Origin of the sequence: Pantoea sp. S18, assembly GCF_045689705.1 — a bacterium.
GTDB classification, from domain to species: Bacteria; Pseudomonadota; Gammaproteobacteria; order Enterobacterales; family Enterobacteriaceae; genus Pantoea; species Pantoea symbiotica.
This window is the reverse complement of record NZ_CP142688.1, coordinates 518,347-574,900: the sequence shown is the minus strand read 5'-3', so window position 1 is coordinate 574,900 and position 56,554 is coordinate 518,347. Positions and strand designations below refer to the sequence as shown.

The following is a 56,554-nucleotide window of genomic DNA, read 5'->3' as shown; positions in this document are numbered from 1 at the left end:
AGTATATACCGAGATAGTTAAATACCTCAGGCATATCTGGTCTTATAGACAGCGCTTGCGAAAAATCGTTCCGCGCTAGTGCCCTCAGACCCAAACTATCATACAACACTCCGCGCTCATATAATAGCTGTGCGCGTTCATCATCGGTCAGGGCACGACTGGCAAGAATTTGTTCCATGCGCGCCAGGATCACCTCTTGCTGCAGTGTGGGCTGCAAAGGTACTGCCAGAACTTCGTTCTTACGCCAATTGGAGTTGCTGCATCCTGCCAGCGTGATAGCTGTCGCAACAAAACACCAGCGCAAAAAAGGCTTCATTTCCCACTCCCGAATACAAACATTGGGACAACCATCCTGTCATCCTCCTGCTGTGCACAAGGATTCCCGCCCTCGCGATGATCTAAACACCTCTCCCCGCAAAGCAGGGAGAGGTAAATCGGTAAACGCTTACTCGGCGTCAGATGCATCAGATGCAGCGGTAGCAACTTCTTCCGCTGGTTTCTGCTCTGTCGCTTCTTTGATGCTCAGGCGTACACGGCCCTGACGGTCCACTTCCATTACTTTCACTGGAACTTCCTGGCCCATCTGCAGATAGTCGGTTACTTTCTCTACGCGCTTATCGGCGATCTGAGAGATGTGAACCAAACCTTCTTTACCGCCGCCGATTGCCACGAAGGCACCGAAATCAACGATACGTGTCACTTTACCTGAGTAAATGCGGCCAACTTCGATCTCAGCAGTAATCTCTTCGATACGACGAATGGCTTCTTTAGCTTTCAGGCTATCAGTTGCAGCGATCTTCACGGTGCCGTCATCTTCGATTTCGATGGTGGTGCCGGTTTCTTCGGTCAGCGCACGGATAACCGAGCCGCCTTTACCGATGACATCTTTGATCTTGTCTGAACTGATTTTGATGGTGTAAATGCGCGGCGCGAACTCAGAGATTTCCTGACGCGGCGTGCTGATTGCCTGTTCCATCACGCTCAGGATGTGCAGACGCGCACCTTTAGCTTGGTTCAGTGCAACCTGCATGATTTCGCGGGTGATGCCTTCGATTTTGATATCCATCTGCAGCGCAGTAATACCATCGCGGCTACCTGCTACTTTGAAGTCCATGTCGCCGAGGTGATCTTCGTCACCCAGGATATCAGACAGAACCACAAAGTTGTCGGCTTCTTTAACCAGACCCATCGCAATACCGGCTACGGCTGCTTTGATCGGTACACCAGCGTCCATCAGTGCCAGAGAAGCACCACACACGGAAGCCATTGAAGAAGAGCCGTTAGATTCGGTGATTTCTGAAACCACACGCACGGTGTATGGGAAGTCAGCTTGCTTAGGCATTACGGCCAGCACGCCACGCTTCGCCAGACGGCCGTGACCAATCTCACGACGCTTCGGTGAGCCAACCATACCGGTTTCGCCCACGCAGTACGGAGGGAAGTTGTAGTGGAACAGGAAGCTATCAGTACGTTCGCCCATCAACTCATCCAGATTCTGCGCATCACGTGCGGTACCCAGCGTTGCGGTAACCAGCGCCTGCGTTTCACCACGGGTGAACAGTGATGAACCGTGCGTACGTGGCAGTACGCCAGTGCGCACGTCCAGACCACGAATCATATCTTTCTCACGGCCATCGATACGCGGTTCGCCACGGATGATGCGGCTACGAACAACGCTCTTCTCAAGGTCGTGTACGATGTCAGCGATATCGCCAGCATCCAGCGTTTCATCTTCAGCCTGCAGTGCCGCGATGGTCGCGTCTTTCACTGCGCCAACCTGAGTGTAACGCTCTTGCTTATCAGTGATGCGATAGGCATCGCTGATGCCCGCTTCTGCCAGTGCAGTAACGCGTGCGATCAGTGCATCGTTAGTTGGCAGTGGCTGCCAATCCCAACGTGGTTTACCGGCTTCGGCAACCAGCGCATTGATGTTTTCGATAACGATCTGCTGCTGGTCGTGGCCATATACCACAGCGCCCAGCATCTGCTCTTCAGTCAGGATGTCAGCTTCTGATTCCACCATCAGCACCGCGTTCTGGGTACCGGCAACAACCAGGTTCAGACGTGATTCGTTGATTTCATCAGCAGTTGGGTTCAGTACGTACTGGTCATTGATATAACCGACGCGCGCTGCGCCGATTGGACCATTGAACGGCAGGCCGGACAGAGCCAGTGCAGCAGATGCACCGATCATCGCAACGATGTCTGGGTTAACCTGTGGGTTAACAGAAACCACGGTCGCAATAACCTGGACTTCGTTAATGAAGCCTTCCGGGAACAGCGGACGAACTGGACGGTCAATCAGGCGTGAGATCAGGGTTTCGCCTTCGCTTGGACGGCCTTCACGACGGAAGAAGCTACCCGGGATACGACCAGCAGCGTAAGTACGCTCCTGATAGTTAACCGTCAGCGGGAAGAAATCCTGACCTGGTTTAGTTTTTTTCTGGCCAACAACGGTAACGAATACAGCAGTGTCATCCATGCTCACCATTACTGCAGCGGTAGCCTGGCGCGCCATCATGCCGGTTTCCAGCGTGACGGTATGCTGACCATATTGGAATTTGCGTACGATCGGGTTCAGCAAAATTTAAGTCCTTAAATTCAGGGGCGCAGCCCATTCTGGCGCGCCGGGGATTACCGATCTTCAGTTGCATCCTCGCGACTAATGACAACCTTAACCGCCCATGCGGTAAAGCCTCTCATTAGCCGCGCGAACCTCTGCAAGCAAAGATCACTCTCTGCAACAATACATGAGTTTGGTCCGGATTGCTGCGGATTGCTCGAAAAAAGGGGCCATAAAGGCCCCCTTTTCGCGAAACTCGCACAAATCTGATCGTCAGATGCGTTTTTTTGCATAGTGCATGCGCTACACCCTTGATCAGATTCTTCAGACTTAGCGACGCAGACCCAGGCTTTCGATCAGACCGGTGTAGCGAGCAACGTCTTTACGCTTCAGGTAGTCCAGCAGCTTACGACGCTGAGATACCATGCGCAGCAGACCGCGACGGCTGTGGTGATCTTTCTTGTGCTCAGAGAAGTGACCCTGCAGGTGGTTAATCTGAGCAGTCAGCAGAGCAACCTGAACTTCAGTTGAACCGCTGTCGTTGGTACCACGACCGTATTTAGCAACGATCTCTGCTTTAGCTTCTACGCTTAGAGACATAATAAACTCCAGTAAATAATGAATGTATGGGTGCCGATCTCTAATTCAGCAGCCCGCTTTTAAAGCCGCGCCATTCTACTCTTCGCCTGATAGCAACGCAAATGCGCCGTTAGGTCAAATGCGAGAGGATTGATTACGCAGGAAATTCTACCACCAGACGACGCGGCGCCACGCGCCCATCCTCAGCGATTTCGGCCATACCAATGAATTTGTGCTCATTACCTTCAGTCACGCGCACCAATCCCTGTTCCGGCGCATCCGCCACCTGAACCGGCATACCCTGTTTAAAATAAGCCGCCACCGCAGGCAGCAAATTCACAATCGGGAACTCTTCTGCAGGGCTATCCATCGGCAGCAATAACGCATCGAGCGCGCTGTAATCTGGCGCTTCCGCCATATTGACGGTGGCCGCCACGTCCTGCAGCTGCTCCAGCGTTACCATTCTTTCGATCGGATAACGCGCCACTTGCAGGCGACGCAGCATGATAACGTGCGCACCGCAGCCAAGCCGCTCACCGAGATCGTCGATAATAGTGCGGATATAAGTGCCTTTAGAGACGTGAATCTCCAGCTCCAGCTCATCACCTTCCCAGCGAATAAACTGCAGCTCAAACACTTTGATCGGGCGCGCTTCACGCGGCACGGTTATGCCTTCACGTGCATACTCATACAGCTTGCGTCCCTGATACTTCAGCGCGGAGAACATGGTCGGCACCTGCATGGTGTCGCCACGAAAATAGTCCAGCGCTGCATCCAGTGCTGCCTGATCAAACGTAACCGCACGCGTCTCAACAATATTGCCGTCAGCATCAGACGTATCGGTGCGTTCACCTAGGCGAGCAATGACGCGATAACGCTTGTCTGAATCGAGCAGATACTGCGAAAACTTGGTGGCTTCGCCGAGGCAAACCGGTAGCATGCCGGTCGCCAGAGGATCGAGCGCGCCGGTGTGTCCCGCTTTGTTCGCATTGAACAGACGCTTTACTTTCTGCAGCACATCATTGGAAGAGGCGCCTTGATGCTTATCCAGCAGAAACACACCGTGGACGTCGCGACCGCGACGACGAGGACGACTCATTAGTCCTCCTTGTCATCTTCCGCCGGGCTATCGCCACGACGCTCAACATCGCTCTTAATGACGTTGCTGACCAGGTTCGACATGCGCATACCTTCGATCAGCGAGTTGTCGTAGAAGAAGGTCAGCTCCGGCACGATACGCAAGCGCATCGCTTTGCCTACCAGCGTACGGATATAGCCAGAGGCTTCTTTCAGCGCCTTCAGGCCGTTTTGTACCGCTTCTTCATCTTTGTCATTCAAAAAGGTCACAAACACCTTGGCATAGGCGAGATCGCGCGACACTTCGACGCCCGAAACTGTCACCATCATACCGAGACGTGGATCTTTAATTTCGCGCTGCAGGATGATTGCAATCTCTTTCTGCAACTCCTGAGAAACGCGCTGTGGGCGGCCAAATTCTTTTGCCATTATTTCTTTCTCCCAAATAATTCGGGAGGCCAGAGGCCTCCCAAATTGCAACACATCAAATGATGATCAATCGATGGTGCGTTTAATTTCAATCACTTCGAACACTTCGATCATATCGCCAACGCGAACGTCGTTGTAGTTCTTCACGCCGATACCACATTCCATGCCGTTACGAACTTCGTTAACGTCATCTTTGAAGCGGCGCAGAGATTCCAGCTCGCCTTCATAGATAACCACGTTGTCACGCAGTACGCGGATTGGGTTGTGACGTTTGATGTTACCTTCGGTGACCATACAGCCCGCGATGGCACCAAACTTCGGTGATTTGAACACGTCACGTACCGCAGCCAGACCGATAATCTGCTGTTTGAACTCTGGAGCCAGCATACCGCTCATTGCTGCTTTCACTTCGTCGATCAGATTATAGATGACGGAGTAGTAACGCAGGTCAACGTTTTCAGCGTCAATCACGCGGCGAGCAGATGCATCAGCACGCACGTTGAAGCCGAGGATGATAGCGTTGGATGCTGCAGCCAGCGTCGCGTCGGTTTCGGTGATACCACCTACGCCTGAACCGATGATGCGCACTTTCACTTCGTCGGTAGAGAGTTTCAGCAGCGAATCAGAGATCGCTTCGACAGAACCCTGTACGTCAGATTTCAGTACGATGTTGAGCTCAGATACTTCGCCTTCAGTCATGTTGGCGAACATGTTCTCCAACTTAGACTTCTGCTGACGCGCCAGCTTAACTTCACGGAATTTGCCCTGACGATACAGCGCAACTTCACGCGCTTTCTTCTCATCACGTACGACAGTCGCTTCATCACCTGCGGCCGGCACACCGGACAGACCAAGGATTTCCACTGGAATGGATGGACCCGCTTCCAGCACTTCACGACCCAATTCGTCACGCATCGCACGTACACGGCCGTATTCGAAGCCGCACAGCACGATATCGCCTTTATTCAGCGTACCTTCACGTACCAGCACGGTAGCAACCGGACCACGACCTTTGTCGAGGAACGATTCAATTACCACGCCGCTCGCCATACCTTCACGGATAGCAGAGAGTTCCAGTACTTCTGCTTGCAGCAGAATCGCATTCAGCAGATCGTCAATACCGGTACCGGCTTTCGCAGAGACGTTAACAAACATGTTCTCACCGCCCCACTCCTCCGGAAGAATTCCGTACTGGGTCAGTTCGTTCTTAACGCGGTCTGGATCAGCATCTGGCTTATCGATTTTGTTGACCGCAACAACCACTGGCACACCGGCTGCTTTCGCATGCTGGATAGCTTCAACGGTCTGAGGCATCACGCCATCGTCAGCAGCAACAACCAGGATAACGATATCCGTGGCCTGCGCACCACGAGCACGCATTGCGGTAAACGCGGCGTGGCCCGGGGTATCGAGGAAGGTGATCATACCGTTGTCAGTTTCAACGTGGTAAGCACCGATATGCTGAGTAATACCACCCGCTTCGCCTGATGCCACTTTCGTTGAACGAATGTAGTCAAGCAGAGAGGTTTTACCGTGGTCAACGTGACCCATGATGGTAACGACCGGAGCACGAGACTCTTGCGCAGCATCGGTATCACGATCGTCCATTACCGCTTCTTCCAGCTCATTCTCGCGGCGCAGGATCACTTTGTGACCCATTTCTTCCGCGACCATCTGAGCGGTTTCTTGATCGATAACCTGGTTGATGGTCGCCATGGCGCCCATCTTCATCATCGCTTTAACGACCAGAGAACCTTTGATCGCCATTTTGTTGGCCAGTTCAGCAACGGTAATGGTTTCACCGATGACGACATCGCGGTTAACAGCCTGAGCTGGCTTGTTGAAGCCCTGCTGCAGGGTGCTTGGCTTACGATGTTTGCCGCCTTTACCGCCACGAACCTGCGCACGCGCTTCTTCGCGATCGGTTTTGGCTTCAGAATGCTTGTTGCCTTTCTTCACCGGGCGAGCAGCTTTGGTGGTGCGAGCACGTGCACGGCCAGCTTCTACCTGGCGATCGTTCTCGTCTTCTGCCTGACGGGCGTGAGTTGAGGTAGTGACGTGATAGTCGCCTTTATCCTCTTCTTCAGGTTTGGCCCATTCAACAGCTTTTTCTTCAGCCAGGCGGCGGGCTTCTTCAGCCACGCGGCGCGCATCTTCTTCCAGCTTACGGCGTGCTTCTTCTTCTGCTTTACGTTTCAGTTCGGCAGCTTCTGCTTCACGACGGGCTTTATCAGACTGCGCAGCCTTGGCTACTACGTCGGTAGGTTGATTAGTCAATTTCTCTTTTTCCGCTGCTTCACGTTTGGCCTTGTCAGCGGCTTCGCGCTTGGCTTTATCTTCGGCTTCACGTTGCGCTTTCTGTTCAGCTTCGCGACGGGCTTGTTCTTCCGCCTCGCGACGCGCCTGCTCTTCCGCTTCACGCTGCGCCTCGGCTTCCGCTTCTGCCTGAGCTTGCTCAGACTCTGCGTCGCCTTTCACGTATGTGCGCTTTTTGCGGACTTCAATTTGTACCGACTTACTTTTACCCCCGGTGACGGGAATATTCAAGGTGCTGCGCGTCTTGCGCTGCAAAGTCAGCTTGCTTGAACCGGTCTGACCGTGCTCACGATTCAGGTGAGACAGTAAGGTTTCTTTCTCTTGCTGGGACACCGCATCGTTCTCAGACTTACGGATCCCTGCATCAGCAAATTGCTGTACCAGGCGATCGACCGGGGTCTGAATTTCGGCGGCCAGCGATTTTACGGTTACATCTGTCATGCTGTTCCTTCCTGTTATTACGCGTCATCGCCGAACCAGCAGATATTACGTGCAGCCATAATCAGCGCACCGGCTTTCTCGTCATCCAGCCCTTCAATATCTGTCAGATCGTCAACACCTTGCTCAGCGAGATCTTCCAGCGTGCAAACGCCTTTCGCCGCCAGGCGATACGCCAGCGCACGATCCAAGCCCTCAAGATTCAGAAGATCCTCAGCGGGCTCCTGATTACCAAGGCTCTCTTCTTTCGCTAATGCCAGGGTAGTTAACGCATTTTTTGCTCGTTCACGCAGGGCTTCAATGGTCTCTTCATCGAGGCCGTCGATTTCCAGCAGCTCGTTGATTGGCACATAAGCCAATTCTTCCAGCGAAGAGAAGCCCTCTTCCACCAGAATGGTGGCGAACTCTTCGTCGATGTCGAGATGTTTGGTGAACATATCGATCGCTGCATGGGCTTCAGCTTGGTGCTTAGCCTGCAGATCATCGACGGTCATCACGTTCAGTTCCCAACCGCTCAGTTGGGAAGCCAGACGCACGTTTTGGCCGTTACGGCCGATCGCCTGAGCCAGATTGCCGGCTTCAACAGCGATATCCATGGTGTGATTGTCTTCATCCACCACAATTGACGCCACATCGGCTGGCGCCATAGCGTTGATAACGAATTGCGCCGGGTTGTCGTCCCACAGCACAATGTCGATACGCTCGCCACCCAGCTCGCTTGAAACCGCCTGGACACGCGCACCGCGCATACCGACGCAAGCGCCCACTGGATCAATACGTTTATCGTTGGTTTTCACCGCGATTTTGGCGCGTGAACCCGGATCGCGCGCTGCCGCTTTGATCTCGATAACTTCTTCGCCAATTTCTGGCACCTCAATGCGGAACAACTCGATCAGCATCTCTGGCTTAGAACGGGTGACAAACAGCTGCGCGCCACGCGCTTCAGGGCGAACGGCGTACAGCACGCCGCGGATACGGTCACCCGGACGGAAGTTTTCACGCGGCAGCATGTCTTCACGCACAATCACGGCTTCAGCATTGCTGCCGAGGTCCAGTGAAATGTTGTCGCGGTTCACTTTCTTCACCACGCCGGTGATGATTTCGCCTTCGTGTTGACGGAACTGATCAACCACCATCGCGCGCTCAGCTTCACGTACTTTTTGTACGATAACCTGCTTAGCAGTTTGGGTGGTGATACGGTCGAAGGTGACAGATTCAATCTGATCTTCAACAAATTCGCCCAGATTGAACGCTTCGTCTTCATAACGAGCTGCATCCAGCGTGATCTCGCGAGTCGGCTGCGTGACTTCTTCCACAATCTGCCAGCGACGGAAGGTATCGAAATCGCCGCTGCGGCGATCGATGCTGACACGCACTTCGATCTCTTGCTCATACTTCTTTTTGGTCGCAGTGGCCAAAGCGCTCTCCAGCGCTTCGAAGATTTTCTCACGCGGCAGGGCTTTTTCGTTAGAAACGGCTTCTACTACAGCTAAGATCTCTTTGTTCATCCTGGTTAGCCTCAATCCGGACTTTTAAAAGTGGGGGACCAGGTTCGCTTTCTGAATGTTGCTCAGCGCGAACACTTCATCGTTACCCTCAACGGTCACCGTGATCATCTCGCCTTCAACAGACTTAATGATACCCTGCCATTTACGGCGGTTTTGTACGGCCATGCGTAGTACCAGGCTCACCTCGTCACCGGCAAAACGTGCATAGTGTTCAGCAGTGAAAAGAGGACGTTCGAGACCCGGCGAGGAAACTTCAAGGTTGTAAGCCACGGTAATTGGATCTTCCACATCCATTACTGCGCTAACCTGGTGGCTAACATCGGCGCAATCATCAACATTGATACCCTCTTCACTATCAATATAGATGCGCAGGGTTGATGTGCGACCACGAATAAACTCAATACCGACTAATTCGTAGCCAAGCGCTTCTACTGGAGCAGAGATCAACTCTGTCAATTTTTGCTCTAATGTGGACAAGCCCACCCCCAAGACATAAAAAAAGGGCCTATAGCCCAGTGTTTCGATTTCCTGATAACAAAAAACCCCGAATATTCGGGGCTTTTTGTGACTGGACCCTGTACGCCGCATAGCGGCTTCGGAGCACAATCCAAAAGAATTTTTTTCAAAAATCACTGAAATTGCGTCCGTCGATGCATACAGTATATTTGAAAAAGAACTCTAAGGGAAAGTGGTTGCGGGGGCCGGATTTGAACCGACGACCTTCGGGTTATGAGCCCGACGAGCTACCAGGCTGCTCCACCCCGCGTCCGAAAACGTGGCGAATAATACGCCGACCTTGCAAAAAATGCAAGTTAAACTGAGATTTGGTACCGAGGACGGGACTTGAACCCGTAAGCCCTTTCGAGCACTACCACCTCAAGGTAGCGTGTCTACCAATTTCACCACCTCGGTACATCACTAGACTGCGACGTTGTTTTATCGCACTACAGCGTTGACGATCTTACTGCGGGATATCATTGCCCGGCGTTGCCGGTTTAGCTGGCTGAGTCTGCTGTTCAGACTGCGCCGGCGCAGTGAGGTTATCCCACTCGCTACCTTTGGCTGTTTTATTACTGTTCAGGTTACCCAGAACCAGGCTGATGATGAAGAACAGCGTAGCCAGTACTGCGGTCATGCGAGTCATAAAGTTGCCAGACCCATTTGAACCGAACAGCGTACCAGAAGCGCCCGCACCGAATGAGGCTCCCATATCAGCGCCTTTGCCTTGCTGCAGCATGATCAAACCTACGAGGCCAATCGCTACAATAAGGAAAACAACTAACAGAGCTTCGTACATAATCAACCTGTTTCCTTGCGCGTTATCTGCACAGTTAAAGCTTCAACCAATATCGATGGGGAGTCTCGTCATCACCCATCAGAAGCGGGTGTGAATACTAACCAAAGGCACATACCTCTGCAAGTGCAATTTTCACCATCGCTTTCGATTGCGGAAAAAAGCACCATCCCGGTGATTTTGCAGGCGGAAAGTACAAAACCTCTCCGCCTGAAACAACTTAAACCGCTTTTACTGCATCCGCGATTTTGTGCGCCAGCGCGCTGACCTGCGCCTCATCTTCGCCTTCTACCATCACACGAATCAGTGGCTCTGTGCCGGATTTGCGCAGCAACACACGACCACGTCCCGCCAGCGTTTTTTCTGCTTCTGCGGTCACGGCTTTCACGCTCTCGCTTTCCAACGGATCGTGCTCGCCAGCGAAACGCACATTGACCAAAATCTGCGGCAGCATTTTCATGCCGCTGCACAGATCGTGAAGCGTCATATGGTTGCGCACGATTGCAGTCAGCACTTGCAAACTTGCCACGATGCCGTCGCCGGTGGTGGTTTTATCCAGCAGAATGACGTGACCGGAGTTTTCTGCCCCTAAACGCCAGCCCTTCTCCTGCATTTTTTCCAGCACATAGCGGTCGCCCACTTTCGCACGGGTGAATGGAATTCCCAGCTGTTTCAGCGCCAGTTCCAGACCCATGTTACTCATCAGCGTGCCGACCACGCCGCCGCGCAGTTGGCCCTGACGCAGCCCTTCGCGTGCAATGATGTAGAGAATCTGATCGCCATCGACTTTATGACCTAAATGGTCAACCATCATGATGCGGTCGCCATCGCCGTCGTAAGCCAGTCCGAGATCGGCCTTCTCTTCCAACACGCGATGCTGCAGCAGACGCAGATCGGTCGCACCGCAATCTTTGTTGATGTTCATGCCATCCGGCTGCACGCCGATAGCAATCACCGTCGCACCCAGCTCACGCAGCACATTAGGTGCAATGTGGTAAGTTGCGCCGTTAGCGCAATCAACCACAATCTTCAGCCCATTCAGGCTTAGCTCGCTTGGGAACGTCCCTTTACAGAATTCGATGTAACGACCTGCGGCATCGACAATGCGACTGGCGCGGCCCAGTTCAGCTGACTCCACGCAGGTGATCGGCTTTTCCATCTCCAGCTCAATGGCTTCTTCGACTTCATCGGGCAGCTTGGTGCCTTCAGCAGAGAAGAATTTGATGCCATTGTCGTCAAAGGGATTATGCGAAGCCGAAATCACGATGCCGGCTTCAGCGCGGAAAGTGCGTGTCAGATAAGCAATAGCAGGTGTCGGCATCGGACCGGTGAAGGCTGCAGATAATCCCGCCGCCGCCAGACCCGCTTCCAGCGCCGATTCCAGCATATAGCCTGAAATACGCGTATCTTTACCAATCAATACTTTGCGTGAACCCTGACGCGCCAGCACCTTACCGGCCGCCCAGCCCAACTTGAGAACAAAATCAGGGGTAATCGGTGCTTCACCGACTTTGCCGCGAATACCATCTGTACCGAAATATTTACGATTACTCATGCCTTTATCCTTTTGCTCTCCGTGTCGCTTCGACGACGCGCATCGCTTCGACAGTCTCTTTCACATCATGCACGCGAATAATTTGCGCCCCTTGCATGGCGGCAATCACCGCACAGCTGAGGCTTCCGGTCAGGCGCTGCGCCGGACCGACATTTAGCAACTGACCAACCATCGACTTCCGCGACATCCCGACCAACAGCGGTAAGCCGTAATGGTGGAAATGACTCAGTTTGGCCAGCAGTTCATAGTTGTGGCTGAGATTCTTACCGAAACCGAAGCCAGGATCGAGCAGCAGATTATCTTTTTTGATACCGGCTGCTTCACATCGCGCAATCTGCGCAGCGAAGTAAGCGTCCACTTCGCTCACGATGTGGCTATATTCCGGTGCCTGCTGCATGGTGCGCGGTTCACCTTGCATGTGCATCAAACACACCGGCAAACCGGTTTCTGCTGCCGCTGCCAGAGCGCCCGGTTCGGACAGGGAACGAATGTCATTGATAATGTGAGCGCCCACTCGCGCCGCTTCACGAATCACTTCTGGTTTGGAAGTATCGACGGAAATCCACACCTCAAAACGCTGCGCGATGGCTTCCACCACCGGAATGACGCGTGCCAGCTCTTCCTCCACGCTGACTTCATCAGCGCCCGGACGTGTTGATTCACCGCCAACATCTATGATGGTGGCACCGGCATTTACCATTTCATTGGTGTGCGTCAGCGCATCGACCAGCGTGTTGTGGCTTCCACCATCAGAGAAAGAGTCCGGCGTGACATTCAAAATACCCATCACATGGGGAAAAGAGAGATCGAGATGGGAATCACGGGCGAACAACTTCATGGCGAGAATCTCCTTGAGGAATCACTGAATCGCAGAATGTAAAAAACCCCGGGCTTGCCGGGGTTTGCATTGTAACAAGTATTGCGGCTGCAAATCTGGCGGAGAGCAACGCATCCCGCCAGAACGCTATCACATGATCTTGTCTGAACCCGGAGTTTTCGGGTCATCAACAGGACGTGGAGCCTGCGTTGAGTCGCCGTTACCCACAGCAACTTTCGCCTCTTCCCAACCTGCTGGTGGACGCACTTCACGGCGTGCCATCAGATCGCTGATTTGCGGTGCATCAATGGTCTCATACTTCATCAGCGCGTCTTTCATCGCGTGAAGGATGTCCATGTTTTCATTCAGAATACGGCGTGCACGCTGATAGTTGGTATCGATAAGGTGTTTAACTTCCTGATCGATAATGCGCGCCGTTTCATCTGACATGTGTTTTGCTTTCGCCACTGAACGACCGAGGAATACTTCGCCCTCTTCTTCAGCGTAAAGCAATGGACCCAGCTTCTCAGAGAAGCCCCACTGCGTAACCATGTTGCGCGCTACGCTGGTTGCCATTTTGATGTCAGATGAAGCACCGGTAGAAACATAGTCCGGACCATAAATGATCTCTTCCGCCAGACGTCCGCCGTAAGCCACAGAAATACGGCTTTCCAGCTTCTGACGGTTGGCGCTGATTTCATCGCCCACTGGCAAGAAGAAGGCCACACCCAGAGCACGACCACGCGGGATGATGGTGACCTTGTGCACCGGATCGTAACCCGGAACCAGCGTACCGACGATCGCGTGACCCGCTTCATGATAGGCCGTCGATTCTTTCTGCTCTTCGGTCATCACCATGGAGCGACGTTCCGCACCCATCATGATTTTGTCTTTGGCTTTTTCAAACTCAACCATCGAAACCACACGCTTGTTGCCGCGAGCAGCAAACAGCGCAGCTTCGTTGACCAGGTTAGCCAAATCCGCACCGGAGAAGCCAGGCGTACCGCGTGCGATGACTGAAGGATCCATATCGGTTGCCAGCGGCACACGACGCATATGGACTTTCAGAATCTGCTCACGACCACGCACGTCTGGCAGACCGACGACAACCTGACGGTCAAAGCGACCTGGACGCAGCAGCGCTGGGTCAAGTACGTCTGGACGGTTAGTTGCCGCGATAACGATGATGCCTTCATTACCTTCAAAGCCATCCATCTCAACCAGCATCTGGTTCAGCGTTTGTTCACGTTCATCGTGACCACCGCCTAAACCTGCGCCACGCTGACGGCCAACCGCATCGATTTCATCGATAAAGATGATGCACGGCGCAGCTTTCTTCGCTTGTTCGAACATGTCACGCACACGAGATGCACCAACACCGACAAACATTTCAACGAAGTCAGAACCGGAAATAGTAAAGAACGGTACTTTGGCTTCGCCAGCAATCGCTTTCGCCAGCAGCGTTTTACCGGTACCCGGAGGGCCGACCATCAGGACGCCTTTCGGGATTTTACCGCCCAGTTTCTGGAAACGGCTCGGCTCACGCAGATACTCAACCAGCTCACCCACTTCTTCTTTGGCCTCATCACAACCGGCCACGTCAGCAAAAGTGGTTTTGATCTGATCTTCGGTCAGCATGCGGGCTTTGCTCTTGCCGAAGGACATCGCGCCCTTGCCGCCGCCGCCCTGCATCTGCCGCATAAAGAAGATCCACACGCCAATCAGCAGCAGCATTGGGAACCATGAGATGAAGATGGAAGCCAGCAGGCTTGGTTCTTCAGGCGGTTCGCCAACTACTTTGACGTTTTTGGTCAACAGGTTATCGAGTAACTTAGGATCGTTGACGGGGATATAGGTGGTGTATTTATTGCTGTCTTTTTTGACAACGTTAATCTCACGCCCGTTAATTCGTGCCTCGCGGACCTGATCTTGGTTCACTTCCGATAGGAAAGTTGAATAATCAACCCTACGGCCATTCGACTCGCTGGGCCCAAAGCTCTGGAATACAGACATCAGCACGACCGCGATGACTAACCAGAGAATCAGGTTTTTCGCCATGTCACTCAAGGGATTAACCTCATATTACAACGATGTTAACAGACAGCGTAGGGTACTATAGTTCCTTCATACCTGGAATCGCAGTGCGGATGATTTTGCTTGTTTACCCTGAAACTCAGAATTACACATCAGAGTAAACGCATTGGTCGTCTTGCTTTGATTCCGGCAATTCGGGCTAAAGTTTGCGCCCCGTCGCCACAATGTACACTTCGCGCGAACGTAATCGCGAAGCGTCCGGCTTACGAATTTTCACTTTCGTAAACAGGGAGCGAATTTCCCGCAGGTATTCATCGAAGCCATCTCCCTGAAACACTTTCACGACAAAACTGCCGCCTGGGGCCAGGATATCCCGACACATTTCCAGCGCCAATTCTACCAAATACATCGAACGTGGAATATCAACCGCAGGTGTACCGCTCATGTTGGGTGCCATATCAGACATCACCACCTGCACCTTTTGGTCGCCTACGCGCTCCAGTAAGGCGTTAAGTACCGCCTCATCTCGAAAATCGCCCTGCAAAAAATCAACGCCGACAATCGGATCCATTGGTAACAGATCGCAGGCGATGATACGACCACTTGATCCGATAAGCTGAACCACATATTGCGACCAACCGCCGGGTGCCGCACCGAGATCAACAACTGTCATCCCGGGTTTGAAAATCTTGTCACCCTGCTGAATTTCTTCAAGTTTAAACCAGGCACGCGAACGTAACCCTTTTTTCTGTGCCTGCAGCACATATTTATCGCTAAAGTGTTCCTGTAGCCAGCGACTGGAACTGGCCGAACGCTTTTTACCCGTCATAATTTTTCCAATTAAATCGTCATCGTAGCGATAAATCAGCACGCAATGGTCGCGTTGATTTGGCGATATACCCGAGATGGCGGTAGAATGAACCGTTTTCAATCCCTGAGTAAGCAAAAAATACGATGAATCTGAGTACCAAACAAAAACAGCACCTGAAAGGCCTTGCCCATCCGCTTAAGCCGGTTGTCATGCTGGGCGGAAATGGCCTGACCGAAGGCGTGCTCGCCGAAATCGAACTGGCGCTCGAGCATCACGAATTGATCAAGGTAAAAATTGCCTCGGAAGATCGTGAAACTAAGCAGCTGATCGTGGACGCTATCGTGCGTGAGACTAAAGCAGGCAACGTACAGGTAATCGGCAACACGCTGGTGCTGTATCGCCCTGCCAAAGAGCGTAAAATTACTCTTCCGCGTTAATCATGCCTTTAAAGGCGGCGACGGGCAAAGAAAGTGCCACGCTCCTGCATGTGATAAAAGGCCGCAATGCGGCCTTTTTCCTTTCTTTACAAAATGCAGCGACATATTGCAAAGCGTAGCAATATCTTAAAGGTATTCCACCTTCAGGACTTCATATTCCACATCCCCGCCCGGGGTTTTCACAATCGCGACATCGTCTGCTGATTTTCCAACCAATCCACGCGCCATCGGCGAATTCACTGAAATCAGGTTCTGTTTGAAGTCAGCTTCATCATCACCCACGATGCGATAGGTGAACTCTTCATCCGTATCCACATTGAGGATGGTCACAGTAGCGCCAAAAATCACGCGACCGGTTTTCGGCATGGCAGTCACATCAATGACTTGTGCGTTGGAAAGCTTGGCTTCAATCTCCTGAATACGACCCTCGCAGAAACCCTGTTCTTCGCGAGCCGCATGATATTCGGCATTCTCTTTCAAATCGCCGTGCTCACGGGCTGTGGCGATGGAGGCGATAATGCGCGGACGCTTCACGGATTTCAGTTCGTTCAGCTCTTCGCGTAGCTTCTCAGCGCCTTTCAACGTCATCGGAATCTGATTCATTTTGGCTCCTCGTCATCTATCCTGGTTAACGGCGTCATCCTGACCGGTGACAGCAGAAAACAGCTTCTGCGGCGCGTTACCTCTTTTCACAAGCAAAAGAAGCCTGACCGGGAAAGCTTTCCGGGTCAGGTTCGGTTTTGCATTTTGATACGTATTTTACCCCAGAGTTCCCTGTGGGTCATCGTTTACTTTGCACCGTCCGGGGACGTAGTATTGACGCCCTCACCCGTCAGTTACCGCGAGATTATGCGATTTTCACGACTTGTTACCGGATTAACCTGTGCGTTTATGCTGCAGGCACAAGCAGCCCCCGTTGATGAATACATGCAGTATTTGCCAGACGGCGCAAACCTGGCGCTGATGGTACAAAAAGTGGGCGCATCCACCCCAATAATCGATTATCACGGCAAACAGATGGCGTTACCGGCCAGCACCATGAAAGTGGTGACAGCGCTGGCGGCTTTGTTAGAACTCGGGCCCGATTTCCGTTTCCAGACCACCATGGAGACCAAAGGTGCGGTTAACGATGGCACCTTGAATGGCGATTTAGTGGCGCGTTTTGGCGGCGATCCCACGCTGGGTCGCCAGGATCTGCGCAACATGGTTGCCGCGCTGAAAAAGCAGGGCATCACCCATATCAAGGGCAACCTGGTGATCGACACCTCGGTGTTTGCCAGCCACGATATGGCGCCAGGCTGGCCGTGGAACGATCTGACGCAATGCTTCAGCGCGCCGCCGGGCGCGGCAATCGTCGATAAAAACTGTTTCTCGGTTTCGCTGTATAGCGCCAACACGCCGGGCGAAAACGCCTTTGTGCGTATCGCTTCCTATTATCCGGCTCACATGTTTAGTCAGGTGCGCACCAATGGTCGCAACAGCGGTGACGGACAATATTGCGAGCTGGATGTGGTACCAGGCGAGCTCAATCGCTACACCTTAACCGGCTGCATGCGCCAACGTTCAGAGCCGCTGCCGCTGGCATTTGCCGTGCAGGATGGTGCTGCGTGGGCCGGTGAGATTCTTAAAGCCGAATTGCGCGCCGCCGACATTGATTACAGCGGGCATCTGGTTCGCCAGGCGCAAGTGACATCGCCAGGCACCGTGTTGGCTTCGACGCAATCTGCGCCGCTGCACACGCTGCTGCACACCATGCTGAAGAAGTCGGACAATATGATTGCCGATACCGTGTTCCGCACCATCGGCCATCACTACTTCAACGTGCCGGGAACCTTCCGCGCGGGTTCGGATGCGGTACGTCGCATTCTGCGCGAAAAAGCCGGTGTCGATCTCGGCAACAGCATTCAGGTCGATGGTTCCGGCCTGTCGCGCCATGACCTGATCGCGCCAGACACCATGATGCAAGTGCTGCAATACATTGCGAAAAATGATTCAACGCTGAATTACATTTCGATGTTGCCGCTGGCCGGTTACGACGGCACGCTGCAATATCGCGGCGGTCTGCACGAAGCAGGACTGGATGGCAAAGTATCGGCGAAAACCGGTTCGCTGCAGGGCGTCTATAATCTGGCAGGATTCATCACCACTTCCAGTGGCGCACGCGTCGCCTTTGTCCAGTTCCTGTCCGGCTATGCTGTGCCGCCGGAAGATCAGAAAACGCGCCGCATCCCGCTGGTACGTTTTGAGAGCCGCCTCTATACGGATATCAACAAGAACAACTGATGAAACTGCTAATTGTTGAAGATGATGCACTATTGCAATCGGGCCTTGCGCAGGCGCTAACCTCGCAGGGCTACGCCATCGACTGCGCCAGCACGGCTGCAGAGAGCAATGCGCTGCTGCGTAGCGGACAATACAGCCTGATCGTGCTCGATCTCGGCTTGCCGGATCGCGATGGTGCTTCGCTGCTGCGTCAATGGCGACGCGACGGCATTGCGGTGCCGGTGCTGATCCTCACGGCGCGCGATGCGCTGGAGGATCGCGTTGATGGTCTGGATGCCGGCGCTGATGATTATCTGGTGAAGCCGTTTGCACTGGTCGAGTTACAGGCACGCGTGCGAGCGCTGATTCGCCGTTATCAGGGCCACAGCGATAACCTGCTGCAACAGGGCGATTTGACGCTCAATCTCAGTTCGCAGCAGGTTTTGCTGGAAGCGATCCCGCTGGAGATCACGCCAAAAGAGTTCGCGTTGCTCACCCGCTTACTGATGCGCGTGGGGCAAAACGTGCACCGCGAAACGCTGCAGCAGGATCTTTACAGCTGGAATGACGATCCCGGTTCCAACACCCTCGAAGTTCATATCCACAATTTACGCCGCAAGCTCGGGAAAGATCGCATCAAAACCGTGCGCGGCGTCGGTTACCGTCTGGAAATCCGCGAATGAACAGCATGCGTCAGCGGTTACTGATTATGCTGGCGCTGATTCTCCTCACCTGTCAGGTGATGAGCGCCATCTGGCTGTGGCATGAAAGCCGCGAGCAGATCAGTTTTTTGGTCAACGAAACGCTCTCGGCGCAGGCGCGAAACGATCGCGTGGAAAACGAGATCCGTGAGGCGATTGCCTCGTTGCTGCTGCCTTCCTTAGTGATGGTCGCCCTCACCTTGCTGCTGTCGTTTTGGGCGATAAACTGGATTATCCGTCCGCTGAAATCGCTGCAGGACAGCCTGGCGCATCGTTCAGCGGATAACCTGACGCCGTTGCCGATCTACTCCGAAATGGATGAGATCGTGGCGGTAACCACTTCGATCAACCAACTGTTTTCACGCCTCGATCACACCTTGCAGCAGGAACGCCTATTCACCGCCGATGCCGCGCACGAGTTGCGTACGCCGCTGGCCGGATTGCGCCTGCATCTCGAGCTGCTCCACCAGCAGAACGTGCCGCAGAGCGAGATGCTGATTGAACGCATCGATCAGCTGATGCACACCGTGGAACAGCTTTTAATGTTATCGCGCGCCGGACAAGCGCTGGCGGGCGGTCACTATCAGCAGTTGCAGTGGCAACAAGACATCATGCAACCGCTGAAACCAGAAATGGCCGAGCTGTATCAACAGCGTCAGCAAATCCTGCACTGGCCGCAGAACGACGATGTGCCGCAGCAAGGCGAAGCGGTGCTGCTGCGCCTGATGCTGCGCAATCTGCTGGAAAACGCCTCGCGCTATAGCCCGGAAGGCAGCGAAGTCACGGTGAAGATGCAGCAGGACAAGCAGCAGGTGATTATCGAAGTATGGGATCAAGGTCCGGGCATTGAAGCCGCCGCCGCGGAAGAGCTCACGCAGGCGTTTCGTCGTCGCGATCAGCGTTACGGCGGCAGCGGTTTGGGTCTGAATATCGTACTGCGCATCGTGCAGATGCATCGCGGCAGACTGGAATTGGTCAATCGTGAAGATCGCAGCGGGCTGATTGCCCGCTGCTATTTACCGCATCAACTGATTGGCTAAACGCCGTTAGAAGTGGGTATTCAGGCTCATAAAGTAAGTACGACCGGATTCGTTGTAGGTATTAGCGCCGGCACCATACAGATAAGAGTTGGTGTTGGCGTTACCGGTGGTTTGCGCATTACCTTCGCGATAGTGACGTTTATCGAACAGGTTATCGATGCCCACCGTGACGCTGGCGTACTTGTTGATATCGTAAGTACCGCTCATGCCGATAATTGAGTAAGGACTCACTTTATCCGTTGCGCTGCCGGTAGAAAGATTCCCTTTGTAATCATACTTCTTCGGCGTCTGCGTGCCGTACCAGGTCAGCGTGGTTTGCAGCGACAGATCCTGCGTCGCCTGCCAGCTCAGCGTCGAGTTCAGCGTGTACTCCGGAATCACCGATAAACGATCGCCGGTCTCTTTGTTCTTACTCTGCAGCATATAAGTGAAGTTATTGTTCCACGTCACGCTGTCGGAGAACGGCACGTTGACGGTGCCTTCCAGCCCTTCCACCACCGCTTTCGGTACGTTTTCCCACTTATAAATATCAGTGGTGCCATTGGACGCTTTGCTGACTGGCGAGTAACCGGCTTCGATCTTGTTACGATAATCGTTGCGGAACCAGGTCAAACCGGCCTGATAACCTTCATGTTTCCACTCCAGACCAATCTCTTTGTTGATGCTGTTTTCTGCTTTCAGATCGCTGTTGCCTTGCAGATAACAGGCGCCGGTGCTGGCCGCACAACCCTGACCATTGCTGTACAGCAAGTAGTTCGGGTTGGTTTGATACAGGCTCGGCGCTTTGTAAGCGCGTCCAATCCCCATCTTCAGCGTGAAGTCATCGCCCAAACCTTGCGACAGGTTGAGCGACGGGCTCCAGTTATTGCCAACAATTGAGTGATGATCGAAACGCAGGCTTGGCGTCAGCATGGTGCTGTCGGTCAGCTCCATGTTGTCTTCCGCAAACAGCGAGAAAATCTCTGCCTGTGAATAGGGGCTGCGGCCGGTGCTATCGATGCCCGGCACCGAACCGTAGTTCGCCGCCTGCGTGTTGGAAGAACCGTCTTTCATGCGCTGCTGGTTCCATTCGGTACCCAGCGTCGCGGTTTGGTTAAACAGCAGCTCAAACGGAATGCTGACTTCGCTATGCAGCAGCACGTCATCCAGTTGGATGGTGTTGAAACCGCTGTTGGAGAAGATGCCTTCGGTGCCGCCGGCCAAACCTTCATTGATGCGCGAGTTGCGGGTTTTCTCGTAGCGCGCGTAGGTGTTGGTGCTGACGCCGTTATCCCATGCGCCGGTCCATTTCAATGAAATGTTCTGGCGATACAGGCGGTTAGTTTCGTCACCGTACATGCTTTTCACCAGCGCGCTGGTGTTGGTGTTCTGCGTGTCACCCGCATACAGGTTGCCCTGACGGCTGAAACCGCCCTGCAGCTCCAGCGTCTGCATCGGCGCAAACGCCCAGCTCAACAAAGCATTGATATCTTTATTAACCGAGCCTTCACGACCCGCCGGATAGCTGCCCGCATAGGTTCCGGTACGTGCAGCCGCATGCCCTTCGTTGATGTCATAAGCATCGGCCTGGGTTTTGGCTAAACCGCCGTATAAACGGAAGTTGAAATCATCGCCCAGCGGCCCTTCGAGACTGAAGTTGGTGCGCTTGGTCGCGCCTTCCGCTTTATGTTCCGGCACATTGAAATAGGTGTTCCAGGAACCGTGCCACTGCTGATCGGTCTGTTTTTTGGTGATGATATTCACCACGCCGCCCGCCGCGCCGTTGCCGTAGCGCACCGCTGCTGGTCCACGAATCACGTCGATGTGATCGATCATCTCCGGCGGCACCCAGTTGGTATCGCCACGCGTATCACGCTCGCCACGCCAGCCAAGGCGCACCGAGTTGCGGCTGGTGATCGGCATGCCATCCACCATGATCAGGGTGTTTTCCGGGCCCATGCCACGAATATCGATCTGGCGATTGTTACCGCGCTGGCCGCTGGTGGAGTTGCCGGTCAGGTTCACGCCTGGCATGGTTCGGATAATTTCGGACACGTCGCGTGCTGGCGGATGCTTTTTAATTTCGTCGGCGGTAATGGTTGAGACGCCCGGCGCTTGCAGGTTCTGCTGCTGCGCGGTGACCATCAAGGTGCCGCCGTCCATTGATTGTGCGTCAGTGGTGCTGGCTGAGGTTTTGCTGGAAGAAGTCTCTGCTGCCCAGGCGCTGCTGGAAAGCAGTGAGGCGCTGAGCCCCAGTTCAATCAGAATGGCTAATGATAACCTTGAGTAATTTTTCATTTTATACGTTCCTGGATGGCCAGCGAAAAGCCGTTGGATGCTTGACTGGCGAGCCGGTGAGAAGATCCCTGTCCATATCGCGCCCAGTTCCAGACCCTTCAAACCATCCGTAGCGCAACCTTACCGAACGGTAAGCATCAGGCGGAACAGGCGTGCTCATTTTTGAGCGCAGTCACCCTATTGCAAATGCAAATTATTATCAATAGTATTATTCATCAAGCTTATGTAAATCTCCGCGTAAACACCGACTGGCAGCCCTATGACCTGGCGAAATGATGTAACCGGCAGTGAAGCCTGGTGGCAGGCGCAACAATCCCAAGGCATTCCCCGCATTGAGTTAGCAGACGATGGCCAATGTCAGGTCACCTTCTTCTGGCGTGACCCGCAAGGCGATGAAACGCAATCGTCGACCCAGCGCGTGTGGATCAACATTACCGGCGTGACCGATCACCACCAGCGCCGCCCGCCGCAGTCGTTAATGCGTGTAGCAGGCACCAACGTCTGGTATTGGCAAACCTCGCTGCCCGCCAACTGGCGCGGCAGTTACTGTTTGATGCCCGATGAACAGGCCACCGACTTCACCGGCGTTGCCGATATGTCCACACTGCGCAACTGGTGGCGCGACAAATTCCCGACGGCGCAGGCCGATCCTTTGAATCACTTACGTGGCTGGTCCGGTGGTCGCGGTATGGGCGTATCGCCGCTGCATCTGCCGCACGCGCCCAATCAACAGCTGTGGCAAGCGGTGGATCACGGCACAGCGCCAGCCATTGAACTGCAACAGCAGCAATGGGATAGCGCGCTCTTGGGCAACAGCCGCAAGGTATGGATTTACACCACCGGCGAGGCCAACCCCGCGCAGCGTCCGCTGGCCATCTTGCTCGACGGGCAATTCTGGGCGCACAGCATGCCAATTGCCGGACCGCTGCAGCAGCTCACCGATGCCGGTTCTTTGCCGCCAGCGGTATATCTGTTTATCGACATCATCGACAGTGAACACCGCAGCCGCGAGCTGCCGTGCAACGCGCAGTTTTGGCAAGCCATGCAGCAAGAACTGTTACCGCAAATCGCGCAATCAACGCCCTATCGCCAGCAGGCGGACAGCACCATCGTCGCCGGACAAAGCTTTGGCGGCCTGGCGTCGGTGTTTGCTGCGCTGCACTGGCCGGAAACTTTCGGCAACGCGCTCAGCTTGTCCGGGTCCTTCTGGTGGCCGGAACGCGGAAATCCGCACGGCTGGCTGCTGCAGGCGCTGGATAGCGGTCTCGCGCCGCGCCAACCGCTGCGTTTCTGGCTCGAAGCCGGCAAACGCGAAGGCTTGATTCTGCAAGCTAATCAACAACTTCAACAGCAGCTTAGCGCTGCCGGCTATCAGGTAAATTACCAGCCGGTGGAAGGCGGCCATGACGCGCTCTGTTGGCGCGGCGGCCTGCTGAATGGCCTGCAAGCGCTGTGGAGCAAACCGGAGCATCCATGTCCGAATCTCTGATGAACATGCCTATGACCGACCAAAAAACCTTGCCGTTAGTCGCGGCACAGCCCGGCATCTGGATTGCCGATCAGCTGTCACCGCACCACAACGCTTACGCAGTGGCGCACTTTGTCGAACTGCGCGGTGAGATTGATAGCGCCCTGTTGGCCCAGGCGATCGTGGCGGGTATGCAAGAAGCCGACACGCTGAACATGGCATTTGGCGAAGTGGAAGGCGAAGCGTTGCAGTGGCCGCAGCCACAATCCTTTAGCCTGCCGCAGATTGTCGATTTGCGTGCTGAGGCCGATGCGCCCGCCACAGCGCGTGCGCTGATGCGTGACGAGATGAATGGCGATCTGCGCGTATTAAGCGGCGCAAAACTGTGGCATCACCGCCTGTTCCGTCTCGACGATCAGCATTGGTTCTGGTATCAGCGCTATCACCATTTGGTAGTGGATGGCTTCAGCTTTACCGCGTTGACGCGCCGCATCGCCAATCTCTATACCGCAGCCGTACAGCAGCAAGCCGCTGAACCGACGCCGTTTATTCCGTTTAGCGAAGTGGTGGACGAGTATCAGCGCTATCGCGAATCCTCCTCCTTTGCGCGTGATAGCCAGTTCTGGCGCGAAAAAGGCGCGGCGCTGCCTTCACCAGCTTCGCTCTCGCCGCTGCCGCTCGCCGGACAACATGCCAGCACCGATCTGCTGCGCCACAGCGTTACGCTGGATCGCAGCACCTTCCAGACGCTGGTGCAGCAGCATCCGCACGCCAGCGCCGCCGATCTCGCCTTTGCGCTGGTAGCGCTGTGGCTGGCGCGTCTCAGCGGGCAAAACGACTTTGCCGCCGGTTTCATCTTTATGCGCCGTATCGGCTCGGCCGCCTTGTGCGCCACCGGCCCGGTGATCAACGTATTGCCGATGGCGGTACATTACGATCCAACGCAACCGATCAGCGCGCTCGCCGCCCAGTTGGCGGGCGAAGTGAAAAAGATGCGTCGTCATCAGCGCTATGACGCTGAGCAGGTGCAGCGCGATCTCGGCCGGCTCGGCGATGGCGATCCGCTTTACGGTCCGGTGATCAATCTGAAGATGTTTGATTACCAACTCGATTTCGCTGGCGTGGAAGGCATCACGCATCAACTGGCGTCCGGGCCGGTGCGCGATCTGGAAATCGCCATCTATATCAGCGAGCACGGTGAACTGACGCTGGAGCTATTGGCGAATGCCGAACGTTACAGCGAACAAACTTTGCAGCGTCACGCCAGCCGTTTTGCTCTGCTGCTCAATCAGCTGGCGCAACAGCCACAGCGGCCGTGCGGCGAGCTCGATCTGCTCACCGCCGAAGAGCATGCGCAGATTGCCGCGATCAACCAAACCGCCTATCCGCTGCCAGCTGAAACGCTCGCTTCCCTGTTAGCGCAGCAGGCAGCGCGGTCGCCCGATGCACCGGCGCTGGCCGATGCGCAACATCAGCTTAGCTACCGCGAGACGCAGCAGCAGGTGTTTGCGCTGGCCGCCGATCTCAGTGCCGCCGGCGTGCAGCATGGCGATATTGTCGCCGTGGCGCTGCCGCGTTCGGTGCAGCTCTCGCTGGCGCTGCAGGCGATTGTTTCGCTCGGAGCCGCGTATTTGCCGCTTGATACCGGTTATCCGGATGACCGTTTACAGCTGATGTTAGAGGACGCCGCGCCGAAAACGCTGATCACCTGCGCGGCGCTCAGCGCACGCTTCAGCGCCATCGCGTCGGTCAATCAGCTGCATTTTGATGTGCTGTATAACAACCCACATGCGCAGCAGCCGGCGAGCGCGCCGACGCCGCAGGATGGCGCCTACATCATTTATACCTCAGGTTCGACCGGCCGCCCTAAAGGCGTGCTGGTGGGGCATGAAGCCATCGTCAATCGCCTGCTATGGATGCAGGATCGCTATCCGCTGCAAGCCGATGACGTGGTGCTGCAGAAAACCCCGAGCAGCTTCGACGTTTCGGTGTGGGAATTCTTCTGGCCGCTGCTGGTCGGTGCGCAGTTGGTGATGGCGCCGCCAGAAGCCCATCGCGATCCGGAAGCGCTGCAGCAGTTGTTTGCCCGCTACCAAGTCACCACCACACATTTCGTCCCCTCGATGCTAGCGGCCTTTGTCGCGGCGCTGGATGATCAACCGGCGATTGCCTGCTGCGCCAGTCTGCGCAACGTGTTCTGCAGCGGTGAAGCGCTGCCGACGGATTTATCACGCGAATGGGAAAAACTGACGCGCGTGCCGCTGCATAATCTGTATGGCCCCACCGAAGCGGCGGTGGATGTCAGCTGGTATCCGGCGTTTGGTGATGCATTGGCCGCGGTCGAAGGTGCCAGCGTGCCGATTGGTTTTCCGGTGTGGAATACCGGCCTGCGCATCCTTGATGCCCGCATGCAGCCGGTACCGCCGGGCGTGGCAGGCGATCTCTACTTAACCGGTGTGCAGCTGGCGCATGGCTATCTTGGCCGTCCCGATCTCACCGCCAGCCGCTTTATCGCCGATCCTTTTGTGCCCGGCGAACGCATGTATCTTACCGGCGACGTAGCGCGCTGGCTGGATAACGGCGCGGTGGAATATCTCGGCCGCAGCGACGATCAGCTGAAGATTCGCGGTCAGCGCATCGAACTGAATGAAATCGATCATGTGCTCAGCGCGCAGCCCGGCATTGAACAGGCGGTCACGCACGCGGTGGTACTTGGCGGCACAGCGGCGCAAGGTGATGCGCGCCAGCTGGTCGGCTACGTGATTGCAGAGCAGCCGGTTGATAGCGACGCGCTGCGTCAGGCGCTGGCGCAACGCCTGCCCGCGCATATGGTGCCGGTGGCAATTGTGCAGCTCGATGCCTTCCCGCTCAGCAGCAACGGCAAACTGGATCGTAAAGCGCTGCCGTTGCCGGAATCGGCTGGCATCAGCGCAGGGCGTGCCCCGCACGCCGGGCTGGAAACCACCTTAGCCAATGCTTTCTGTCAGCTGCTGGCGCGCGAGGAAATCAGCGCGCAGGATGACTTTTTCGCCCTCGGCGGCCATTCGCTGCTGGCGATGCGCTTAGCGGCGCAGTTGCGCCGTGAACTGCAACAGCCGGTCTCGGTGGGGCAAATCATGGTGGCCTCGACGGTTGAGAAACTGGCAACGCTGCTCAGTGATACGCAATCACATCAGCAAGCCGGTTTTGAAGCGGTGCTGCCGCTGCGTCAGAGCAACGGACCGACGCTGTTCTGCTTCCATCCGGCGTCGGGTTTTGCCTGGCAGTTCAGCATTCTGCAACGTTATCTCAATCAGCGCTGGTCGCTGGTCGGCATTCAGTCGCCGGATATCAACAGTCCGCTGAACCAAAGTGCACATCTGGATGAGGTGTGCGACGCCCATCTGCAAACCCTGCGCGAGGTGCAGCCGCATGGACCTTACTATTTCCTCGGCTATTCGCTGGGCGGCACTTTGGCACAAGGCATCGCGGCACGGCTGGAAGCGGCAGGTGAAGAGGTGGCGTTCCTCGGCCTGCTGGATACCTGGCCGCCGGAAACGCAAAACTGGGATGAGAAACGCGGCGAGAACGTACTGGACCCGGCGGTACTGGAAGAGGTGAATCGCGAGCGCGAGCAGTTTATCGCCGCGCAGCGCCATCAGGCCGGTGAAGAGATGCGTGCGATGTTCGATACCATCGAAGCCAACTACGCCAGTTCTGTGCGCCTGCTGGCAACGGCACGCAGCGCCCGTTTCAACGGGCGCGCCACGCTGTTCCTCGCCGAACAGACGCAGCAGCCAGGGCAAGATGCGCGCCGCGCCTGGGCGCCGTATGTCGGAGAACTGGAAGTGTGGCCGATGGATTGCGCCCACGTGGAGATCATTTCACCGCAGATGTTTGAGCAGATTGGGCCGTTGTTGCAGCGGTTACTGGGTTAATTTGAAAGAAGGTCGCCATAAATGGCGACCTTACGCAGGGCCGGTACGATTTTGTAGGGTCGCCATTTATGGCGACCTCCTTAATGACTCCCGCGCCCCAGCGGCACGATCATCGGCGTATGCGCCACCGGGTCTTCCACAATAACGCAGCGCAAACCGTACACCTGCTCGATCAACGCGGGCGTGACGATCTCCGACGGCTTCCCTTCGGCAACAATCTTGCCATAACGCATGGCGATCAAATGCGTGGCATAGCGGCAGGCATGATTAAGATCGTGCAGCACCACTACCAGCGTACGACCATGCTGTTGATTAAGCTCCTGCATCAATTCCAGCAGCTCAATTTGATGGGTGATATCCAGCCAGGTCGTCGGTTCATCCAGCAGCAGTAATGGCGTTTCCTGCGCCAGCACCATGGCAATCCACACGCGCTGGCGCTGACCGCCCGATAACGTATCCACCGACTGCTGCGCCAAATCGGCCACGCCGGTGGCACGCATCGCGTTCTGCACCGCCGCTTCATCTTCCGCACGCCAGCGCCCAAACAGCGCCTGATGCGGATAGCGTCCGCGCGCCACCAGCTCGGTGACGCTAATGCCCGCTGGCGCGTTGGAACTTTGCGGCAGCAGGCCCAGACGCCGCGCCACCTCTTTAGTGGGATAACTGGCAATGGCCGCGCCATCCAGCAACACCTCACCTTTCAGCGGCGTATGCAGGCGACTCAGTGTACGCAGCAGCGTCGATTTGCCGCAGGCGTTGGGGCCGATAATCACCGTCAGCTCACCTTGCGGAATCGCCACCGACAGATTCTCTGCCACCACCTTTTTATCGTAGCCCAGCGTCAGGCCATCGCCGCGCAGACGTGAAGGGATCTCGGTCATTGGCGTCGCGCCTCCCGCACCAGTAAAGCAATCAGATAAAGTCCACCGAGAATGACGGTAATCACGCCAACCGGTAATTGATAAGGCAGGAATAAGTGCTGTGCGGCGAAGTCTGCGGCAATCAGCAGCAGCGCGCCGCACAACGCCGCCAGCGGCAAGGCACCTTTGACACCGCCGCCGAGGCGACGGGCAATCTGCGGCGCCAGCAGCGCGACAAACGAAATCGGCCCAACCAGCGCGGTAGACGCCGCCGTGAGCACCACGCCAATCAGCATTAGCCACATGCGGCTGCGCTCCACCGGCACGCCAAGCGCGCAGGCGGTATCGTCGCCCATCTCCAGCAACCGCATCCGCCGCGCCAGCAGCGCCATCAGCAGTAACGCCAGCAGCAGCACCACAATCACCGGCGGCGTTTTCGCCCAGGTAATGCCGTTGAGCGATCCGGCGCTCCACAAGCCCGCACTCAGCGCCGACTCCAGCGAAGCGCTGATAATCAGCCATGAGTTCAACGCCATCAGCAGCGCTCGCACGCTGATGCCGACGATAATCAGGCGGAAGGTTTCCACGCCGTTGCGCCAGGCAAATAGATAAACCAGCGCCGCCGTGGCAATACCGCCAATCAACGCTGCGCCAGTCATCGCTGTGACGCTTTGATTGAACAGCACCAGCGCCACCAGCACGCCGCTGTAAGCGCCGGTGTTGAAGCCAAGAATGTCTGGACTGCCGAGCGGATTGCGCAGCAGCGACTGGAAAATCGCGCCGCTGATGCCTAACGCCGCACCAATCAACAGCGCCATCAGCACACGCGGCAAGCGCCACTCCAGCACGATCAGTTTGACGTTGCTGGCGCCCTGCCCGAGCAGAATTTGCCAGATCTGTTCACCGCTAATCTGCAATGCGCCGCGCGTCATCGCCAGCCAGGCAAGCAGAGCGCAGGCGCACAGCAGCCAAAGCGTATGAAGCCAGACACGACGCGTCATAATGCACCCCGACCCAATTTACGGCGCACCAGCACAATTAGCATCGGCGCACCGAGCATCGCCGTAACGATGGAAACCCGCAGCTCGCCCGCCACCAGCAGGCGGCCAAGAATATCGGCGGCAAGCAGCAGAATCGGCGTGACCAGCGCGGTCGCGGGCAGCATCCAGCGGTGATCGTTGCCCACCAGCCAGCGGGCAAAGTGCGGCGTCATCAAACCAACAAAGGCAATCGGGCCCACCGCCGCCGTGGCTGCGCCGCACAGTAGCGCAATCGCCAACAGGCCAAGCAGTTGGGTGCGCGCCACTCGCGTACCGAGCGCGGTCGCCATGTCGCCGCCCATACTCAAACTGTTCAGCGCCTGCGACAGCGCAATGGCCACCACGCTGCCGATCAGCACCGCCGGGAACAGCGTGCGCAGCGTAGAGAAGTTGCGAATATCCAGCGAACCGCTGTGCCAGAAGCGCAGATGATCGTAGATGTCAGGATTAAGCAGCGACAGACCAGAGGTTAATCCATCCAGCACCGCGCCCAGCGCCACGCCGGCCAGCGTCAGACGCACCGGATTGACGCGCCCGCCGCCAATCGCGCCGGTCATCGCCACCAGCACGGAAGCCAACAGCGCGCCGCCAAAGGCGAAGCCGAGCCAATCCACCGGCGAGTCAGCACCGAACAGCGCAATGCCAATCACCACCGCGAAACCGGCTCCGGCGTTAACGCCAAGAATGCCGGGATCGGCCAGCGGATTGCGCGTCAGGCTCTGCATCAACGCACCAGCAATGCCCAGCGCCACGCCCGCCAGTAAACCGGCCAGCGTACGTGGCAGGCGCGCGTCACGCACAATGACGCACTCCGCGCTGTTACAGGAGGTGGTAAGCGAATGATAAACATCGGGAAGCGGTATCGATTTTGCCCCCAGCATTAAGCTGAGCGCGATGAGGAGCAAGAGCAGAATCCCTGAGCCTGCTAATGCACGAATCTGGCGCATAGCGTTCTAAACCTTCACTGTTCAACGTCGTCGCATGCGCGATGTAACTTGATAATGGTTATCGTTATTACTCGCGTTTAGCTATGTTACCATGACTCGCCTCGCGGACGATGAGGAAAATTGGTGCAATAAGGCGAACACATGAACAAATCTTCCCACTTTATCGATCTCTCGCTGCTGAAAACCCATCCGGCTTTTCGCGCGGTGTTTATCGCGCGTTTTATCTCGATTGTCGCACTCGGCATGCTCGCCGTGGCGGTGCCGGTGCAGATCCAGCACCTGACAAATTCACCGCTGCTGGTGGGATTGGCGGTGACGCTGGCCGCTGCGGGCATGTTTATCGGCCTGCTCACCGGCGGCGTATTGGCGGATCGCCATGAACGCAAAAAGCTGATTCTGTTTGCCCGATCGACCTGCGGCTTAGGTTTTATCGCGCTCGCCATCAACGCCGCGCTGCCAGAACCCTCTTTGATCGCGGTTTATCTGCTCGGTTTCTGGGATGGCTTTTTCGGCGCGATTGGCGTGACCGCGCTGCTGGCGGCGACGCCCGCGCTGGTCGGCAGGGAAAACATTATGCAGGCGGGCGCGATCACCATGTTGACGGTGCGCTTCGGCTCGATTTTATCGCCAGCGATTGCCGGTCTGGTGATTGCGCATGGCGGCGTAACCTGGAACTACGCCCTCGCCGCCTTCGGCACTTTGCTTACCGTGTTAACGCTGCTGAAATTGCCGACCTTGCCGCCTCCGCCGCAGCCGCGTGAACATCCGCTGAAATCCCTCGCCGCTGGCGTGCAGTTTCTTTTCGCCAGCCCGATTGTCGGTATGGTGGCGCTGATTGGCGCATTAGTGACGCTGGCCAGCGCGGTGCGCGTGCTCTATCCATCCCTCGCGCCGCATTGGTCAGTAAGCGCGGACCAGCTTGGCCTGATGTACGCCGCTGTGCCGCTTGGTGCGGCGATCGGCGCATTCACCAGCGGTAAACTGAAACACGCCGCGCGTCCCGGACAGCTGGTGCTCGGCAGCGCGATTGCGGCGTTTATCGCGCTGGGTTTGTTTAGCCTGATGCCGAACCTGCTGCTGGCGCTCGCCTGTTTAGTCGCCTTCGGTTACTTCAGCGCCATCAACAGTCTGGTGCAGTACGCGATGATTCAGGCATTAACGCCGGATCATCTGTTAGGCCGTATCAACGGCTTGTGGACCGCGCAGAACGTGACCGGCGATGCGATTGGTGCGGCGGTGATTGGTGCGATGGGTTCATGGTTGCTGCCACCGCAGGCCGCCGCCGTATTTGGCTTTGCGGCGGCGCTGCTCGGCATATTGATGTGGTTGGTGATGGGCCGTTTACGTCGTTACCATCCGCCAGCGCCGGAGCTGGCGGAACAGGCATCATGATTTAACGAACAGCTTTTCCAGACGCGCCAGCAGATTGCTGGCGCTGTAGTAATCGAGACGGAAAGAATCGACGCCCAGCTCGTACACCTGCTTGTTCTGTACCGCAGCGTTTTGCGCGAGGAACGGATTGCCTAGCACCGATTGCGTGGTTTTATCGTCAGCGGCAAACAGCAGGAAGGTTTTCCCGGTCAGGCCGCTGGCAACGCTTTCGCCCGATAGCTGAATGATGTCTTTGCGTTGTCCCATGCTGTGGCCCTGCTCAACCGTCGCCGGTGGCGCTGCCAGGGTGAAGCCAAGTTGTTCCAGCAGCTTGCCTTGCGCCGAGGCTGCAGTCCACAGATTGACCGCTCGTCCGCCGCCGTTCCACACCATGGCGGAAACCGGTTGCGGTGGCAGCGTAATGGCATTTTTCAGTGCCGCTTCGCGATCGTCGAAGGCTTTGATGCGCTGTGCCGCCTGCGCTTCGTGACCGGTGGCCTGACCTAATTGCGTGACGACATCCTGCCAGCTTTTGTCGTCGTAATTGACCACCAGCGTCGGTGCAATAGCCGAGAACTGTTCGGCGAGCTTGATGGCAGAATCGTTGCCGGTAGCGCTGACGATGATCAGATCCGGCGCTTGCGCGGCAACCGCTTCGGCATTCGGTTCGCCGATGTACAGACGCTGAAGATGCTGCTTTTTGGCAACATCGCTCCACTGGCGGAAGAAACCCTGTTCGTCAGCCAGGCGACTGTTTGGCGCGGTTGCGCCGGACGCGATGACCGGCGCATCAATAGCCAGCAGCGAGCCGGTCAGCGTGACGCTGGTCGAGACAATGCGCTGCGGCGCGTGGTTGAGGGTGATCGATCCGTTGGCGCCCTGCACGGTGCGCGGCCAACCTTGTTCGGCATGGGCGATGCTGGTGAAAATCTGGAAAACACATATAAGGGCTGAAATGCCCCAAAAACCGCATTTATTCATAAGTTTTGGTCCACTTTTTAGCATATTGCCCTGCTTAGCGTCAGCGTCTGATTACGTTTAAACGCAGCTGAAATCCCGCGAATGGATTGACACCTTTGCCCAATCGACGTAGGTTACAGGCCCATAATAAAAATGATAATCATTCTTAATAATCTTATCATTTATAGGTGAAAATTATGGTGGAATCTTCCACGTTTGAAAATGCCTGGCTGAAGGATTATTCCGCGCTAAGCCGTGGTTTCCTCTTTACCTCGCCGTGGCGTAGTTTGGCAACGCAAGGATGCTATACCACCATTACCGCGCCGGTACATGACGCCGCGTCGCTGGACGGTGATTTCCAACAACAGCTGCGTCAGCATTTTGCGACGGCGAAAAAACAGGGCATCGACAATCCGATTCTGGTCGGCGCGATCCCGTTTGACGTCAGCCAGCCGGCTGCGCTGTTTATTCCTGAAACCTATCAGACGTTTAACCGCGCCGACCTGCAAAGCGCGCTGCCGCAAAACGTCAGCGATCTGCCGCAGGTGCGTCGCCGCGCAGCGATACCGGACCACGACGTATTTACCACCATGGTGGCCGATGCGGTGGCGGCCACGCAGCGCGGCGATCTGGATAAAGTGGTGCTGTCGCGTCTGATGGATATCGTCACCGAACAACCGGTTGATACAGCCGCACTGATGCAGCGCGTGATTGCGCAGAATCCCAACAGCTACCATTTCCATCTGCCGCTGCCGCAAGGCGGTGCGCTGATTGGCGCCAGTCCGGAGCTGATGCTGCGCAAACAGGGGCGCGATTTTAGCTCTTGTCCGCTGGCGGGCTCGGCGCGGCGTAATCATGACGATGCTCAACAGGATCGTGCTGCGGGCGATACGCTGATGGACTCCGGCAAAGATCGTCATGAACACAAACTGGTGACCGATGCGATGCGCGACACCTTGCAGCCGCGCAGCCGTTTGCTGTCGGTGCCAACTATTCCATCGCTGATCACCACCGCCACGCTGTGGCATCTCGCCACGCAAATTGACGGTGAAGTGCAGGATGAGCGCGAAAATGCGCTGTCGCTGGCTTGCCTGCTGCATCCAACGCCAGCGTTGAGCGGCTTCCCGCATCAGCGCGCACAGCAGCTCATTCAGCAGCTGGAACCTTTTGATCGCCAACTGTTTGGCGGCATCGTCGGCTGGTGCGATAGCCAAGGCAACGGCGAATGGGTCGTCACTATCCGCTGCGGCACCGTACAGGGTACGCGCGTGCGCCTGTTTGCTGGCGCGGGCATTGTCGCCGACTCCCAACCCGAATCAGAGTGGCGTGAAACCGGCGTGAAGCTGGACACCATGTTGCGCGCCTTTGGACTGCAATAAAGGAAAGAGCATGAGCATTCCCTATACTCGCTGGCCGGACGATCTGGCTGCGCGCTACCGCGAAAAAGGTTACTGGCTGGATGTGCCGATGACCGATATTTTGGCGCGTCATCAGCACAACGATGCCATCGCGGTGATTGATGGCGATCGTCAAATCAGCTATCGCGAAATGGATGTGCTGAGCAGCAATCTGGCCGCCGCGCTGCAGCGTCGTGGCCTGCAAAACGGCGATACGGCGCTGGTGCAGCTTGGCAACGTGGCTGATTTTTATGTCACGGTATTTGCGCTGTTTAAGCTCGGCGTGGCGTCGGTATTCGCGCTGTTCAGCCATCAGCGTACCGAGCTGAGCGCCTATGCGGCGCAGATCGAACCTAAGCTGCTGATTGCCGATCGCACCCATGCACTGTTTGCTGACGATAGCTTTATCAGCACGCTATGCGATGCGCAGCCTTCACTGCAACAGGTGATTCTGCGTAATGACAATCAGCCGGAAAACACGCTGGAATCCTTGATGGCGGAAGCTGCGGGTGATTTCGTCGCCACGCCAACAGCCGCCGATGAAGTGGCGTTTTTCCAGCTCTCTGGCGGCAGCACCGGCACGCCGAAGCTGATTCCACGCACCCACAACGACTATTACTACAGCATTCGCGCCAGCGATGAGATCTGTGAAGTCACCGCCGATACGCGCTATCTCATCGCCCTGCCCGCACCGCATAACTTCGCTATGAGCTCACCGGGCTCGCTCGGCGTATTTTATGCCGGTGGTCAGGTGATTCTGGCCGCCGATCCCAGCGCCACACTCTGTTTCCCGCTGATCGAGAAGCATCAGGTCACCGATACCGGTTTGGTGCCGCCGGCGGTGAGCTTGTGGTTACAGGCGATTCAGGAATGGGGCAGCAATACACAGCTGGCCTCACTGCAGCGTATTCAGGTGGGCGGCGCCAAACTGGGCGAAACCCTGGCGGCACGTATTCAGCGCGAAATCGGCTGTCAGCTGCAACAGGTGTTCGGCATGGCCGAAGGTTTGGTGAACTACACCCGCTTTGGTGACGATGAGAAAATTATTCTCACCACACAAGGCCGCCCGATCTCTGAAGACGATGAAGTGTGGGTCGCCGATGAACAGGGCAATGCGCTGCCTACCGGCACCATCGGCCGCCTGATGACGCGCGGACCTTATACCTTCCGTGGCTACTACAAGAGCCCGGAACATAACGCCGCCAGCTTTGACGCCAACGGATTTTACTGTTCGGGCGATCTGATTGAGATCGACGCCCAGGGCTACATCACCGTGCAAGGGCGCGAAAAGGATCAGATCAATCGCGGTGGCGAGAAGATCGCTGCGGAAGAGATTGAAAATCTGCTACAGCGCCATCCAGATGTCATCCACGCCGCGCTGGTGTCGATGAACGACGAACTGATGGGTGAAAAGAGCTGCGCCTTTATTGTCGCCAGCCAACCGATTAAAGCAGTGGCGCTGCGTCGTCACCTGCGCGAACTGGGCGTGGCCGAGTTCAAATTACCTGACCGTATTACCTGCGTAGATGCCCTGCCGCTTACGCCTGTCGGCAAGGTGGATAAAAAACGTTTACGCCAACAGCTTGCCGATCAACAAGCGCAAGCCTGACCTGTTCCGGAGATTGTAATGGCTATTCCAAAACTGAACTCTTATGCGCTGCCTGCAGCGACTGAACTGCCAACTAACAAAGTAAAGTGGGCGGTTGAACCTCAGCGCGCCGCGCTGCTGATTCACGATATGCAGGCTTATTTCCTTAATTTCTGGGGCGAGAACAGCCCGCTGGTAAATCAGGTGGTGGAAAACATCGCTCGCCTGCGTGCTTACTGCAAAGCGCAGGGCATTCCGGTGTTCTACACCGCTCAGCCGAACGAGCAGAGCGATGCCGATCGCGCGCTGCTTAACGACATGTGGGGACCGGGCCTGAACAAACATCCCGATCAACAGAAGATCGTTGATGCGCTGGCACCGGATCAGGACGACCAGGTTCTGACCAAATGGCGTTATAGCGCTTTCGTACGATCACCGCTGGAATCGATCCTGCAGGAGATGGGCCGCGATCAGCTGATCATCACCGGTGTGTACGCACATATCGGCTGCCTGACCACCGCGACTGACGCCTTTATGCGTAATATCCAGCCATTTATGGTGGCGGATGCGCTGGCCGACTTCACGCGTGAAGAGCACATGATGGCGCTGACTTACACTGCGGGTCGCAGCGGTAAAGTGGTAATGACCGCCGATCTGATGCCGCTGCCGTTGAGCAAAGATGATCTGCGTGCGCTGATTCTGCCGCTGCTGGAAGATGACGATGTGCCAGCAGATGACGAGAACCTAATCGATTACGGTCTGGATTCGGTACGCGTAATGGCGCTGGCGGCGCGCTGGCGCCAGGTGCACAGCGACATCGACTTCGTCAGTCTGGCAAAAAATCCGACCATTGATGGCTGGTGGGCGCTGTTATCAAGGGTGCCGACTAAATGAGTGCGACGTTCGATTTTAGCGGAAAGATCGTTTGGGTGACCGGCGCGGGCAAAGGGATTGGTTATCACACCGCGCTGAGCTTCCATCAGGCGGGCGCGCAGGTTATTGGCTTCGATCTGCGTTTTGATCAAACCGATTATCCGTTCGCCACGCAGGTGCTGGATGTAGCGAACGCCGCCGAGGTGAAAGCGGTTTGTCAGCGTTTGCTGGCGGACCAGCCACGTCTCGATGTGCTGGTGAACGGTGCCGGCATCCTGCGTATTGGTAGCACCGACGAACTGTCGTTCGAAGATTGGCAAGCGTGTCTGGCGGTGAATGCCGGCGGCGCGTTCAACATGTTCCAGCAAACCTTGCCGGTGTTTCGCCAGCAGCGGGCGGGCGCGATTGTCACTATCGCCTCCAATGCCGCGCATGCACCGCGTCTTGGCATGTCCGCTTATGGCGCTTCCAAAGCCGCACTGCGCAGCTTGTGTCTGACCGTGGGTTTAGAGATGGCGCCGTTCGGCGTGCGCTGCAATATCGTCTCGCCAGGTTCCACCGATACCGATATGCAACGCAGCCTGTGGCATACACCAGAAGCCGAACAGGAGATGATTAATGGTTTCCCGGATCAGTACAAGCTGGGGATCCCGCTGCGCAAGATCGCTAAACCGCAGGAGATCGTCGCGAACGTGATGTTCCTCGCTTCAGATCTTGCCAGCCACGTAGTACTGCAGGATATTGTGGTCGACGGTGGAGCAACGCTAGGATCCTAAGTGATGGCAATCTGGAAACGATCGGTCGATCTTGAAACGCTGAATAAGATGGGTGAGAACTCGCTGGTGGCGCACCTTGGTATTGTGTTTACCACCATCGGCGAAGATTACCTCGAAGCCACCATGCCGGTGGATACTCGCACGCAGCAGCCGTTTGGCCTGCTGCACGGCGGTGCTTCGGTGGTGCTGGCGGAGTCGATGGGATCGATCGCCGGGTATCTCAGCATCGAAGAAGGCAAAAGCGTGGTGGGCATTGAGGTGAGCGCCAGCCACCATCGCGCGGTGAGCAGCGGTGAAGTGCACGGCATTTGCCGCCCGCTACACCTTGGTGCGCGTAATCAAAGCTGGCAGATCGAGATTCGTAATGCCCGCGATCAGCTGTGCTGCACCTCGAGATTGACGGTGGCGGTGCTGGGTTAAGACATAAAAAAAGCGGCCTTCTGGCCGCTTTTTTGTGCGATTAACGCTGGTAAATGATTTCGACGCCTTCGTCGTCTTCTTCGTCCCAGTCGTCATCCCAATCGTCGTCTTCTTCCACTTCCTGCGCAGTTTCCATGGCTTCACGATGATAATCATCCCACATGAAGGCCACTTTCTCTGGCTCTTTAGCTTCTTCTTCGGCTTCTTTTGGATTTTCGATGATAAAGCTCATCACATCCCAGCAAAGATCTTTCACGCCATCATGGCTAGCCGCAGAGATTAGGTAATATTTTTCTTCCCAGCCTAATGCTTCCACTACCGCTTTGGCACGGCTTTCCGCTTCTTCGCGGCTCAGCAGGTCACATTTGTTGAACACTAACCAACGCGGCTTCTGGAAAAGTTTATCGCTGTATTTCTCCAACTCGCCGAGAATGATGCGGGCATTTTCGACCGGATCAGATTCATCGATTGGGGCAAGATCGATCAGGTGCAACAGCACGCGACAACGCTCAAGGTGCTTCAGGAAGCGAATACCCAGGCCTGCGCCATCCGCTGCGCCTTCAATCAGGCCAGGGATATCAGCGACAACAAAACTCTTTTCGTTGTCCATGCGGACTACGCCAAGGCTTGGCACCAGCGTAGTAAACGGATAATCCGCAACTTTTGGTTTCGCCGCGGAAACCGAGCGAATAAAGGTCGATTTACCGGCATTCGGCAGACCCAGCATACCAACGTCAGCCAGCAGCATCAGTTCTAGTTGCAGGTCACGCTTCTCGCCCGGTGTTCCCATGGTTTTTTGACGCGGGGAACGGTTAACAGAGGATTTAAAGCGCGTGTTACCAAGGCCATGCCAGCCGCCTTTCGCCACCATCAGCTTCTGCTCATGACGCGTCATGTCGCCCAGCGTTTCACCTGTACCCTGATCAATGACGCGGGTACCAACTGGCACTTTAACGATGATGTCTTTACCACGTTTACCGGTGCAATCACGGCTTTGGCCATTCTGGCCACGTTCGGCACGGAAAGACTTTTCAAAGCGATAATCGATCAGGGTGTTGAGGTTTTCATCCGCCAACAGATATACGTCGCCGCCGTCGCCGCCGTCGCCGCCATCCGGGCCGCCTCTTGGAATATATTTTTCACGGCGGAAGCTTACGCAACCGTTGCCGCCATCACCCGCGACCGCAAGGATCGTCGCTTCATCTACAAACTTCATTTTATTTCTCCGTCACGCTGTCGTTCACGGCAGCTTGCAGGCCGCAAACGGGTCCGCCAGGGTCTTCTGCGCTGACCGACGGCGGATAATACAAGATTGGCAAAGCCAAGAGTACATAAATTGTACAACAACTGTGCTAAAGCGTAACTGTTATCCAGCAAGCTCAGTAGCAGAATGTAAAAAGCCCCGCAAAGCTGCGGGGCCTTTCATTCGTGTATTCAGACGTTAGACGCCTGCAGCACGACAACCTTACTCAGCAACGATGCTGATATATTTACGGTTGTTCGGGCCTTTAATCTCGAATTTTACTTTGCCGTCTGCGGTGGCAAACAGGGTGTGGTCACGACCACAACCTACGTTGCTACCTGCGTGGAATTTGGTGCCACGCTGACGAACGATGATGCTACCTGCCAGAACAGATTCGCCACCGAAACGTTTTACACCCAGACGTTTTGCGTTGGAGTCGCGACCGTTACGGGTCGAGCCACCAGCCTTCTTATGTGCCATTTGTCAGATCTCCTCTTACGCGCCGATCACAGTGATTTTCACATCTGTGAACCACTGACGGTGACCAGCTTGCTTACGGTAGTGTTTACGACGACGAAACTTAACGATTTTAATTTTCTCGCCACGACCGTGAGCCACAACTTCTGCCTTGATCACACCGCCTGAAACCAGTGGCGCGCCGATTTTCACGTCTTCGCCATTTGCGATCATCAGAACCTGGTCAAACTCAATGGTTTCACCGGTTGCGATGTCCAGCTTTTCCAGGCGAACGGTCTGACCTTCGCTTACTCGGTGTTGTTTACCACCACTTTGGAAAACCGCGTACATATAAAACTCCGCTTCTGCGCGTGCCTTTCTTGTTCATCAGGCGGCGCGATAAATATTCACAATAGGGCGCGAATTCTACGCAATACTCCAGCAGAAGACAAGAGCACTTTGCACTCTCTTGCAGAAAAAAAGCGCAAGGCGAATGCAAACGTTTCGCAACCCGATTTTTCAAGTACAATCAGTAACAGATTACCTGAACTCACGCTGTTTAAAGCGCTTACCATGCAAAAAACGAGTAAAGCTGAAAAGACGAATGAACTTAGAACAGATTAATGAATTAACCGCGCAGGACATGGCGGCCGTCAACCAGACCATCCTCGAGCAGCTGAATTCAGAAGTCTCACTGATTAACCAGTTGGGCTATTACATTATCAGCGGCGGGGGCAAACGCATCCGTCCGATGATCGCTGTGCTGTCGGCACGCGCGCTGAATTATCAGGGATCGTTGCACATCACCAATGCGGCGCTGATCGAATTTATCCATACGGCTACGCTGCTGCACGATGATGTGGTGGATGAATCCGATATGCGCCGTGGCAAAGCCACCGCGAACGCCGCGTTTGGTAATGCGGCTAGCGTGCTGGTGGGCGATTTTATCTATACGCGCTCATTCCAGATGATGACCAGCATGGGATCCTTAAAGATCCTGGCGCTGATGTCCGAAGCGGTCAACGTGATCGCCGAAGGGGAAGTGCTGCAGTTAATGAACTGCAACGATCCCGACATCACTGAAGAGAGCTACATGCGGGTGATCTACAGCAAAACCGCCCGCCTGTTCGAAGCAGCTTCGCAAGCATCGGCGATTTTAGCTGATGCGTCGCCAGCGCAGGAAAAAGCGCTGCAGGATTATGGTCGCTATCTTGGCACCGCTTTCCAGTTAATTGATGATTTGCTGGATTACAGCGCGGATGGCGAAACGCTGGGTAAAAATACCGGTGATGACCTGAGCGAAGGTAAACCGACGCTACCGCTGCTGCACGCGATGCACAACGGAACGCCTGAACAGGCGCAGATGATCCGCAAAGCCATTGAAGAAGGTAACGGTCGTCACCTGCTGGAACCGGTGCTGGCAGCGATGCAACAAACTGGCTCGCTGGAATGGACGCGCAAACGTGCTGAAGAAGAGGCGGATAAAGCTATTTCAGCACTGCAAGTATTACCCGAAAGCCCGTGGCGCAGCGCACTCGAAGCCCTGGCGCACATGTCAGTACAACGCGACTTCTGATTTTAACGGGGCCTGCATTGGTCCCGTTTCCTTTCTCACTCTTCTCCCCCTTTTACTTACATCGCTTGCATCGCTTTTGCGAAAAGCGACGCAGTTTCGTGCGCCGTTCAAACATTTACTGGAAATTAACTGGAAACATTTGCTATAAAAATGCGGGTTTTTTCCAGATATCTCTGCAACGGGAAAGCTTTTTCTGCGGAGATGAAGTAATAACACGGACACGGAGAAGAAAGTTATGTACCCAAGGAAAGTGGATTGGCACCCGGCAGATATCATTGCTGCATTACGTAAGAAAGGCACATCACTGGCAGCGCTGTCACGTGAATCAGGGCTTAGCTCGTCAACATTGGCCAATGCGCTGTCGCGTCCCTGGCCCAAAGGCGAGTGGCTAATCGCCAATGCAATCAAGGTGCATCCGGCAGAGATCTGGCCGAGCCGATATTATGATCCTTTTACCGGCCTGCTGATGGATCGCAAAAAGCGCATACGATCGACCAGGGATCGTAAAAAGATCTGAGTGTGCTGCAGATGAAAAAAAACCAGCCGCGTTACCGTGACTGGTTTTTTAATGCGCAAAAGCAGAATTATTCGCCGCTTACGCGCTCGATATTTGCACCCATCGCTTTCAATTTATCTTCGATATGCTCATAGCCACGGTCGATGTGATAGATACGATCGACTAACGTGGTGCCTTCAGCAATACAACCCGCCAGCACCAGGCTCGCTGATGCACGCAGATCGGTAGCCATCACCTGCGCACCCGACAAGGTTTCAACGCCATGACAAATCGCAGTGTTGCTTTCGATTTCCGCATGCGCGCCCATACGAATCAGTTCAGGGATATGCATGAAGCGGTTTTCGAAGATGGTTTCGGTAATCACACCGGTGCCTTCTGCCACCAGGTTGAGCAGCGTGAACTGCGCCTGCATATCAGTTGGGAAGCCCGGATGCGGCGCCGTGCGGATGTTCACCGCTTTTGGACGCTTGCCGTGCATATCCAGGCTGATCCAATCTTCGCCCACTTCGATCTCTGCACCAGCCTCACGCAGTTTAGACAACACCGCATCCAGCGTATCAGGCTTAGTGTTGTGGCAAACAACTTTGCCACGTGAAATCGCTGCTGCGACCAGGAAAGTACCGGTTTCGATACGATCTGGCAGAACGCGATAAACGCCGCCGCCCAGACGCTCAACACCTTCGATGGTGATTTTGTCTGTGCCCGCGCCCGTGATTTTCGCGCCCAGCGTATTGAGGAAGTTTGCCGTATCGACAATCTCCGGCTCACGCGCGGCGTTCTCAATAATGGTGATGCCGGTAGCCAGCGTAGCAGCGCTCATGATGGTGACGGTAGCGCCAACAGACACTTTATCCATCACGATGTGCGCACCTTTTAGGCGGCCATTAACAGAAGCTTTAACGTAGCCTTCTTCCAGCTTAATTTCTGCACCCAGCTGTTCCAGGCCAGTAATATGCAGATCGACCGGACGCGCACCGATAGCGCAACCACCCGGCAGTGAAACCTGGCCCTGACCAAAGCGCGCCACCAGCGGACCCAGCGCCCAGATCGAAGCACGCATGGTTTTCACTAAATCGTATGGCGCACTGAAAACATTAACTTCGCGAGCATCAACGTGGACCGAACCATTGCGCTCAACGCGCGCACCCAGCAGATTCAGCAGCTTCATGGTGGTATCGATATCACGCAGCTTCGGTACGTTCTGAATCTCTACCGGCTCTTCAGCCAGCAGTGCAGCAAACAGAATCGGCAACGCAGCATTCTTCGCCCCGGAAATGGTCACTTCACCACTTAAACGAGTGGGGCCTTGCACACGAAATTTGTCCATTAACACGGCTCTCAATTATCTATCAATAAAACAACCGGTGAGGCACTTAGAAACCGTTGAGTTTACGGTCGCGCGCCCACTCGGCTGGGGTATAAGTTTTGATGGAAACCGCATGAATACGGTTATCCGCAATATATTCCATCAGCGGCGCATACACAGCCTGCTGCTTCTTCACGCGGCTCAGTTCGCCGAACATTTCGCCCACCGCGATGACCTGAAAATGGCTGCCATCGTTGCTGAGTACGTGTACTTCTTCTAATGCCAGCGCCTGCATCAGCACGGCCTGAACTTCACTATTTTCCATTGCTCGTTACTTCGCTTAATAATAATAAGGTTGCCATCTTAGAGGAAAGCGCCTGACTCTTAAATACGCAAAAGCCCCTGAAAAAATCAGGGGCTTAGCTTCGACATCCGCAGATCAGGCGATTTTTTCCGCAGAAACAATAATCTGCTGCAGGTTATACAGCGTGATCAGCGACTGGAGTTTATCGGAGACCCCAGAGAAAAGTGGCGCGCTGCCTTGGGCTCGCGCGATTTCACGCAGATGCACCAGCAGCGCTAAACCCGCTGAATCCACCCTTTCCAGCCCGGCAACATCAATGGTGGTGATATCCGCCACCGCAGTTTCGCGTTCCTGCCACAAGGTCAGCAAGGTATCACGATCTAATTTGCCGCTTAGGGCCAGCGTGCTGGCAGTACGCTGCCAGCGTAACGGTTCACTCATTATTGCTTTTTATCCAGGGTGATCGGCTGTGCTGCATAGACTTTCAGCTGAGCCGTCAGGCCATCAATGCCTTTGGTGCGCAACAGATCGCCCCACTCATTCTGTTTGGTGGTGATCATGCTGATGCCTTCAGCCACCATGTCATACGCCTGCCAGTTGCCGGTCTGGCTGTTCTTACGCCACTGGAAATCGAGACGCACTGGCGGACGCCCGTTCGGATCGATAATGGTGACGCGAATCGCCACGATATTGGCATCGCCAATCGGCTGTTCCGGCTGGATTTGGTAAGTTTGACCGTTATACAGCGCCAGCGCCTGGCCGTAAGCCTGCGCCAGATAATCACCGAACGCGGCAAAGTAGGCATCACGTTGCGCCGGTGTCGCATCACGATAATAGCGACCGAGAACCAACGCACCGGCATATTTTACCTGCACGTACGGCATCAGTTCCTGACGCACCACTTCACGCAGATAGTTCGGATCCTGCTTAATCTTCGGCTGTTCGTTTTTCAGACGGGTAAAGGTCTTATCCGCCGCTTCGTTCATCAGCTTGTAAGGATTAGTTTGATCCGCTGCGGCGTTGGCTGCCAGCGGTGCGATTGCCAACACAGCAATCATCAGTAAACGTTTAAACATCATGTTTTACCTCGTAGGTTATTCCGTTGTTGCAGGTGCTGCTGGTGCGCTCTCCGCGCCCTGGGATTTGTTGTCGGGTTTGTTATCGCCGCTCTTATAGAGGAATTGACCGATCAGGTCTTCCAGCACCAGTGCCGATTTGGTGTCACGCAGGGTGCCGCCATCTTTCAGCATCGATGAGCCAAGCTCGGGATCGTCAAAACCTAAATTCAACGCCAGGAACTGCTCACCAAGCAGACCTTGGGTGCGGATGGCTAATGAGCTGGTGTCTGGAATCTTATTGGCGAATTTATCGCTGATATCCATGGTTACACGCGGTGAAAGAGTTTTCTCATCCAGCGCGATATCTGACACCCGACCAATTAGCACGCCGCCAATTTTTACCGGAGAACTGACTTTCAGTCCGCCGATATTATCGAAGGTGGCATACATCTTCCACGTCGGTTCGGTGCCGATTGTTTTGAGATCGGCGACGCGTAGGGCGAGGAATAATAGCGCCAGCAGCGCAGCCAGCATGAAGACGCCAACCCAGATTTCGTTTTTCTTGCTTTGCATTGCATCAATTCCCAAACATCAGTGCTGTCAGCACAAAATCCAAACCGAGTACCGCCAGTGAAGCATGCACCACGGTACGCGTCGTCGCCCGACTGATCCCTTCCGAGGTCGGGATGGCATCATAGCCATTAAATAGCGCAATCCAGGTTACCGTAACGGCAAAGACCGCGCTTTTGATCATGCAGTTAACGACATCAGTGCGGAAATCCACCGCGTTCTGCATCGCCGACCAGAAGAAACCCGGATCGATCCCTTTCCAGCTCACGCCCACCAGCGCGCCACCGGCAATACCGACGGCGGTAAAGATCAGCGCCAGCAGCGGCATGCTGATAAAGCCGGCCCAGAAGCGCGGTGATACCACACGACGTAACGGATCGACGGCCATCATCTCCATGCTGGAGAGCTGTTCGGTGGCTTTCATCAGCCCGATTTCAGCGGTTAACGCTGAACCTGCACGGCCTGCAAACAGCAACGCCGTGACGACCGGACCGAGTTCTCGCAGCAGCGAGAGCGCCACCAGCATGCCAAGGCTGGTTTCAGCATTGTAGGTGGTGAGCACCAGATAGCCTTGCAGACCCAGTACCATGCCAATAAACAGGCCGGATACCACGATGATCAGCAAAGATAACACGCCCACGCTGTAGAGCTGTTTTACCAGCAGCGGCGCATGGCGACGAAACGCCGGCTTACCCACCAGTGCATGAAATAGCATGAGGCCTGCGCGGCCAAAAGCGGCACAGGTATTAATTCCCTGACGTCCAAATGACGCTAGCGCCTGTAACAACATCAGTTTACGTTCTCCCTGAGCGGGTCAAGTCGCTGAGATAATCGCCAGCGGCAAAGCGAAACGGCACCGGACCATCCGCATGACCCTCGATAAACTGGCGCACACGCGGATCGGGATTTTCCCGAAGTTCCGGCGCGCTGCCCTGAGCAATAATTTTTTGTCCGGCAACAATATAGGCATGATCGGCAATGCTCAATACCTCAGGCACATCGTGTGAAACCACAATGCAGGTCAGGCCCAAAGCATGATTCAGTTCGTCAATTAACTTCACCAGTACACCCATGGTGATCGGATCCTGGCCGACAAAAGGCTCATCGAACATGATCAGTTCCGGTTCCAGCGCGATAGCACGCGCCAGCGCCGCACGCCGCGCCATACCGCCAGAGAGTTCGGCAGGCATCAGTTTCGCAGCACCACGCAATCCCACCGCTTCCAGCTTCATCAATACGGTGCTGTGCAACAGTTCTGGCGGCAACTGCGTATGTTCACGCAACGGCCAGGCAACGTTTTCATACACGTTGAGATCGGTAAACAGCGCGCCTGACTGAAACAGCATGCTCATTTTTTTACGCGCTTCGTACAATTTCGTGCGGGAAAGCGTCGGGATATTCTGATCGCGGAACCAAATCTCGCCTTTGTCGGGCTGTAATTGCCCGCCAATCAGACGTAAAAGCGTGGTTTTACCAATTCCGGACGGCCCCATAATCGCGGTGACTTTGCCGGCGGGTACCGTTAACGAGATATCGTCAAAGATTGTACGATCTCCGCGCGTGAAACTGACGCCACGAACCTCAACCAGATTCGTTTGCTGCTGGATCATCTTTACCTCTTTATGCGGATCGGGCGCTATCAAAGCGGTGGATGGTAGCCTGGTAGCCTCGAATGCACGATAGTTTTACAGAAACTTACCCACTTAGTGTGGCGAAAACGGCCTTAAAATTTACTTTTGCCTCTCAGACAGTCAAAATCAGCGCCTGTTAGTGCGTGCAGAATGTTTTTACCTGTCGGACAAGGTTCGCCGACACCTCCATCCATCAAGGATTTTTAATGTTCGTAGCCTCTGCCTTGCTGTTTATCGGATTGATTTTACTGGTTTACGGCGCCGACCGTCTGGTATTTAGCGCCGCGATCCTCTGTCGATCCTTTGGCATCCCACCGCTGATCATAGGTATGACGGTGGTGAGCATTGGCACATCATTGCCGGAATTGATCGTCTCATTTTCAGCTGCGCAGCATGGACAGATGGATTTAGCGGTCGGCACTGCGCTGGGCTCGAACATCACCAACATTCTCTTGATTCTGGGTGGCGCAGCGTTGCTCCATCCATTGACAGTACACTCCAATCTGATTCGGCGCGAACTGCCATTAATGCTGCTAGTCTCACTGCTCAGCGGCATCATGCTGTTTGATAATCATCTGAGTCGTCTCGATGGCGTTGCGCTACTACTGATCGCGCTGGGTTATCTGCTGGTGGTGATCCGCATTGCTCGCCGTGCTGAACGTGATAATAACGACACGCTAACCCGTGAACAGCTGGCCGAATTGCCGCGCGATGAAGCCGGCAACACCGTGGCCTTTCTGTGGCTGGCAGTCGCGCTAATTATTCTGCCGATGTCAACGCGGATGGTGATCGACAACGCCACCGTCTTTGCCGACTACTTCGGTGTGAGCGAACTGGTGATGGGCCTGACGCTGATTGCCGTCGGCACCAGCTTGCCCGAACTGGCCACCGTTGTGGCCGGCGCGCTGAAAGGTGAGGACGATATCGCTATCGGTAACTTGATCGGTGCCAACATTTTCAATCTGGCGATTGTGCTCGGCCTGCCAGCGCTGATTCATCCCGGTAGCGTTGATGCGCATGCCTTCGCGCGTGATTACTGGGTGATGCTGGCGGTGAGCGTGCTGTTCGCCCTGCTCTGCCTGCTGCGCAAACGCCGTATTGGCCGTATCGCAGGCACACTATTATTAGGTGGTTTTATCGCGTGGGTGCTGTGGCTGTGGCTTAGCCCCATGCTTATCACAAGCTATTAAGGACGGACTGACCATGTCACATCAGCAACCGGATTTCGATTTCCAGCAAGCAGGTAAAGCGGTGCTGCGCATCGAACGCGAAGGGCTGGAGCAGCTTGATCAATATATCAATGACGATTTCGATCGCGCCTGCGCGATGATCTTTGCCTGCCGTGGCAAAGTGGTGGTGATGGGCATGGGCAAATCCGGACATATCGGTAAAAAGATGGCCGCGACTTTTGCCAGCACCGGAACGCCCTCTTTCTTTGTGCATCCCGGTGAAGCCAGCCACGGCGATCTCGGCATGGTCAGCACCAATGATGTGGTGATAGCGATTTCCAACAGCGGTGAGTCCGGCGAAATCCTTGCGTTGGTGCCGGTGTTAAAGCGCCAGAAGGTGCAGCTGATTTGTATCACCGGCCGCCCGGAAAGCGCGATGGGCCGCGCGGCGGATGTGCATCTGTGCGTGAAAGTGCCGCAGGAAGCCTGTCCGCTCGGCCTGGCGCCGACCACCAGCACCACCGCGACCTTAGTCATGGGTGATGCGCTGGCCGTGGCGTTGCTGGAAGCGCGCGGATTTACCCAGGAAGATTTTGCGCTGTCGCATCCCGGCGGTGCGCTGGGCCGCAAACTGCTGCTGCACGTCAGCGATATCATGCACAGCGGCGATGAAATCCCACACGTCAGCCGTGATGCCTCAATGCGCGATGCACTGCTGGAAATTACCCGCAAGAATCTTGGTTTAACGGTAATTGTTGATGACCTGATGAAAATCGAAGGCATCTTCACCGATGGTGACTTGCGCCGCGTGTTCGATATGGGCATTGATTTCCAGAAAGCCACCATTCAGGAAGTGATGACCAGCGGCGGTATTCGCGTACGCCCGAATATGCTCGCGGTCGATGCCCTTAATCTGATGCAAAACAAAAACATCACCGCCCTGCTGGTGGCCGATGACGATCGCCTGCTCGGTGTGGTACATATGCATGACATGCTGCGCGCTGGCGTAGTCTGAACAGGAAGAAACAATGAGTGCTGAAACGGCGATGGTCGAGACTTGCTACGGTCCGGTGAGCGCGGACGTCATGGCGCGTGCTGCGAAGATTCGCCTGCTGATTTGTGACGTCGATGGCGTGATGTCGGATGGCGTGATTTACATGGGTAACAGCGGTGAAGAGTTGAAAGCTTTTAACGTGCGCGATGGTTATGGCGTGCGTTGCCTGCTGACCTCCGGCATCGAAGTGGCTATTATTACCGGCCGCAAAGCAAAACTGCTGGAAGATCGCTGTAAGACGCTCGGCATTACGCATCTTTACCAGGGACAATCGGATAAGCTTTTGGCCTGGCGGGAACTCCTGGATAAACTGTCATTAACCGCCGATCAGGTCGCCTATATTGGCGATGACCTGATCGACTGGCCGGTGATGGCGCAGGCGGGTTTGAGCGTGGCCGTTGCCGATGCCCACCCGATTTTACTGCCGCGCGCGCATTATGTTACCCGCATTGCCGGTGGCCGCGGCGCTGTACGTGAGTTGTGCGATCTGATTTTGATGGCGCAGAACAAATTTGAGGATGCCAAAGGGCAATCAATATGAGTAAGAGCAGGCGTTGGATGACGCTGATCCTGGCCTTGATCGCCTTAGTGCTGATCGGCTGGAATCTCACCAACCAGGATGACGACAGAACGCCGGTGGCGACCAACGATCAAGCGCCGACCTACACCAGCGAGAAATCGAACACGGTGGTGTATAACCCAACAGGCGCGCTGGGCTATAAACTGGTCTCCGATAAAGTCACCTACTTTGCTGCCGATGAGATAAGTTGGTTCGATAATCCGGTGATGACCACCTATGACGTAAACAAAGTCGCGACATGGTCGGTGCGCGCCGATAAGGCAAAGCTGACTAAAGATCGTATGCTTTATCTTTATGGCAACGTTGTCGTCAATACCCTGACGCAGGATTCACAGCTTGAGCGCATCCTTACCGATAACGCTCAGGTTAATTTGGTCACCCAGGATGTGACATCTGACGATCAAGTCACCCTTTTTGGCCGCAGTTTTAATTCCACTGGCATGAAAATGCGCGGCAATTTACGGACGAAACACGCTGAGCTGCTTGAAAAGGTCAAAACTTCCTATGAAATTCAAAATGAACAAAAATAGCCTTAAGTTATTGCTGGTAAGTACGCTGCTGGCAACGAGCCTGCCTGCGCTGGCATTAACCGGTGACTCAGACAAGCCGGTGAATATTGACTCCGTCAACCAGGCGCTAGACCTGCAGGGCAACGTCGCGACCTTTACCGGCAACGTGATTGTGACCCAGGGTTCCATCAAGATTACCGCCGATAAAGTGGTCGTCACCCGTCCGGGCGGCGATAGCAAGAAAACCATCGTTGATGCTTACGGCACGCCAGCGACCTTCTATCAAATGCAGGATAACGGCAAGCCGGTGCAAGGCCACGCCAGTAAACTGCACTATGAATTGGCGAACGATTTTGTTGAGCTGACCGGTAATGCCTTCATTCAGCAGCAGGACAGCAACATCAAAGGCGACCGCATCACTTACCTGGTGAAAGAGCAGAAGATGCAGGCGTTCAGCCAGGGTGACAGCAAGCGCGTGACCACCGTTCTGGTTCCGTCGCAGCTGCAGGACAAAAACGGTTCGTCCGCGAGCCCTAAAAAGAGTAACTGATTGCTATGGCTACACTAATCGCTGAGAACCTGGCGAAAGCCTACAAAGGCCGCCGCGTGGTGGAAGATGTTAGCCTGCAGGTAAAATCCGGCGAGATTGTCGGCCTGCTGGGCCCGAACGGTGCCGGTAAAACCACCACCTTTTACATGGTGGTGGGAATTGTGCCGCGCGATGCGGGCCGCATCGTGATTGATGATGAAGACATCAGCATCCTGCCGCTGCATGCGCGCGCCCGTCGCGGTATCGGCTATCTGCCGCAGGAAGCCTCGATCTTCCGCCGCCTGAGCGTGTACGACAACCTAATGGCGGTGCTGCAGATCCGTGATGATCTGACAGAAGAGCAGCGTCAGGATCGTGCCAACGAGCTGATGGAAGAGTTCCATATCGGCCATCTGCGCGACAGCATGGGCCAGGCGCTGTCGGGTGGTGAACGCCGTCGTGTGGAAATTGCTCGCGCGCTGGCCGCTAATCCGAAATTCATCCTGCTGGATGAGCCTTTTGCCGGTGTTGACCCCATTTCGGTTATCGACATCAAGAAAATCATCGAGCATCTGCGTGACAGCGGCCTTGGCGTGCTGATTACCGACCACAACGTGCGTGAAACCCTCGCGGTGTGTGAACGCGCTTATATCGTTAGCCAGGGTCATTTAATTGCCCATGGCACGCCTGATGAAATTCTTGTAGATGAGCAGGTTAAGCGTGTTTATTTGGGCGAAGAGTTCAGACTCTGATAAGGTGTCGTAACACCCTACGTTTGCTTAGGAAATTCTAACCGAATTATGAAGCAAGGTTTGCAACTCAGGCTCAGCCAACAGCTGGCGATGACACCACAGTTGCAGCAAGCCATTCGCTTGCTGCAACTCTCTACGCTTGAACTCCAGCAAGAACTCCAACTGGCGCTGGAAAGCAATCCGCTGCTTGAACAAACCGATCTGCACGAAGAAGTCGACGCACGCGAATTTCAGGAACAAGAGAGTGATTCATTAGACACGCGTGAAGCTCTTGAACAGAAAGACATGCCTGAAGATCTCCCGCTCGATGCCACCTGGGACGAAATCTACACTGCGGGCACGCCGTCAGGCACCGGCACCGATTACCAGGATGACGAACTGCCAATCTATCAGGGCGAAACCACGCAATCGCTGCAGGATTACCTGATGTGGCAGGTTGAGTTAACGCCGTTCACTGATACCGATCGCGCCATCGCTACATCCATTGTTGATGCCATTGACGACACCGGCTATCTCACCGTCAGCTTACAAGATATTTATGACAGTATTGGCGATGAAGAGCTAACGCTGGAAGAAGTTGAAGCCGTGCTCAAACGCGTGCAGCGTTTCGATCCGGTCGGCGTCGGTGCCCGTGATTTGCGTGATTGCCTGTTAGTGCAGCTTTCGCAATATGATGCCGCTACGCCCATGCTCGCGGAAGCGCGCCTGATTGTGAGCGAACATCTTGATCTGCTGGCCAACCATGATTTCCGCAGCCTGATGCGCGTAACGCGTCTGAAGGAAGAGGTGCTGAAAGAGGCGATGTTGCTGATTCAGTCACTCGATCCGCGCCCTGGCCAGTCAATCAATACAAGCGAACCGGAATATGTCATTCCCGATGTGCTGGTGCGCAAAATCAGCAAGCGCTGGACGGTTGAACTGAATTCCGACAGCATGCCGCGCCTGAAAATCAATCAGCAGTATGCTGCGATGGGCGGAGCTGGCCGTAACGAAAGCGATAATCAGTTTATTCGTAGCAATTTACAGGAAGCCAAGTGGCTAATTAAGAGCCTGGAGAGCCGTAACGACACGCTGCTGAAAGTGACACGCTGTATCGTTGAACAGCAGCAGGCATTTTTTGAGCAGGGTGAGGAGTACATGCGTCCAATGGTGCTGGCGGATATCGCTCAGGCTGTTGATATGCACGAATCCACTATTTCCCGCGTGACCACGCAAAAGTATTTACACAGCCCGCGTGGCATCTTTGAACTGAAGTATTTTTTCTCCAGTCACGTCAACACCGAAGGCGGTGGCGAAGCCTCGTCCACGGCGATTCGTGCATTAGTGAAAAAATTAATCTCGGCGGAAAACCCCGCAAAACCCTTGAGCGACAGCAAACTGACCTCCATGTTATCCGAACAGGGCATCATGGTAGCGCGACGTACGGTTGCTAAATATCGCGAGTCTTTATCTATACCGCCATCAAACCAGCGTAAACAGCTGGTTTGACCGAACGAAGAAGGAAGACCTATGCAGCTAAACCTTACCGGCCTTAATGTTGAAATTACCGAACCTCTGCGTGAATTTGTAAATACCAAATTTGCCAAACTGGAACACTATTTTGATCGTATCAATCAGGTTTATATTGTTCTGAAGGTAGAGAAGGTGACGCAGATTGCGGATGCAACACTGCACGTCAACGGCGGGGAGCTGCACGCCACATCGGAAGCGGAAGACATGTACGCGGCCATCGACGGGTTAATCGACAAGCTTTCCCGTCAGCTGACCAAACACAAAGACAAACTGAAAAAACACTAACCTTCACGCTTGCAGAGTGCTGACTGATTCGGCACTTAGAGCATAAATGGGGCGGATATTACCGCCCCGTTTTGTCATCTGCGCAAGCGCCAGCGGGCGAACGGCAATGAAATCAATCGCCTGAACCTCGCGGCTATGTGAACTCGCAAGTGAAACGATGATGAACAACGATCTAACACTGGAATTGAGCTCGGTCCTTTCACTGGACTGTACCCGTAGCGGCGTACACTGCCAGAGTAAAAAACGCGCGCTGGAAATTATCAGCGAGCTGGCAGCGAAGCAGCTCAATCTGCCGCACCAGACGCTTTTCGAAGCCATCCTGACCCGCGAACGTATGGGCAGTACCGGTATTGGCAACGGTATCGCCATTCCACATGGCAAGCTGGAGGAGGACACCTTACGCGCTGTCGGCGTGTTTATCAGCCTCGATCAGCCTATCGCTTTTGATGCGGTAGACAATCAGCCGGTTGACCTGCTGTTTGCCCTGCTGGTACCTGCGGACCAGTGTAAAACCCATTTGCACACGCTTTCGCTGGTTGCCAAACGTCTGGCGGATAAAACCGTCTGTCGTCGTTTGCGTGCGGCACAGAGCGACGAAGAGCTCTACGCCATTATCACAGAAGCTCAGGAAGCACACTCTTAAGCGAGAAACACTTTTACCGGCCTGTTCGCCGGTTTAAAACGGGAGAAATGTGATGGTGCTGATGATCGTTAGCGGTCGGTCAGGCTCAGGAAAATCAGTCGCGCTGCGTGCCCTTGAAGATATGGGCTTCTACTGTGTCGACAACTTGCCGGTGGTATTGCTACCGGAGCTGGCGAATACCTTAACCGAACGCAATATTTCTGCGGCGGTCAGCATTGACGTGCGCAACATGCCGGAATCACCGGAAGTCTTTGAAGCCGCGCTCAATAATCTGCCGGATACCTTCTCGCCGCAGCTGCTGTTTCTCGATACCGATCGCAACACGCTGATTCGCCGCTACAGCGATACGCGTCGCCTGCATCCGCTCTCCAGCAAAAATCTGTCGCTGGAAAGTGCTATCGACGAAGAGAACGATCTGCTGGAGCCGCTGCGCTCACGCGCCGATCTGATTATCGATACGTCCGAGATGTCGGTTCATGAATTGGCGGAGATGCTGCGCACGCGCCTGCTGGGCAAGCGCGAGCGTGAACTGACCATGGTGTTTGAGTCATTCGGCTTCAAACACGGCATTCCGATCGATGCCGATTATGTCTTCGATGTGCGTTTCCTGCCAAATCCGCACTGGGATCCTAAGCTGCGTCCGATGACCGGCCTGGATCGTCCGGTTGCCGCCTTCCTCGATCGTCACACCGAAGTGCACAACTTTATCTATCAAACGCGCAGCTATCTGGAACTGTGGCTGCCGATGCTGGAAACCAATAACCGCAGCTATCTCACCGTCGCCATTGGCTGTACCGGCGGGAAGCATCGTTCAGTGTATATCGCTGAGCAACTGGCGGATTATTTCCGTTCACGCGGTAAAAACGTGCAATCTCGTCATCGCACTCTGGAAAAACGCAAATCATGACCGTGAAGCAAACCGTTGAGATTCGTAACAAGCTGGGCATGCACGCGCGTCCGGCAATGAAGCTGTTCGAGCTGGTGCAGAGTTTTGATGCTGAAGTGTTGCTGCGTAACGAATCGGGCACCGAAGCCGAAGCCAGCAGCGTGATTGCGCTGCTGATGCTCGACTCAGCGAAAGGCGGCCATATTGAGATTGAAGCCAGCGGCCCGCAGGAAGAGCAGGCGCTGGCAGCGGTTATAGAACTGTTTGAAGCGGGCTTTGACGAGGATTAAACCTATCAGTGCAGCTTGTAGCGATTGAGGAAACCCTCGCCGCCCAACTGGCGCATCTGCCGCATAATCCACTGCTGCCGCTGCCGCGTGTAGCCTGAAGGCGCATCGGCGCGGAAACGGATCGGATTGGGCAGCACTGCTGCCAGTAACGCCGCTTCAGACATCGTCAGGCGGCTAGCGGGTTTATGGAAATAGCGCTGTGAAGCTTCTTCCACACCAAACACGCCGTCGCCAAATTCTGCGATATTGAGATAAACCGTCAGGATACGCCGCTTAGTCCATACGGTTTCGATTCCCACCGTTAATCCTGCTTCCAGCCCTTTACGCAACCAGCTGCGACCATCCCACAGAAACAGGTTTTTCGCCGTCTGCTGTGAAAGCGTTGAAGCACCGCGCATGCGTTCATTGCCATCGTTATCCAGCACTGACTGGATGGCATCGACATCAAAGCCCCAATGCTCGGGAAACTTTTGATCCTCAGAAGCGATAACTGCTAATGCCATCCACGGCGAGATTTCGTCCATGCCGACCCAATCCGAGTGCGCCACAAAATCAAAGCGCCCAGTAAACCAGGCGGTGATTTGCCGTTCCACCATCACCGCCGAGAACGGTACCGGTAAAAATGCAAACAGCAAAATGCCCGCTAACCAGATGCCAAGCCAGGCCAGTAGCGCTTTAGCAATCAGCACTTTAATACGTTTTCCCAGTGTTCCTTTACTCTTGCTCATGCAATTTTCTCTTACCTGTTCCCTGTATTAATCAATCACCCAAGTCACGATAGCGAATACCAACGATTAACCACTAAATTTTATCCTCAGACTGGTTAAGACGTCTGGAAAATTGTTGCCATCGCAATCAGTGTTCCTCTATTAGAGCCAATCACATCAAGCACTTCCGCCAAAAAGGAATCGGTTCCATAACGATAAATAGATCAAATGCTGCATGCATGAACACTTAACTGAATGTGATATCGCTCACGTAAATGCTTTCATGATGCTTAACTATCAATTTTATTGTTGTTCGAACTTGTTCATTGATAACAGAGACCATTCTGAAAAATGCGCCCAAATCTGTCTGATCCTGCATGCATTCGACCTCACGGATGGTAAAGCGATTTACCGCACGTTTGGTTTACATTATTCAATAAACTATAAACTGGAACTTTCCGTTTAAGGTTTCCAAAACGTTTTGGATAACCCGCCGAAAAATCTGTTTTTATCCATCAATATCAGAGTGTTAATCTTACTTAACCTCAATTTTTTGTCAGAATCAGATTTTCCATGCTTGTGTCAGGCTTTTCCTGCCGCTCACTGCAGCAAAACCAGGCAAAAAGCAGAACATTTGGTCAAAAAAAGTGCAATATGGCAAAGAAATTAATTCCTTGCTTGACTGTGTCAGCAAATTAATGTTTTCTGTATTTAATCGCTGCTCAACATCACACAATTTAATGAATCTTGTCGCAAGCATTGGCGAATTTGTTAAGGTGATTTTGAAGCGTTAACCAATACCGAACTGTTGCTTTCTTATTCGATTTCTAATAATAGCAGCAGTACCCATTTCCCTGGTGTTGGCGCAGTATTCGCGCACCCCAGTTTCGACTGGGGTCATTTTTTTCTAACGTCCTGTAATTTTTCCCGCTCTGCTACCCATTCACGTAACACGTTCACGTCTTTGAGCCATTCCTGTTTTAATTCGTCAACCCACTCTTGCACGTTGTCCCACCACGCTGGCAATTCTGGCGACTGAATCTGTTTCGCTAACTGCTGCAAATGCAGTAAGCCAACCGAACCTGCTGCACCTTTGATCTTGTGCCCTTCTTCAGCTATGCCTTTTTGATCGCGTGCCATCATGTTGGAATCCAGCACGTCGAGATAACCCGGCATCATCTGCTCAAATATAGTGAGGCTTTGGGTAATCAATCCTGGGCCA

The 56,554-nt window shown here is 54.9% G+C and carries 56 protein-coding genes and 2 tRNA genes (2 of these 58 running past the window's edge); 25 read left to right on the top strand and 33 right to left on the bottom strand.

Going from position 1 to position 56,554, the window contains the following annotated elements:
* From nlpI to rlmE, 15 genes are all read right to left on the bottom strand, one after another.
* Positions 1-316: the start of a lipoprotein NlpI gene (nlpI, locus tag VIJ98_RS02540; RefSeq protein ID WP_008104288.1), read on the bottom strand. It extends 569 nt beyond the left edge of the window; 316 of the gene's 885 nt are visible here — the first part of the coding sequence; the start codon lies at positions 314-316; its stop codon lies off the left edge, out of view.
* 129 nt (positions 317-445) lie between these two features.
* Positions 446-2,584 carry a polyribonucleotide nucleotidyltransferase gene (gene pnp / locus VIJ98_RS02535; RefSeq protein ID WP_008104291.1) on the bottom strand — a complete coding sequence of 713 codons (2,139 nt, stop codon included), beginning with the start codon at positions 2,582-2,584 and terminating at the stop codon, positions 446-448.
* Between the two features lie 309 nt (positions 2,585-2,893).
* Positions 2,894-3,163: a 30S ribosomal protein S15 gene (rpsO, locus tag VIJ98_RS02530; RefSeq protein ID WP_036620269.1), complete on the bottom strand. Its 270-nt coding sequence runs from the start codon at positions 3,161-3,163 to the stop codon at positions 2,894-2,896.
* Positions 3,164-3,296: 133 nt separating this feature from the next.
* Positions 3,297-4,241 carry a tRNA pseudouridine(55) synthase TruB gene (truB, locus tag VIJ98_RS02525; RefSeq protein WP_323272097.1) on the bottom strand — a complete coding sequence of 315 codons (945 nt, stop codon included), beginning with the start codon at positions 4,239-4,241 and terminating at the stop codon, positions 3,297-3,299.
* Positions 4,241-4,648 (bottom strand): 30S ribosome-binding factor RbfA, encoded by a 408-nt coding sequence (gene rbfA / locus VIJ98_RS02520; protein WP_007886693.1) that lies wholly within the window; start codon positions 4,646-4,648, stop codon positions 4,241-4,243. The genes truB and rbfA overlap by 1 nt, the downstream gene beginning before the upstream one ends.
* Positions 4,649-4,714: 66 nt before the next feature.
* Positions 4,715-7,405 carry a translation initiation factor IF-2 gene (gene infB, locus VIJ98_RS02515; protein WP_061718245.1) on the bottom strand — a complete coding sequence of 897 codons (2,691 nt, stop codon included), beginning with the start codon at positions 7,403-7,405 and terminating at the stop codon, positions 4,715-4,717.
* Between the two features lie 17 nt (positions 7,406-7,422).
* Positions 7,423-8,910 (bottom strand): transcription termination factor NusA, encoded by a 1,488-nt coding sequence (gene nusA, locus VIJ98_RS02510; protein WP_008104302.1) that lies wholly within the window; start codon positions 8,908-8,910, stop codon positions 7,423-7,425.
* Between the two features lie 24 nt (positions 8,911-8,934).
* Positions 8,935-9,387 (bottom strand): ribosome maturation factor RimP, encoded by a 453-nt coding sequence (gene rimP / locus VIJ98_RS02505; protein WP_036620302.1) that lies wholly within the window; start codon positions 9,385-9,387, stop codon positions 8,935-8,937.
* Between the two features lie 212 nt (positions 9,388-9,599).
* Positions 9,600-9,676 (bottom strand) — tRNA-Met (locus VIJ98_RS02500).
* A 59-nt stretch (positions 9,677-9,735) separates the two neighbouring features.
* Positions 9,736-9,822 (bottom strand) — tRNA-Leu (locus VIJ98_RS02495).
* A gap of 49 nt (positions 9,823-9,871) precedes the next feature.
* Positions 9,872-10,207: a preprotein translocase subunit SecG gene (secG, locus tag VIJ98_RS02490; RefSeq protein WP_007886689.1), complete on the bottom strand. Its 336-nt coding sequence runs from the start codon at positions 10,205-10,207 to the stop codon at positions 9,872-9,874.
* A gap of 217 nt (positions 10,208-10,424) precedes the next feature.
* Positions 10,425-11,759 (bottom strand): phosphoglucosamine mutase, encoded by a 1,335-nt coding sequence (gene glmM / locus VIJ98_RS02485; RefSeq protein WP_008104307.1) that lies wholly within the window; start codon positions 11,757-11,759, stop codon positions 10,425-10,427.
* Between the two features lie 4 nt (positions 11,760-11,763).
* Positions 11,764-12,597 carry a dihydropteroate synthase gene (gene folP / locus VIJ98_RS02480; protein ID WP_154154460.1) on the bottom strand — a complete coding sequence of 278 codons (834 nt, stop codon included), beginning with the start codon at positions 12,595-12,597 and terminating at the stop codon, positions 11,764-11,766.
* A 129-nt stretch (positions 12,598-12,726) separates the two neighbouring features.
* Positions 12,727-14,634, bottom strand: a complete 1,908-nt coding sequence (gene ftsH, locus VIJ98_RS02475) for an ATP-dependent zinc metalloprotease FtsH (RefSeq protein WP_036620266.1) — start codon at positions 14,632-14,634, stop codon at positions 12,727-12,729.
* A 175-nt stretch (positions 14,635-14,809) separates the two neighbouring features.
* Positions 14,810-15,439, bottom strand: a complete 630-nt coding sequence (rlmE, locus tag VIJ98_RS02470) for a 23S rRNA (uridine(2552)-2'-O)-methyltransferase RlmE (protein WP_007886684.1) — start codon at positions 15,437-15,439, stop codon at positions 14,810-14,812.
* A 125-nt stretch (positions 15,440-15,564) separates the two neighbouring features.
* Here rlmE and yhbY point away from each other — a divergent pair, with 125 nt between their 5' ends.
* Positions 15,565-15,858 (top strand): ribosome assembly RNA-binding protein YhbY, encoded by a 294-nt coding sequence (gene yhbY / locus VIJ98_RS02465; RefSeq protein ID WP_007886683.1) that lies wholly within the window; start codon positions 15,565-15,567, stop codon positions 15,856-15,858.
* A gap of 126 nt (positions 15,859-15,984) precedes the next feature.
* Here the strand turns inward: yhbY and greA are convergent, their stop codons facing one another.
* Positions 15,985-16,461 (bottom strand): transcription elongation factor GreA, encoded by a 477-nt coding sequence (gene greA / locus VIJ98_RS02460; RefSeq protein WP_008104312.1) that lies wholly within the window; start codon positions 16,459-16,461, stop codon positions 15,985-15,987.
* A gap of 246 nt (positions 16,462-16,707) precedes the next feature.
* On the opposite strand from greA, the gene dacB reads away from it, so the two are divergent.
* The 3 genes from dacB to pmrB are packed head-to-tail and all read left to right on the top strand — an operon-like array spanning position 16,708 to position 19,861.
* Positions 16,708-18,141 carry a serine-type D-Ala-D-Ala carboxypeptidase gene (gene dacB / locus VIJ98_RS02455; protein WP_323272089.1) on the top strand — a complete coding sequence of 478 codons (1,434 nt, stop codon included), beginning with the start codon at positions 16,708-16,710 and terminating at the stop codon, positions 18,139-18,141.
* Positions 18,141-18,803 carry a two-component system response regulator PmrA gene (gene pmrA, locus VIJ98_RS02450; protein WP_061718248.1) on the top strand — a complete coding sequence of 221 codons (663 nt, stop codon included), beginning with the start codon at positions 18,141-18,143 and terminating at the stop codon, positions 18,801-18,803. Before dacB ends, pmrA begins: the two co-directional genes overlap by 1 nt.
* Positions 18,800-19,861, top strand: a complete 1,062-nt coding sequence (gene pmrB, locus VIJ98_RS02445) for a two-component system sensor histidine kinase PmrB (protein ID WP_323272085.1) — start codon at positions 18,800-18,802, stop codon at positions 19,859-19,861. The genes pmrA and pmrB overlap by 4 nt, the downstream gene beginning before the upstream one ends.
* A 6-nt stretch (positions 19,862-19,867) precedes the next feature.
* On the opposite strand, the gene VIJ98_RS02440 is transcribed toward pmrB, so the two are convergent.
* Entirely contained in the window at positions 19,868-22,138 is a 2,271-nt protein-coding gene (locus tag VIJ98_RS02440) for a TonB-dependent siderophore receptor (protein ID WP_323272083.1), read from the bottom strand.
* 259 nt (positions 22,139-22,397) lie between these two features.
* On the opposite strand from VIJ98_RS02440, the gene fes reads away from it, so the two are divergent.
* Complete coding sequence (fes, locus tag VIJ98_RS02435; RefSeq protein ID WP_323272081.1) at positions 22,398-23,627, top strand: enterochelin esterase; 1,230 nt, start codon at positions 22,398-22,400, stop codon at positions 23,625-23,627.
* Positions 23,612-27,523: an enterobactin synthase subunit F gene (locus VIJ98_RS02430; protein ID WP_323272079.1), complete on the top strand. Its 3,912-nt coding sequence runs from the start codon at positions 23,612-23,614 to the stop codon at positions 27,521-27,523. Before fes ends, VIJ98_RS02430 begins: the two co-directional genes overlap by 16 nt.
* 80 nt (positions 27,524-27,603) lie before the next feature.
* On the opposite strand, the gene VIJ98_RS02425 is transcribed toward VIJ98_RS02430, so the two are convergent.
* Genes VIJ98_RS02425 through fepD form a run of 3 tightly spaced genes read right to left on the bottom strand, consistent with a single transcriptional unit; the run spans position 27,604 to position 30,370 of the window.
* Complete coding sequence (locus tag VIJ98_RS02425; RefSeq protein ID WP_323272077.1) at positions 27,604-28,404, bottom strand: ATP-binding cassette domain-containing protein; 801 nt, start codon at positions 28,402-28,404, stop codon at positions 27,604-27,606.
* Complete coding sequence (gene fepG / locus VIJ98_RS02420) at positions 28,401-29,384, bottom strand: iron-enterobactin ABC transporter permease (protein WP_258144462.1); 984 nt, start codon at positions 29,382-29,384, stop codon at positions 28,401-28,403. The genes VIJ98_RS02425 and fepG overlap by 4 nt, the downstream gene beginning before the upstream one ends.
* A complete protein-coding gene (gene fepD / locus VIJ98_RS02415) occupies positions 29,381-30,370 on the bottom strand; it encodes a Fe(3+)-siderophore ABC transporter permease (RefSeq protein WP_258144460.1) in 990 nt (329 codons plus the stop codon). Before fepD ends, fepG begins: the two co-directional genes overlap by 4 nt.
* Before the next feature lie 141 nt (positions 30,371-30,511).
* Between fepD and entS the strand changes: the two genes are divergently transcribed.
* Complete coding sequence (entS, locus tag VIJ98_RS02410) at positions 30,512-31,762, top strand: enterobactin transporter EntS (protein ID WP_323272074.1); 1,251 nt, start codon at positions 30,512-30,514, stop codon at positions 31,760-31,762.
* Here entS and fepB read toward each other — a convergent pair.
* The gene (fepB, locus tag VIJ98_RS02405; RefSeq protein ID WP_323272072.1) at positions 31,757-32,722 is read right to left on the bottom strand and encodes a Fe2+-enterobactin ABC transporter substrate-binding protein; all 966 of its coding nucleotides are present in this window, start codon (positions 32,720-32,722) and stop codon (positions 31,757-31,759) included. The two genes, entS and fepB, sit on opposite strands and share 6 nt — an antisense overlap.
* A gap of 176 nt (positions 32,723-32,898) precedes the next feature.
* On the opposite strand from fepB, the gene VIJ98_RS02400 reads away from it, so the two are divergent.
* The 5 genes from VIJ98_RS02400 to VIJ98_RS02380 are packed head-to-tail and all read left to right on the top strand — an operon-like array spanning position 32,899 to position 37,755.
* Positions 32,899-34,080, top strand: a complete 1,182-nt coding sequence (locus VIJ98_RS02400; RefSeq protein WP_323272070.1) for an isochorismate synthase — start codon at positions 32,899-32,901, stop codon at positions 34,078-34,080.
* Between the two features lie 10 nt (positions 34,081-34,090).
* Positions 34,091-35,707: a (2,3-dihydroxybenzoyl)adenylate synthase gene (locus VIJ98_RS02395; protein WP_323272068.1), complete on the top strand. Its 1,617-nt coding sequence runs from the start codon at positions 34,091-34,093 to the stop codon at positions 35,705-35,707.
* 18 nt (positions 35,708-35,725) lie between these two features.
* Entirely contained in the window at positions 35,726-36,580 is an 855-nt protein-coding gene (locus VIJ98_RS02390; RefSeq protein WP_091003749.1) for an isochorismatase, read from the top strand.
* Positions 36,577-37,335 (top strand): 2,3-dihydro-2,3-dihydroxybenzoate dehydrogenase, encoded by a 759-nt coding sequence (gene dhbA, locus VIJ98_RS02385; protein ID WP_154154497.1) that lies wholly within the window; start codon positions 36,577-36,579, stop codon positions 37,333-37,335. The genes VIJ98_RS02390 and dhbA overlap by 4 nt, the downstream gene beginning before the upstream one ends.
* 3 nt (positions 37,336-37,338) lie before the next feature.
* Complete coding sequence (locus VIJ98_RS02380; protein WP_154181731.1) at positions 37,339-37,755, top strand: hotdog fold thioesterase; 417 nt, start codon at positions 37,339-37,341, stop codon at positions 37,753-37,755.
* Positions 37,756-37,795: 40 nt separating this feature from the next.
* Here the strand turns inward: VIJ98_RS02380 and cgtA are convergent, their stop codons facing one another.
* The 3 genes from cgtA to rplU all read right to left on the bottom strand — a co-directional run bounded on the left by cgtA (position 37,796) and on the right by rplU (position 39,805).
* Positions 37,796-38,971, bottom strand: coding sequence for an Obg family GTPase CgtA (gene cgtA / locus VIJ98_RS02375; protein ID WP_008104343.1), 1,176 nt, complete (start codon positions 38,969-38,971; stop codon positions 37,796-37,798).
* 249 nt (positions 38,972-39,220) lie between these two features.
* Entirely contained in the window at positions 39,221-39,478 is a 258-nt protein-coding gene (gene rpmA, locus VIJ98_RS02370; RefSeq protein ID WP_007886647.1) for a 50S ribosomal protein L27, read from the bottom strand.
* A 15-nt stretch (positions 39,479-39,493) separates the two neighbouring features.
* Complete coding sequence (gene rplU, locus VIJ98_RS02365) at positions 39,494-39,805, bottom strand: 50S ribosomal protein L21 (protein WP_007886644.1); 312 nt, start codon at positions 39,803-39,805, stop codon at positions 39,494-39,496.
* 253 nt (positions 39,806-40,058) lie between these two features.
* Here rplU and ispB point away from each other — a divergent pair, with 253 nt between their 5' ends.
* Together ispB and VIJ98_RS02355 are read left to right on the top strand one after the other, a co-directional pair.
* Positions 40,059-41,030: an octaprenyl diphosphate synthase gene (ispB, locus tag VIJ98_RS02360; RefSeq protein ID WP_008104346.1), complete on the top strand. Its 972-nt coding sequence runs from the start codon at positions 40,059-40,061 to the stop codon at positions 41,028-41,030.
* Positions 41,031-41,265: 235 nt separating this feature from the next.
* Entirely contained in the window at positions 41,266-41,547 is a 282-nt protein-coding gene (locus VIJ98_RS02355; protein WP_154154499.1) for a helix-turn-helix transcriptional regulator, read from the top strand.
* 67 nt (positions 41,548-41,614) lie between these two features.
* Here the strand turns inward: VIJ98_RS02355 and murA are convergent, their stop codons facing one another.
* The 7 genes from murA to mlaF all read right to left on the bottom strand — a co-directional run bounded on the left by murA (position 41,615) and on the right by mlaF (position 46,395).
* Positions 41,615-42,874 carry a UDP-N-acetylglucosamine 1-carboxyvinyltransferase gene (murA, locus tag VIJ98_RS02350; RefSeq protein WP_008104349.1) on the bottom strand — a complete coding sequence of 420 codons (1,260 nt, stop codon included), beginning with the start codon at positions 42,872-42,874 and terminating at the stop codon, positions 41,615-41,617.
* 46 nt (positions 42,875-42,920) lie between these two features.
* Positions 42,921-43,178, bottom strand: a complete 258-nt coding sequence (gene ibaG, locus VIJ98_RS02345) for a BolA family iron metabolism protein IbaG (protein ID WP_008104351.1) — start codon at positions 43,176-43,178, stop codon at positions 42,921-42,923.
* A 114-nt stretch (positions 43,179-43,292) separates the two neighbouring features.
* Positions 43,293-43,598 (bottom strand): lipid asymmetry maintenance protein MlaB, encoded by a 306-nt coding sequence (mlaB, locus tag VIJ98_RS02340; RefSeq protein WP_258144450.1) that lies wholly within the window; start codon positions 43,596-43,598, stop codon positions 43,293-43,295.
* Positions 43,598-44,233, bottom strand: coding sequence for a phospholipid-binding protein MlaC (gene mlaC / locus VIJ98_RS02335; RefSeq protein ID WP_036648371.1), 636 nt, complete (start codon positions 44,231-44,233; stop codon positions 43,598-43,600). The genes mlaB and mlaC overlap by 1 nt, the downstream gene beginning before the upstream one ends.
* Positions 44,234-44,251: 18 nt before the next feature.
* Positions 44,252-44,788, bottom strand: coding sequence for an outer membrane lipid asymmetry maintenance protein MlaD (mlaD, locus tag VIJ98_RS02330; RefSeq protein ID WP_008104357.1), 537 nt, complete (start codon positions 44,786-44,788; stop codon positions 44,252-44,254).
* A gap of 4 nt (positions 44,789-44,792) precedes the next feature.
* Positions 44,793-45,575 carry a lipid asymmetry maintenance ABC transporter permease subunit MlaE gene (mlaE, locus tag VIJ98_RS02325; RefSeq protein ID WP_007886633.1) on the bottom strand — a complete coding sequence of 261 codons (783 nt, stop codon included), beginning with the start codon at positions 45,573-45,575 and terminating at the stop codon, positions 44,793-44,795.
* 4 nt (positions 45,576-45,579) lie between these two features.
* A complete protein-coding gene (gene mlaF, locus VIJ98_RS02320; RefSeq protein ID WP_008104360.1) occupies positions 45,580-46,395 on the bottom strand; it encodes a phospholipid ABC transporter ATP-binding protein MlaF in 816 nt (271 codons plus the stop codon).
* A 227-nt stretch (positions 46,396-46,622) separates the two neighbouring features.
* On the opposite strand from mlaF, the gene VIJ98_RS02315 reads away from it, so the two are divergent.
* The 11 genes from VIJ98_RS02315 (at position 46,623) to npr (ending at position 54,625) form a co-directional block, all read left to right on the top strand.
* Positions 46,623-47,606, top strand: a complete 984-nt coding sequence (locus VIJ98_RS02315; protein WP_008104362.1) for a calcium/sodium antiporter — start codon at positions 46,623-46,625, stop codon at positions 47,604-47,606.
* Positions 47,607-47,619: 13 nt separating this feature from the next.
* A complete protein-coding gene (gene kdsD / locus VIJ98_RS02310; RefSeq protein ID WP_110868082.1) occupies positions 47,620-48,600 on the top strand; it encodes an arabinose-5-phosphate isomerase KdsD in 981 nt (326 codons plus the stop codon).
* A gap of 13 nt (positions 48,601-48,613) precedes the next feature.
* Entirely contained in the window at positions 48,614-49,180 is a 567-nt protein-coding gene (kdsC, locus tag VIJ98_RS02305; protein WP_154154508.1) for a 3-deoxy-manno-octulosonate-8-phosphatase KdsC, read from the top strand.
* Complete coding sequence (gene lptC / locus VIJ98_RS02300) at positions 49,177-49,749, top strand: LPS export ABC transporter periplasmic protein LptC (RefSeq protein ID WP_036648345.1); 573 nt, start codon at positions 49,177-49,179, stop codon at positions 49,747-49,749. The genes kdsC and lptC overlap by 4 nt, the downstream gene beginning before the upstream one ends.
* Positions 49,724-50,278: a lipopolysaccharide ABC transporter substrate-binding protein LptA gene (lptA, locus tag VIJ98_RS02295; protein ID WP_036648348.1), complete on the top strand. Its 555-nt coding sequence runs from the start codon at positions 49,724-49,726 to the stop codon at positions 50,276-50,278. Before lptC ends, lptA begins: the two co-directional genes overlap by 26 nt.
* Positions 50,279-50,283: 5 nt before the next feature.
* A complete protein-coding gene (gene lptB / locus VIJ98_RS02290) occupies positions 50,284-51,009 on the top strand; it encodes an LPS export ABC transporter ATP-binding protein (RefSeq protein ID WP_008104371.1) in 726 nt (241 codons plus the stop codon).
* Positions 51,010-51,057: 48 nt separating this feature from the next.
* The gene (rpoN, locus tag VIJ98_RS02285) at positions 51,058-52,497 is read left to right on the top strand and encodes an RNA polymerase factor sigma-54 (RefSeq protein WP_154154511.1); all 1,440 of its coding nucleotides are present in this window, start codon (positions 51,058-51,060) and stop codon (positions 52,495-52,497) included.
* Between the two features lie 21 nt (positions 52,498-52,518).
* Positions 52,519-52,806, top strand: coding sequence for a ribosome hibernation promoting factor (gene hpf, locus VIJ98_RS02280; protein ID WP_008104375.1), 288 nt, complete (start codon positions 52,519-52,521; stop codon positions 52,804-52,806).
* Positions 52,807-52,966: 160 nt separating this feature from the next.
* A complete protein-coding gene (ptsN, locus tag VIJ98_RS02275) occupies positions 52,967-53,449 on the top strand; it encodes a PTS IIA-like nitrogen regulatory protein PtsN (RefSeq protein ID WP_175501705.1) in 483 nt (160 codons plus the stop codon).
* Between the two features lie 52 nt (positions 53,450-53,501).
* A complete protein-coding gene (rapZ, locus tag VIJ98_RS02270; protein ID WP_008104378.1) occupies positions 53,502-54,356 on the top strand; it encodes an RNase adapter RapZ in 855 nt (284 codons plus the stop codon).
* A complete protein-coding gene (gene npr / locus VIJ98_RS02265) occupies positions 54,353-54,625 on the top strand; it encodes a PTS phosphocarrier protein NPr (RefSeq protein ID WP_008104379.1) in 273 nt (90 codons plus the stop codon). The genes rapZ and npr overlap by 4 nt, the downstream gene beginning before the upstream one ends.
* Before the next feature lie 5 nt (positions 54,626-54,630).
* Here the strand turns inward: npr and mtgA are convergent, their stop codons facing one another.
* Entirely contained in the window at positions 54,631-55,353 is a 723-nt protein-coding gene (mtgA, locus tag VIJ98_RS02260; protein ID WP_323272061.1) for a monofunctional biosynthetic peptidoglycan transglycosylase, read from the bottom strand.
* Positions 55,354-56,229: 876 nt separating this feature from the next.
* A protein-coding gene (gene arcB, locus VIJ98_RS02255; protein ID WP_154154520.1) for an aerobic respiration two-component sensor histidine kinase ArcB crosses the window boundary here: on the bottom strand, positions 56,230-56,554 show its end. Its footprint extends 2,030 nt past the window's final position; 325 of the gene's 2,355 nt are visible here — the last part of the coding sequence; its start codon lies beyond the right edge, outside the window; its stop codon occupies positions 56,230-56,232.

Excerpts from the sequence above, each read along its gene's own strand:
- pmrA (WP_061718248.1), top strand. The coding sequence starts at position 18,141 with ATGAAACTGCTAATTGTTGAAGATGATGCACTATTGCAATCGGGCCTT.
- pmrB (WP_323272085.1), top strand. The coding sequence starts at position 18,800 with ATGAACAGCATGCGTCAGCGGTTACTGATTATGCTGGCGCTGATTCTC.
- ibaG (WP_008104351.1), bottom strand. The coding sequence starts at position 43,178 with ATGGAAAATAGTGAAGTTCAGGCCGTGCTGATGCAGGCGCTGGCATTA.
- lptC (WP_036648345.1), top strand. The coding sequence starts at position 49,177 with ATGAGTAAGAGCAGGCGTTGGATGACGCTGATCCTGGCCTTGATCGCC.
- ptsN (WP_175501705.1), top strand. The coding sequence starts at position 52,967 with ATGAACAACGATCTAACACTGGAATTGAGCTCGGTCCTTTCACTGGAC.
- VIJ98_RS02315 (WP_008104362.1), top strand. The coding sequence starts at position 46,623 with ATGTTCGTAGCCTCTGCCTTGCTGTTTATCGGATTGATTTTACTGGTT.
- entS (WP_323272074.1), top strand. The coding sequence starts at position 30,512 with ATGAACAAATCTTCCCACTTTATCGATCTCTCGCTGCTGAAAACCCAT.
- kdsC (WP_154154508.1), top strand. The coding sequence starts at position 48,614 with ATGAGTGCTGAAACGGCGATGGTCGAGACTTGCTACGGTCCGGTGAGC.
- mtgA (WP_323272061.1), bottom strand. The coding sequence starts at position 55,353 with ATGAGCAAGAGTAAAGGAACACTGGGAAAACGTATTAAAGTGCTGATT.
- fepB (WP_323272072.1), bottom strand. The coding sequence starts at position 32,722 with ATGAATAAATGCGGTTTTTGGGGCATTTCAGCCCTTATATGTGTTTTC.
- fes (WP_323272081.1), top strand. The coding sequence starts at position 22,398 with ATGACCTGGCGAAATGATGTAACCGGCAGTGAAGCCTGGTGGCAGGCG.
- nusA (WP_008104302.1), bottom strand. The coding sequence starts at position 8,910 with ATGAACAAAGAGATCTTAGCTGTAGTAGAAGCCGTTTCTAACGAAAAA.
- mlaB (WP_258144450.1), bottom strand. The coding sequence starts at position 43,598 with ATGAGTGAACCGTTACGCTGGCAGCGTACTGCCAGCACGCTGGCCCTA.
- ispB (WP_008104346.1), top strand. The coding sequence starts at position 40,059 with ATGAACTTAGAACAGATTAATGAATTAACCGCGCAGGACATGGCGGCC.
- VIJ98_RS02425 (WP_323272077.1), bottom strand. The coding sequence starts at position 28,404 with ATGACCGAGATCCCTTCACGTCTGCGCGGCGATGGCCTGACGCTGGGC.
- fepG (WP_258144462.1), bottom strand. The coding sequence starts at position 29,384 with ATGACGCGTCGTGTCTGGCTTCATACGCTTTGGCTGCTGTGCGCCTGC.
- infB (WP_061718245.1), bottom strand. The coding sequence starts at position 7,405 with ATGACAGATGTAACCGTAAAATCGCTGGCCGCCGAAATTCAGACCCCG.
- rapZ (WP_008104378.1), top strand. The coding sequence starts at position 53,502 with ATGGTGCTGATGATCGTTAGCGGTCGGTCAGGCTCAGGAAAATCAGTC.
- cgtA (WP_008104343.1), bottom strand. The coding sequence starts at position 38,971 with ATGAAGTTTGTAGATGAAGCGACGATCCTTGCGGTCGCGGGTGATGGC.
- rpoN (WP_154154511.1), top strand. The coding sequence starts at position 51,058 with ATGAAGCAAGGTTTGCAACTCAGGCTCAGCCAACAGCTGGCGATGACA.
- yhbY (WP_007886683.1), top strand. The coding sequence starts at position 15,565 with ATGAATCTGAGTACCAAACAAAAACAGCACCTGAAAGGCCTTGCCCAT.
- VIJ98_RS02440 (WP_323272083.1), bottom strand. The coding sequence starts at position 22,138 with ATGAAAAATTACTCAAGGTTATCATTAGCCATTCTGATTGAACTGGGG.
- greA (WP_008104312.1), bottom strand. The coding sequence starts at position 16,461 with ATGAATCAGATTCCGATGACGTTGAAAGGCGCTGAGAAGCTACGCGAA.
- murA (WP_008104349.1), bottom strand. The coding sequence starts at position 42,874 with ATGGACAAATTTCGTGTGCAAGGCCCCACTCGTTTAAGTGGTGAAGTG.
- glmM (WP_008104307.1), bottom strand. The coding sequence starts at position 11,759 with ATGAGTAATCGTAAATATTTCGGTACAGATGGTATTCGCGGCAAAGTC.
- rlmE (WP_007886684.1), bottom strand. The coding sequence starts at position 15,439 with ATGACGGGTAAAAAGCGTTCGGCCAGTTCCAGTCGCTGGCTACAGGAA.
- VIJ98_RS02380 (WP_154181731.1), top strand. The coding sequence starts at position 37,339 with ATGGCAATCTGGAAACGATCGGTCGATCTTGAAACGCTGAATAAGATG.
- lptA (WP_036648348.1), top strand. The coding sequence starts at position 49,724 with ATGAAATTCAAAATGAACAAAAATAGCCTTAAGTTATTGCTGGTAAGT.
- npr (WP_008104379.1), top strand. The coding sequence starts at position 54,353 with ATGACCGTGAAGCAAACCGTTGAGATTCGTAACAAGCTGGGCATGCAC.
- kdsD (WP_110868082.1), top strand. The coding sequence starts at position 47,620 with ATGTCACATCAGCAACCGGATTTCGATTTCCAGCAAGCAGGTAAAGCG.
- dacB (WP_323272089.1), top strand. The coding sequence starts at position 16,708 with ATGCGATTTTCACGACTTGTTACCGGATTAACCTGTGCGTTTATGCTG.
- lptB (WP_008104371.1), top strand. The coding sequence starts at position 50,284 with ATGGCTACACTAATCGCTGAGAACCTGGCGAAAGCCTACAAAGGCCGC.
- dhbA (WP_154154497.1), top strand. The coding sequence starts at position 36,577 with ATGAGTGCGACGTTCGATTTTAGCGGAAAGATCGTTTGGGTGACCGGC.
- VIJ98_RS02355 (WP_154154499.1), top strand. The coding sequence starts at position 41,266 with ATGTACCCAAGGAAAGTGGATTGGCACCCGGCAGATATCATTGCTGCA.
- mlaE (WP_007886633.1), bottom strand. The coding sequence starts at position 45,575 with ATGTTGTTACAGGCGCTAGCGTCATTTGGACGTCAGGGAATTAATACC.
- rbfA (WP_007886693.1), bottom strand. The coding sequence starts at position 4,648 with ATGGCAAAAGAATTTGGCCGCCCACAGCGCGTTTCTCAGGAGTTGCAG.
- fepD (WP_258144460.1), bottom strand. The coding sequence starts at position 30,370 with ATGCGCCAGATTCGTGCATTAGCAGGCTCAGGGATTCTGCTCTTGCTC.
- secG (WP_007886689.1), bottom strand. The coding sequence starts at position 10,207 with ATGTACGAAGCTCTGTTAGTTGTTTTCCTTATTGTAGCGATTGGCCTC.
- rpsO (WP_036620269.1), bottom strand. The coding sequence starts at position 3,163 with ATGTCTCTAAGCGTAGAAGCTAAAGCAGAGATCGTTGCTAAATACGGT.
- mlaC (WP_036648371.1), bottom strand. The coding sequence starts at position 44,233 with ATGTTTAAACGTTTACTGATGATTGCTGTGTTGGCAATCGCACCGCTG.
- VIJ98_RS02390 (WP_091003749.1), top strand. The coding sequence starts at position 35,726 with ATGGCTATTCCAAAACTGAACTCTTATGCGCTGCCTGCAGCGACTGAA.
- VIJ98_RS02395 (WP_323272068.1), top strand. The coding sequence starts at position 34,091 with ATGAGCATTCCCTATACTCGCTGGCCGGACGATCTGGCTGCGCGCTAC.
- folP (WP_154154460.1), bottom strand. The coding sequence starts at position 12,597 with ATGAAGTTGTTCGCCCGTGATTCCCATCTCGATCTCTCTTTTCCCCAT.
- rpmA (WP_007886647.1), bottom strand. The coding sequence starts at position 39,478 with ATGGCACATAAGAAGGCTGGTGGCTCGACCCGTAACGGTCGCGACTCC.
- hpf (WP_008104375.1), top strand. The coding sequence starts at position 52,519 with ATGCAGCTAAACCTTACCGGCCTTAATGTTGAAATTACCGAACCTCTG.
- mlaD (WP_008104357.1), bottom strand. The coding sequence starts at position 44,788 with ATGCAAAGCAAGAAAAACGAAATCTGGGTTGGCGTCTTCATGCTGGCT.
- ftsH (WP_036620266.1), bottom strand. The coding sequence starts at position 14,634 with ATGGCGAAAAACCTGATTCTCTGGTTAGTCATCGCGGTCGTGCTGATG.
- mlaF (WP_008104360.1), bottom strand. The coding sequence starts at position 46,395 with ATGATCCAGCAGCAAACGAATCTGGTTGAGGTTCGTGGCGTCAGTTTC.
- rplU (WP_007886644.1), bottom strand. The coding sequence starts at position 39,805 with ATGTACGCGGTTTTCCAAAGTGGTGGTAAACAACACCGAGTAAGCGAA.
- VIJ98_RS02400 (WP_323272070.1), top strand. The coding sequence starts at position 32,899 with ATGGTGGAATCTTCCACGTTTGAAAATGCCTGGCTGAAGGATTATTCC.
- VIJ98_RS02430 (WP_323272079.1), top strand. The coding sequence starts at position 23,612 with ATGTCCGAATCTCTGATGAACATGCCTATGACCGACCAAAAAACCTTG.
- truB (WP_323272097.1), bottom strand. The coding sequence starts at position 4,241 with ATGAGTCGTCCTCGTCGTCGCGGTCGCGACGTCCACGGTGTGTTTCTG.